Here is a 54,576-nt window from a genome sequence, read left to right as displayed (position 1 = left end):
CCGCCACAGGACTCTGACCAGCGACAACACCGGCCAAGTCAGCCAGGAGCTCTCAAGTGGCACGAGTCAGGCCTGGCGCAGCGCCGCCCGGGCGTAGTCGCAGCGCCAGCCGGTTAGTTCCACCAACTCATCCATGATCCGGCTCTTGCCCGCCCGGTCCGAGCCCCGGTACGCCAGGGCCATCTTCTTCGTCACTGCCTTGCGTTGACTCATCGTCAGCTCCATGGTCGATGGTGCTCACGCGGAGGTTCTCCCTGAGGCAACGACCCAGCACAAGCGGAGATTCATGATGAGTCAACTCGACCTCTTGCTCGTAGACCATGCATGGTCTAACCTTGCGTCATGTGGAGCGTGGACATCGAACTGATTGCGGGATGGCTCACTTCGCTGGACGAAGATTCGCGTGCGCAGGTGGTCGCCGCGATTGAGCTGCTCGAGGATCGTGGTCCTCAGCTCGGTCGGCCGATCGTCGACACGGTGTCGTCGTCAAGGCATCGCAACATGAAGGAGCTCCGGCCGGGATCGTCTGGCCGATCTGAGCTGCGCGTCATGTTCGCCTTCGACCCGGAGCGCTCGGCGATCATGTTGATCGCGGGCGACAAGGCCGGCAATTGGACACGCTGGTACAAGAAGAACATTCCGTTGGCCGACGACATTCTTGATGACCACCTGCGAAAACTAGGAGGAGAGTGAGCGATATGGCTCTATCGCTGAAGGACTTCGTCGCCGAGCATCCCGTGGACCGGGAGCGCGTTGACGCACACAAGGAGCGGATGCTCGCCGAAGTGCGTGCGTACCGGCTCCGTGAGCTGCGCGAGCAAGCTGGCCTGACACAGGCTCAGCTCGCGGAGCGCATTGGCGTAGGACAGCGCCAGGTCTCCAAGATCGAGCACGGCGACCTTGATAATGCAAAAGTCGGAACGATCCGCAGCTACCTCGAGGCGGTCGGTGGCGACCTGGCAATCGAGTACGTGCTGGGAGACCAGCGTGTCCAGGTGGCCTGACCGAAGCTGGCCCTGTCAGGGCCCTGTGGCCTCCTTCTTTCATCCCGGACAAATTGCCGCTCCTGAGAAATAGCCCCACACGTGGAGATGTCGCAGAGTTCCGGTTTAAGGTCTAGCGTTATCGACGCGAGTCGTTACAGTCTCCTGTCGTGATCAGATCGTTCGGCAGCAAGGGCACCGAGCGCATTTGGCAAGAGCAGTGAGTCAAGCGTGTTGATCGGGCAGTGCAGCTCGGGACATTGAGGACTTGAGGATCCCACTGGGCAACCGCTTGGAGCAGCTGGACTGCGACCGACGGGGCCAACACACATTCGGATTAACGACCAGTGGCGGATCTGCTTCGTGTGGACCGACGCTGGCCCGGAGAACGTGATCATTGAGGACTACCACTGAGGTGCAACATGAATAACAAGCTCTACGCGCCTATCCACCCGGGGGAGGTTCTGCTGGAGGACTTTCTCAAGGGTTCCGCTATGACTCCGGACGAGCTTGCCAATTCCATTGGTATCTCTCCGCGTTGGATTAACGAACTTGTGCAGGGCAAGCGGGCGATAACCGCAGTCACGGCGCGCATCCTGGGTCAACACTACGCAGTGGAGTCGCAGTTCTGGCTCAACCTGCAGAGTCGGTATGAGCTGGAGATCGCCGAGGACCTTGCCGCCTACGAGATGGTCGAGAACAATCTGCTCCAGTGTGACTTCTGACGACTGTGGTGGCGCCTCCTGGATGATACTGCGAGGTCCAGGACGCCGAACCTCGGAGACCTAACGGGAAGGACGCCATGACTGAGTCGCGCACTGAAATCCTCAAGAACTGGCAGCAACAGCTGGTCGCCATGGATGAAGCCGATACGGAGGCTCTGCGGGAGTGCTTCACCGATGATGCCGTTCTGATTCATATGACTGGCTATCGCCAGCCCATAGATGAGTGGTTGGAAGGCATGCGCCGCCAGGAATTTGTCTATCACCAGGTGATTGCAAAGCAGGTGGCCGTGGAAATCACTGGGGAGCATGCCGTGCTGACGGGTGACATCATCACGGGCTACCGGTCTGACGGCAGCGGGCAGGCGTGGCCCCTGCACTGTGTGCAGCAATTCGTACGCAAGGACGGGGCGTGGTTGTGTACTGAGAGTCGCGTCAGCTTGGGTTGATCGACTCGGTTGGACCCCTCACCATCGGCGCAGGAGTCACTACCGATCACCCACCCTTGACGACTGTGGTCTGCATCACTCAGCATGATGACCACTGGGGCTGCTCTTGCCACCCAAGGCATTCCTGCCCCGCGGACAGGGAGGTCCTCATGTCAACCAACCGTGCAGTCGCGTACAAGGGTCCCGGCAAGGTGGAGGTGGTTGACATTGACTACCCCACTTTTGAACTCAAGGACGGGCCCGGTGTCCACCCGGACAACGTGGGGCGGCCCCTGCCGCACGCGGCCATCTTGAAGGTGGTGACCACCAACATCTGCGGGTCGGACCAACACATGGTCCGCGGTCGAACCACCGCACCGGAGGGGCTGGTGCTGGGGCATGAGATCACTGGCGAAGTGGTGGAGACCGGCCCCGGCGTCGAATTCATCCAAGTGGGGGACTTGTGCTCCGTCCCGTTCAACATCTCCTGCGGACGGTGTGTGAACTGCAAGAAGGGGCGCACGGAGATCTGCCTCAACGTCAACCCTGATCGCCCGGGTAGCGCCTACGGGTACGTGGACATGGGCGGCTGGGTGGGTGGCCAGGCCGAATACGTGCTGGTGCCCTACGCCGATTGGAACCTGCTGCGGTTCCCGGACAAGGACCAGGCCATGGACAAGATCATGGATCTGACCATGCTCTCGGACATCTTCCCCACCGGATACCACGGTGCTGTGACGGCTGGGGTGGGGCCCGGATCTTCGGTCTACATTGCCGGCGCCGGCCCGGTGGGTCTTGCGGCTGCAGTTGGAGCGCAGTTGCTGGGCGCCGCCGTCGTGATTGTTGCGGATCTGAATGCGGAGCGGCTCAAGGCTGCGGAAGCCTTCGGATGCGAAACCGTTGACGTTTCCGCTCAGGATCCGCGCGAGGGCATCGCGAAAATCCTGGGGGTCGAGGAAGTCGACTGTGGTGTGGACGCCGTCGGGTTCGAGGCCCGCGGACACGGCCACGATGCCAAGGAGGCCCCCGCCACGGTGCTGAATTCGCTGATGAACGTGACCAAGGCCGGAGGGTCCTTGGGTATTCCGGGCCTGTACGTCACGGGGGACCCCGGGGGAATTGACGACGCCGCCAAGGAAGGTTCGCTGTCCCTTCGCCTGGGTCTGGGGTGGGCAAAGTCGTTGTCGTTCACCACTGGTCAGTGCCCCGTGATGCGCTACCACCGTCCGCTGATGGAGGCGATCCTCCACGACAAGGTCCACATTGCCGATGCCGTCAACGCCGCGGCCATCAGCTTGGATGTTGCGCCGGAAGGGTACGCAAACTTTGACTCCGGCGTGGCCAAGAAGTTCGTGCTGGACCCACATGGCCTCACCGGCAAGGTGCAGTCCGTGAGCGCATGAGCGACGTGGATCGAGGGTGCTTTACAGACCAGTTGGGGAGACCCTGAGCAGGCTCGTCTGACCCCCTTCTGCGCCCGGAAGCAAGGGTGCCTGAGGCCCCAGCGGCTACAGTCGAGGAATGAGTGAACGTGAGTTCGACCTGATCGTTTTCGGTGTCACCGGCTTTGTGGGCAAACTGACTGCAGCCCACCTGGCCCGGCATGCACCCGCCCACCTGCGCGTCGCCATCGCGGGGCGCAGCAAGGACCGCCTGGAGGCTGTCCGAGCGGACCTGCCGCCCTCCGCGGCAACCTGGCCCACCGTCGTCGTTGATGCCGGTGACCAGGACGGCCTTCTGGTCATGGCGCGCCGCACGCGAGTGGTGATCTCCACCGTGGGGCCGTACGTCAAGTACGGGCTGCCGCTGGTGGGCGCGTGCGCTGAGACTGGAACGCACTACTGCGATTTGACCGGTGAGGTTCTGTTCGTTCGAGATGCGATTGACCGCCACCATGAGGCGGCCGTGGTCGCCGGAGCTCGCCTGGTGACCTCCTGCGGATTCGACTCCTTGCCTTCGGACCTAGGGGTGCTGGTGACAGCCGCGCGCGTGGCCGAGGACGGTGAAGGCACGCTGGGAGACACCACTTTGCACGTGCGATCCATGCGTGGGGGAGTCAGCGGCGGCACCATCGACTCCATGCGCGAGCAGATCCGGCAGATGTCCCAGGACCCGCAGATCCGAAGGATGGTGGGCGACCCCTACGCCTTGTCACCGGACAGGAAGAAAGAGCCAACCGGGTCCGCCATTCCTCAGCGTGGGCGGCCCCGGGGTCGGCTGGGCGCCCTGGTGGAACAGGTCCCGGTCCAGCGGAACGGTCGAACGGGGCGGTGGACTGCCCCGTTCGTGATGGCCAGCTACAACACAAGGGTTGTCCGACGCAGCAACGCTCTCACCGGATGGTCTTATGGCCGCAGCCTCCGCTACCAGGAATTGTTCGACACGGGTCAAGGCGTGATCGGAGCCGCTCGCGCGGCCACCACAGCCGTTGCGCTGGGAGGCTTGGCGGCTGGAATGTGGTGGAAACCCACGCGCGCCTTGATGGGCCGGGTGCTGCCCAAGCCCGGCTCCGGTCCGTCCCAAGAGAATCTGGACAATGGGCGATTCGCGCTGCAGATTGACGCAACAACGACCACCGGTGCCCGCTACCGCACTCGAGTGGCGGCCGACTACGACCCGGGTTACAACGGGACGGCGATCATGCTCGGCGAATCCGCACTGGCTCTGGCCCAGGACGAAGTGGACCTGCCGCAGCGAGCCGGGGTTCTGACGCCTGCCACAGCTCTGGGTACCAATGTGGTGGAACGGCTGCGCGGATACGGCTTCACGTTTGATGTCGAGCGCGTCAGCAACGGGGGAAGGGCGGGACTGCCGAGCCCGGAGTAACTGCGGTGCCACTCACGGACCCACGGGTGATGTGGTGCAGGCGCCATGCAGATCGACCCACCGATTCTGAGAGGTGGCCAGCCCAGTCGGGGGAGTCGAGGCCTCGGCCTTGTCTGGGTCGCCGAACGTGGCGGCGACTAGCCTGGACACGGCGCCAGAAATACGTTGCACCAGACGTAGGAAAGAGATGATCTGTGGGTACTTTGACCTATGCAACCACCGTTTCCCTGGACGGTTACGTGGCCGATCCCTCGGGAGACTTCCAGTGGAGTGCTCCCAGCGAGGCGGTGTTTGCCGCGCACCTGGAGCGAATGCGTCACGTGTCCACGGAGATTCTGGGCCGCAAGACCTACGAGCTCATGCGCTACTGGCACTCGGAGCCCTCTGACGAACAGTGGTCATCGGCCGAGCAGGAGTTCGCCAAGCTGTGGCGGAACATCAACACCTTTGCTGCCTCGTCAACCCTGACATCGGAGCAACTGGCATCCACCCATGACGCCCTTGTTCCGGCGCTCACCGTGGACCGAATCGTGGAGATTGCCAGGGAGGCGTCCGGCGTCGTCGAAATTTTCGGCCCCACCACCGCGGCACCCGCCATTCGTGCGGGCGTTGTGGAGGTTTTTGAATTCTTCATCGTGCCCAAAGTCCTGGGCGGTGGCCTACCTGCACTCCCACAGGATGCCCGCCTGGAGCTGAAATTGACGGATCACCGGATTTTCGACGACGGCACCGTGCACGTGCGTTACAGCCCAACGCATGGTGTGGTCGGCAGATAACGTTGTCCGCGCAAAGGTGCTCCGCTGTGAACGATTGGGAGATGGGCAATGAGTGAGAACATCGGTGAGCTGGTGCGGCAGCTGAACTTTGACGTGGCCATGGATTGGATCTCGTGTCCTCACACGCCTGGGGAGCGCACCAACGCCTCGCCGATTGTGTACTACCAGAATGTGCCGATCCAGGGGCGCGACGTCATTGTGGTGGATGATGCCATCGAGTCCGGTGGGACCATGAAGCGCCTGGTGGAACACCTGAAAGAGTTCGATCCAGCGTCAATCTCGGTGGCAACGTTGTTCGTCAAACCTGGGCGGGTGGAGATCCCGGTCCGTCAGTATTTTGCGCATCAGATGGACAGCGATGACATGCTGGTGGGTTTCGGTCTGCCGTGGCAGGACAAGCTGCGCAACCTGCCCTACGTGGCCCAGTTGGCACCAGGCGCCTGACTGGCGCGGGGGGCGTCAGCGATCACGCCCCGATGCCGGAGCTGGGGACCTGACCACCCGCACAGTGGGCGGAAGCGGGCCAGCGTGACCGCATCACACCCGGACACCGTCCAGGAACAGCGCCAAATGCCGCCGGTAGGCATTTGGGTCCTCCGGGGTCGCGTCCATGATGCCCACAAGGCCCACCTGCAACAGGGCGATGTCCCGCGAAGTGCAGTCAGGGCGCAACGTGCCCTGAGCATGTGCTGACTTCACCAACTGATCAATCAGTGGGTTCACCACTGCCTTGCACTCGCGCACGGAGTCGAACACGGATCCTGCCGGGCACATGAGTGCTCGCAGGCCCCTGTTGGAGGACTGTAGGCGCATGCTCTCCTTCAAGTAATCAACCAGTGCCTCCCAGGAATCTCCGGCCTCAACACTTTTGCGAGCGCGCTCGATCTCGGCTTCCAACTGTTGGGCGAACAGTGCGGCCACCAGGTCGTCCTTGGTGGGGAAGTGGCGGTACACGGTACCCACGCCGACGCCGGCGTGCCGGGCCACGTCTTTCAGCGTCACATCGAGTCCGGCATCGCGAAACAAGTCTTCTGCCGCTGCCAGCAGGAGTGAACGATTTCGGGCGGCGTCTTTCCGGGTGGGGGTGGGCGTCGTCGTCATGATCACAGATTACCTGATGTGGACCGACCGTTCCGTTTCTGCTAGTCTCACCTGAAACGGACCAAAGGGTCCGGATCAACTTTGAAATGAGGGGCTCCCCTTGACCATCGGACTTACCGGTGCTTCCAGAAATCTTGGCCGATTGACAGTTGAAGAACTCCTGACAGGCGGGGTTTCTGCTGACCAGATCGTGGCTGTCGTGCGTGACCCCGCCAAAGTGACCGACCTTGCGGATCGTGGGGTCCAGGTCCGCCAGGCCGATTACGCAAGCCCTGCTGGTTGGCGTGAGGCCCTGGATGGTGTGGATCGCCTGCTGGTGGTCTCCGGGTCAGGGCCCGGTGCCAGCCAATCCCACAAGACAGTGATCGATGCCGCCGTAGAGGCTGGCGTGGGCCACATCTCCTACACCTCAATCCTCAATGCGGACACCACCAACAATCCGCTGGCTCCGGAGCACCACGCCACCGAACAGCTCATTCAAGCCTCGGGTATTCCGTTCGCCATCCTGCGCAATGCCTGGTACCACGAGCTGTTCACGCGCCTGATTCCCCAGCACCTGGCCACGGGGGAGATTGTTGACGCTGTTGGGGAAGCGCAGATTTCCGGTGCTGCCCGTGCTGATTTGGCTGCTGCGGCCGCCGTGGTCCTGGCGTCAGGTGGCTCGGAAAACCGCATTTATGAACTCGGCGGCACGGCGTTCACCATGAATGAGTTCGCCCGTGAACTCTCTGCGACATCCGGACAAAGCATCACTCACCGCGCGCTGAACGACGACGACTTTGCCGCCCATCTGGAAGCAACCGGAGTTGATGGCGGCATGGCTGCCTTCATAACCCAGAACGACGCCTCCTTGCGGGCCGGTGAGATGTACACGGACTCCACCGACTTGGCTGATCTGGTGGGTCGTCTCTTGCGGCCGCTGGCCGTATCCGTGCGCCAAGGATTGTGAGGCAGAGGTCAACTACCCGTAGCGGTACCGGCACGCCGCGATGAGAATGTCCTGGTCGGCCGCCTTGTACACCAGGCGGTGTTCATCGGTGATCCGCCGTGACCGGAACTCGGCAAAGTCATGCTTGAGGGCCTCTGGTTTGCCGATTCCTTCATTGCCGTTGCGCTGAATGTCCTTGATGAGCTGATTGATCCGTTTCAGGACTCTGCGGTCCTGGGCCTCCCACCACAGGTAATCGTCCCAGGCATTACGGTCCCAGATGAGAGCCATGTTCAGTCGTGGTCCACAAGGGCGTGCTCATGGCCTTGCCCGTGCTCCAGACGCTCCATGGCATCCAGAAGTCTGCGGGCATTGGCCGGGGACCGCATCAAATGCGCGGTTTCCACCAGTGAGTCGTAATCGGCCTGGGACACGATCACCACGGGTTCGTGGCCGGAGCGCGTGATGACGACGGCTTGGCGGTCTTCCGTGACCTGGTCCAAAACGCGTGCGTAATTGGCGCGCGATTCCGTGTAACTCATGGTCTTCATTGAGGCCTCCTGTACAGGAAATGGTACAGGAGGCCGTCGACGTGCTGGGGTGCATCAAGTGTGACGCCCACTCATCGGCATCGCCCAGGTCGGGTGTGGTGCAGCGCAACCGGGATGAATGCGACCTGGCACAGGGGAGTGACTCGCTCTGAGCCATTGTCAACGGCAGGTTGACTCGCCGTCGCTGGCCGATGTTTCAGTCAACGTCTCACCGTTGGAAAGCGTGACCACAATGGTGTTGAAGTTCGGGATGGTTGCACTGGGTGTGGGGCAAGAGCTCGGTGCCACCACTCCGCTGTAGGCAACGTCGAACCGACCGGATGGGCCCGTGGTGAAGTCCCGGCATCCTTGAGCGTCAGTTGTGTACGTTCCGCTGGTGTTGTTGGTCCCGGCGGTCCACGAGAAATTCAGGTCCCAGGACTGCCGGGTGACGCCGTCCGGATAAGTCTGGTTGACCAGATTGGCGGTGTTGCTGACGGTGTTCCGCCAGGCCGTGCCTGTCCCGGAGGTGTAGGGCATGGCGTCAAAGTTCTGTCTGGAGCGGCTGGAGGACGAGTTGCCCACCCAGAAGGCGCCAGGTCCAGTCGAAGTCTGACCGATTCGGTTGGCGATCCACCACCGATAGGTGACGCTGGTGACAGTGACACCTGCGGGCAGGTTGTCCACGTAGGTCTGCGCACCAACCGTCATGTTCTGCGTTGTGGATGAGGAGCCCAGCGTTCCTCAGGTGTACGTCAAGCCGCCGCTGGAGCGCAGTGTGGGAATGCATGAGGAAGCTGCATGGGCGGGTGCCGCCGCTGCCACGGCAATGGTGGGAACTGACCAGGCAAGTCCGCGGGCAACGGTTCGGCGTGACACTCCGAAAGTTTGATGAAATTCGTTAGACACGATTGCGAGAGTATCGACCGGGGTGGGCCGGATCAACTCACGGTCGTGATTGCTTTGTCAATCAATTCGCGCACCCGTTGATCGGAGATCTTGAGTCCGCGCATGGCCACCACGAATTCTTCCGCGGCATGAGTTGCTGCCTTGTCAGCGGATTCCTCCGTGCCGGTCACGAATGACCCGTTGCGTCCCCTGGTTTCGATGACCGCTGCAGCCTCGAGCTCCTTGTAAGCCCGTGCCACGGTGTTGGGTGCCACGCCAAGATCCTGGGCAAGACCCCTGACGGGCGGAAGGTGATGACCTGCAGCCAGTTCGCCGGTCACTCTACCGGAGATGATCTGCTGCTTGATCTGATCGAATGGCGGGACAGGTGATGATTCATCAATGCTGAACATGACTCTCATTTTCTCCAGTGTTGACCATTGAGCATTCATTATGGGTCTCGGACGCTTGGTTTCAGCCTCATGAAGTGAGGGTCACTGGCTGGACACCGTCAACGCGTGCTGTATTGCTTCCCCGCCGCGGTTGTGGGCGCCTTCCTGCTGATTCAGTTCCAGTCCATGCAGGACCCCGTAGGTGAACGTTGGTTCTCCGGCGCAATCAGCGGCAGTGCGCAACTCGTGGAGGCGTTCGCGCGTCACCACGGAATCCTGTGCCGTTCCCAGGGCCTCAGTGACCTGTTCCCATGCCTGGGCAGCGTCCTTGTAGGACGGATCGAACTCCGCCACCGCCTCAAAGGCGTAGCGCGCGGCTTTGGCTTTCTTGCGGGCCTCATGGGCCAACTCGGTGTGTTCCTTCCCGGAGGCCGCCTGGGCTGCTTCCCACCGTCGTGCAGCCCTCTGCGTGGCCTCGGTCAGCAAGGGGTTCAGAACCTCCGTCATTGAATGGTGGGTCTGTGACCGCAGCGGTGAAGTCTGGGTCAGATTCTCCAGGGCTTTCGTCAGATCTCGATACCGGGCCGTGCCCATGACCTGCACCAGTTCGGCGTGGGTCAGGGCGTGGCGCGCGTCCAATTCTGCAGAGAGTCGCGCGCCCACCGGGCCCACGACGGCGTCTGGCGGCAATGCGCTCAAGGCTTCTGTCAGCCGCTGCTTGAGCACCTCGGCGTCACGTGGTCCACCGAGCATCTCCGCGTACCACTTCAGCTCGGCTCGCAGCGGTTCGGTGGATTCGGCATGGAAGAGTGGGCGGAAAGTACGCAGCGTGCTGCGCAGGCGGCGGGTGGCCACGCGGGTTTTGTGCACGGCATCAGGGGCATTGTCCTTGACGGCGTTCTCCCGTGACCTGATGGCCTCAACTTGGGCACCCAGGTATTGGCGGACGACGTCGTAGGCCGTCGCGTGAGTTGCGGTCACTGTGTTCCTCCCGGTGGCTGCCTACCGTCATTGAACTCCCGTTCCACCCGCCCCAGCGGGGTATTAGTCAGGGAATCCGGTACCACCATCTTCCCAGGGTCGACTCGGCAAGAAGGAGCTGTGACGGTCAAGTTGCAGGCGATGCGTCCCCGGAAGCCACGAAGGAGGTGTGCAAACACACCTTGCTGAGGAATTGATTCGATTCGTGAAATGTGTCTGACTGTTCCATGACTTTGATTGCAAATGAATGGACCTGCTCGTGGAAGCGCTGAATCGCAGAACCGTCCTCAACGGTGCCGTCTGGGCCGTGCCCATCATTGCCGTGGCCACCGCAGCAGCGGCCTACGCCGCTTCTCAAGTCATGGACCTGGCTCTGTGGCAGACCCTCACCACCACCTCGGGGCTGCAGCAGGCAGCGATGTGTTCCGTTTGGGGTGGGTGGGTACGGAAGCTCGCCCCACCTCCGGTCTGGTGATCACCTTGCGCGCATACGAGGTCTACAAGGCGTTGTCCGCAGTGAGTGTTGGACCAACCCTGCAGGTCAATGACCCCTTGTTGACGCTGGGCGGGCCCGTTCGCTCCACAGTCACTGCTTATCGGGGCGGGGTTGCCCAGACCGGCACTCGCGTCATGCAGGCGTGGACACAAACCATCACCCTTCCTGCGGGTTTCACGTCCCCGGGTTCTGCGGATTTCCAGACCAACTGGCCGGATCGCGGCGGCGTGAGAGGGTCCTGGCAGTACACCTTGGAAATTGCCCAGCGCACACCTTCTTCAGCGGGCGAAACTGAGGACGACAACCCGCATAACGCCCTCCTGATGGCTAATCGACCGTCGACCTGGGGTCGGACGGAGCCGTTGGTCAACCGGTGGACGCTGTGGGACAACAGCGACTTGGACAACAACGTGGTGCACCGTCAGTACGGTTCTCTCCCCGCTTTGCACTACCCCAGCAGCTACCGACCCAACACCCAGGCACCATCCCTGGGGTGATGGAGCACCGTTGGATAGGGTGAAGGCATGAAGCTGACACCTGAGCTAGAGACCCAGTTCAACGATCAGATCACCATGGAGTTCGAGGCCTCCTTGGTGTACCGCCAGTTGGCCGTTGAGGCTGACGTGCAGGACCTTGTGGGCATGGCGGCGTGGCTGCGCCATCAGGCGGATGAGGAAATCGTGCACGCCAACAAGTTCATTGATCACGTCACGGACCGTGATGGCCACCCCCACATCGGTGCCATTGCTGCCCCGGAGGTTCCGGAATCTCCCACGGCGGTGCAGATCTTCCAGGCAGCCCTCTCTCATGAACAAAAGGTCTCCGAGTCCATTCGCAACCTGTACCGGGCTTGCGAGTCGGCCGGTGACCTGGATGCCCGTCCGCTGCTCAACTGGTTCCTGGATGAACAGATCGAGGAAGAGGCCACGGTCAGTGAGATCGTCGGTCGACTGGGGCGTGTTGGCGACGACGGTGCCGGCCTGTTGCGTCTTGACGACGAACTCGGCGCGCGCCCGGTTGAAACCACGGAGAACGACGCCTGAGTCACTTCCCCCTCCATTCAAGGGCCGGTGCACCGTGAGGTGCACCGGCCCTTGGTCTGACTTGGGAAGGGTTGCGAAACTTCAGGCGGAGACCTCCACCACCTCCTGCGGGGTGCTGGTGTAGAAGCCCAGGAGCTGGCAGTTCACGTCACTCAGGGCGGATTGAGCCGTGGAGTGCCACGCGTCCACCACGGTTTCTGGCAGCGGGTGGGGTGAGGACAGTGCCAGCAGAACGTTGGGTGCCGGTTGAGGGAACTGCGCAGCCACCTGGGCCAGCGAGGTCATGATCTCCTCCCGCTCGCCGGCACTGCAGGTCCAGTGCAGGTGCGGAACTTTGATGGGGGAGGGGTAGCCAATGCCGTCGGCATTGCACATCTCCACCAGCAGGCAGTTCTGGTGACGATCGGCGATGGTCAGAACCAGATCGACGACGTCGGCCGCCAGGCCAGGTGTGTCCAGCGGAAGCAAGGTCCAGTTTTCAGGGAGGTCGTTGAAGCTCATGTCTCCATGCTGCGTCCCACGGTGCAACCACGGCATCAGTCTTGTGGCACCTGTGGATAACTGTCTGAGCGGGAGGTCCACGTGGCGCATCGCGGCGCGCTCACCGGTCAGCTGGCGTCGGGGTGGCGTTCAGCGGGCCTCCCGGAAATCCTCAATTTTCGTGATGCGTCAACATTTCAAGGTGTTTTCCCAGGAATCAGCGCCTGCTGGCCGGTGAACGCCCGACGATCCGCGCCATGGTGGGCAACGGGGCCTCAAAGTCTGCGTTCAGATAACGTTCAGATAACGAAAAAATCACGGTTTGGTAACGCAGCGGCGCTGATCTGGGTTGATTCAGGGCTTCGAGCATCCGTACGTTCTTCCGCGTCTTGGCAACGTGCCGAGTCTGGGCACTGCCGGTGTCCACCGTGAATCGCGAAGGAACTCGCCATGAAGAAGACCCTGGTAACCACTGCAGCCGTCCTGGCACTGGCTGGCGCAGCTGCTGCCCCTGCCTCCGCCGCCGACTGCTTCGGCTCCGAAGGCCACGCTCCTTCCTCGAGCTTCTCCTCCTCCCTTCAGCAGGACAGCGGCTCTGCCCAGACCTCCGTTGGGGAACAGGCTTCCAACGGCGCGCAGACTCCCACTGATGCCCAGGCTCCCTCTGGCGCTGACGCGTCCACCGTCACCACGCAGTCCACTGCGACCGAGGGTGGAGATGCGGCGTCGTCGTCGTTCTCTGACCAGGTGGCGCAGGAGATGCTGGGCATGCTCAACCAGGCCCGTGCGGAAGCGGGTCTGTCTCCGCTGAGCAGCAACGCCGACCTGACGGGGATTGCCAGCGGGTGGTCACAGCAGATGGCGGCCAACAACGCAGCAAGCCACAGCCCCACGTTCATTGATCAGACGTTGGCCACCGGCTCCACCAACATGGCGGAGAACGTTTCCTATGACGTCACCTCCGGCAAGTCCGTCCAGGAGACTGCCCAGTACTTCTACAACTTCTGGATGAACAGCCCCGGTCACCACGCCAACATCATGAACCCGGAGCTCAACTCCATTGGCTTCAGCCTGGCTGAATCGAGCAACGGATACGTCTACGCCACCCAGAACTTCGGGACCTACTGAAGGACCTACTGAAGCCGGGGGACAGTAGCTCACCAGGCAGGGGCACGACGTCGACGGCGTCGTGCCCCTGCCTGTTCCTCCCCGCGGTTCCGGCGCCATAGGGTGGGTGAACACATGCCACACACTCACACCCAACCCGCACCGGGACAGTCGCGCCCCTTTCACTTCCAGACTCGCTGGCAGCTGCCGGCATCAGCCGCCCGCGTCTGGGAGGTCCTGGCTGACGTGGGTGCATGGCCGCAATGGTGGCCCGGGGTCACGAATGTGACGGTGCTGGACTCAGGCAATGTGCCGCATGGTGCAGGCACCAGGGCTCAGGTTCAGGTGGTCAGCCCCGTGGGTTATCGCTTGAGGTTCACCATCCACATCTGCGACGTCGAGCATCCCTGAATGGCACACATTGACGTCACGGGGGACCTGCAAGGACACGGTCTGTGGCGGGTGATTTACGGTGATGAGTCCACCACCCACACGGTGGTGGAACTGACGTGGTGTGTTGTCACGGCACGGAAAGCGGTCAGAGCGCTACGCCCGGTGGCAGGGGTTGCCCATGCACACGTGATGTCCGGGGGCCAACGGGGCCTGATAACAAGACTCGCAGAACAGGGGCAGCTGTGACCCAGCCTTTGGTGGATCAGCGCGGATTGCCGCGATTGTCACTCCCGGCAGCGCGCAGAATCGCCCTGGCGGCTCAAGGGTTTCTGGATCCACAACCCGCACCGGGGTCGGTGACTGCCCGCCATCTCAACCGGGTCATGGACCGGGTCAAAGTGGTGCAGATCGACTCCGTCAACGTGCTCTCCCGTAGCCACTACCTGCCGTTCTACTCCCGGCTGGGTCCGTATGACACCGAGCGCTTGGATCGCATGCGGGACCGTTCGCCGCGGAGCCTGGTGGAGTACTGGGCGCATGAAGCCAGCTTGATCAAAGCTGAGACCTGGCCGCTGTTGACCTTCCGCATGGACCGCGCCAAGGACCAGGCCTGGGGCAGCATGCGCCGAATCCACCAGGACCAGCCGGAACTGGTGCAGGCCGTCCTGGAGGAAACACGATTGCGGGGTCCCATCACGGCCAAGGAGCTGGATGCAGCCATGGCAGTGGACCTCCCATCGGCCCGGGAGCACTGGGGGTGGAACTGGGGAGCAGTCAAAACCGCACTGGAATACCTGTTCTGGGCCGGGGAAATCACCAGTGCAGGGCGGACGGCACAGTTTGAGCGTCGTTACGTGGTTGCACGTCAGATCCTGCCCACGGGCCAAGGCCTGGGCAGCCAGGAAGCTCATTACCAGTTGATGAAAGCCTCGGTCCGGGCCCACGGCATTGGCAGCGCGGCCTGTTTCCGGGACTACTTCCGGCTGGGCGCAGCAGAATCCGCTGTGGCCTTGGGACAGTTGGTGGCTGACGGTGAAGTGGAGCCCGTGGAAGTCGATGGCTGGAAGGGCCCCCTCTACCTGGACGCCACGGCACGCCGCCCCCGCAAAGCACATGTGGAAGCGCTGCTGAGCCCCTTTGATTCCTTGATCTGGCAGCGAGAGCGGACTCAGGCCCTGTTCGGCATGCGCTACCGGTTGGAGATCTACACGCCCGCTCACAAGCGTGTGCACGGGTACTACGTGTTGCCCTTCCTCTACGGGGACCGTTTGGTGGCCCGGGTGGATCTCAAAGCGGATCGCCAGGCCAAGATTCTGTTGCTTCAGCGCTGCACCTGGGAACCAGATGCCCCACGGGCTGCGGCCGAATCCTTGGAAAGTCACTTGCGGCGCATGGCCGCTTGGTTGGGTTTGGACACGGTTCACCATCAGTTGCCATGAAGGTGTGGGTCCAGTTGGTTACTCGGCGTTATTTTGGTGTTTGGACCCGCCGTGTGGGCCCCATCACGCGCCCTAGTTGATGACGCTGCTCAGGAGATTGGTGTGCCCCCACAAACCATGATCCCGCAGGCGGAGTTCTTTGCCCGCCTGGACAGTGCACTCGATCGCGCCCTGGACCACCCGGACTCGGCAACATCGCCACAGCGCGCATCAGATGCACCCGTGGCTGTGGTGGACCTGGATGCCTTGGACTCCAATGCGGATGACCTGGTACGCCGCGCAGGGTCCGTGCCCATCCGCGTGGCCAGCAAATCGGTACGCTGCACCGCAATTCTGCGCCGGGTCCTGCAACGCCCCGGCTTCCACGGCATCCTGGCCTACTCCCTGGCCGAGGCCATTCACTTGGTACGCACCGGGGTGAGCGACGACGTCGTGGTGGCCTACCCGACGGCCCAGCGCACCGCGCTGAAGGAACTGGCCGCAGACCCTGATCTGGCCCATGCCATCACACTCATGGTGGACCACCCGGATCAGCTGGCGTGGCCCAACAGCCACACGCCGGGGGCGCAGTACCACCATTCGCCTGTGCCTGGACATGGACTGTTCCCTACGCGTGGGTCCTGCTCATCTGGGCGCCCGGCGCTCGCCGTTGCGGACACCGGGGCATGCCCGCTGCGCCGTCGAACACATTGCCCAGCTGAGCACCCAGGGACCTCCCTTTCGGCTGGTGGGGGTGATGGGCTACGAAGTCCAGATCGCAGGCATGACCGACTCCTCCCCGGCCGTCCGCCTGATGAAAAAAGTCTCGGCGCGGGAGGTCGCCAGGCGCCGGGCCGCCGTGGTGGCAGACGTCCGCGGGTACGCCGATTTCCAGCGCCGCGCAGTGACGCCCGCGTGGTGGAACAGGCCATGGACCAGCTGGAACGTGGTGGGCGGGTGTCCTTCGGTGCCACGCGCCACCGGCAATTCTTCACGCTGATTCTGCTGGTGATGGTCGCGGTACTTTTTGGAGCACTTGTGGTGGCCGTTGTGATCGGTTCCGGCGGATTCCAAACCGCCACCCGGGAACCCGCCCTGTGGCTGGCACTGGTCATTGCGACCGCTTCCTGTATGGCCTGCGAACCTGCGGTGCTCAAGACGCGGACCAGACACCGCTTGGTGATCACCCAGGGTGGTTTTTTCCAGGAAACACGTACCTCCGCCGGCAGGAGAACCATGCCCATGGTGCGGTGGATGGACGTCAATGAAATCTGGATTCGGTGGATCGGGGTTTTCAGGCCGTCGGCATCAACGATGCTGGCCTGCTACACCTTGACCCCGGAGGCCGAGCTGACGTCACGGCGCAGGTTCGGTGAACGTATGGAGGCCATGCGCAGGACGGATTCCGCCTCAGGAGATGAGGTCCATGCCCTGCCCATCAGCTGTGGCGCCCGTCAGATCGACGTGGTGGAGGTCATGCGGCGGGCACACGTGATCTACGGTCCGTCGGCCTGGCAAGACCCTCATCTTGTGCGACCCTGACCGGGCAAAGCCTGCCCTGGAGCGGTCAGTTGATGTGCACTACGACTGATGGACGCCCAGGATCTGGTGGATCTGATCGATGATCACCTGCGGGCCCGTGAACATCACGTGGTGCAGGGAAGCGGGTGCTTCCACATAGGTGCCGTTGGGTGCTGATGCTGCCGTTCTCTGGTGGGCTTGATTGAGCTTTTTGCGCAGCCGGCCCAGGACCGGAATCCGGGTGGTCCTGGTTCCGGAGATCACCACCACGGGGTAGTCACCCAGTTGAGGGGAACGCCCGTGGAGGAGCTGCATCTGCTGGGTGTAGGGGCGGTCCTCCAGCACCAGAGCTCGGGCCGCACGCAAGGTGAAGTCCTCGCGTGCGTGGTCTTTGGCCACGGCAGGAGGCTGATGGCGGCCCGGGGAGAGCCGGGACCCGAATGCGCGGTAGACCCCGGTGGCGGCCAAGACCGGGAGAATCCAGTGCATGAGCGTGCGCTGCCACACCGGATCGGGCCGGATGTCCGTGGCCCAGTGTTCGTCACTTTGATCCACTAGCACCAAACCCACCAGGCGGTGATCATCGCGCGCGGCCAGGGTCCTCAGGATCGGGCCGCCCCAGCTGTGCCCCACCAGTAGGTACTGGCCCGGGCCGAGGGCGGTCAGCACGTCACTGAGGTCATCTGCCAATTGGCCCAGGGTTCGTCGTCGTGAGGAATCCTGGCTGTGGCCCAAACCCGCACGGTCATACACCACGGTCCGCGCACACCCGCGGACGGCCGGGCTGACCAAGCCCCACGTGTTGCGGGAAAAACCCATCCCGGATTCAAAAACCACGGTCACGGGATTCGCGGGGCCACGGTGGGCAGACTGCGGGTCCGGTGTTCGCAGCATGTAGTGCAGCGATCGACCATCCCGCGTGGTGGCCCAATGGCTGACACCGAATGGATGCTCCGGCTGGTGGGTGTTCATGGCACCAAAACTTACTCCCGTGGGCTGTGACGGACGGCTCTACGTCCGAATCTGCAGGTCAGGCAACCCTCACCTCATTAATCTGAATCTCTTGGGGGAATGCTCCGGGGCATGCCATTTGGTTATTGATGTGTCATCAGCTGCCCTAGCATGTGCGGGATGCACATTCAGATGCCGCTTGAATCCAACGTCTTTTCCACCGTGGGAGATCTGCCCCTGCACCCGCTGGTGGTGCACTTTGCCGTGGTCCTGCTGCCGCTGGCTGCCCTGGTTCTGCTGCTGGCCGCTTTCATTCCCGCGGTACGACGTCGTTTCCTGGGTCTGGCCGTGATCGTGGCGTTTGTGGGGGTGGTGGCCACATTCGTGTCCAAGGAATCCGGTGAGGCCCTGGCCGGTGTGGTGGGGGAGCCGGAAACGCATGCGCAGTGGGCCGACTGGCTCATGGTGGTCTCGGCCATCTTCTTTGGCATGGCTGCCCTGTGGCTGTTCCTCTCCAAGCGCGCTGATGCCGGTGAACGCAATCCGCAGACCCACCGGGGGCCAGGACGAGGCGCTGCCACGGTGGTCGGGTTCATCACCGCGCTGCTGTCCGTGGCCGTGATTGTGCTCTCCGTGCTCACCGGGCATTCCGGCGCCCAGGCCGCCTGGGGCGGCACCATGGGGGCCTCAGCCACCAGCGCGACCTCCTCCCAGAACTCCGACGACGACGAAGGCGAGGAGTCCGGCCAGGAATCAGATGAGGGAGCCGAAGGTGCAGCCGCCGGAGACGCCGCATCCGCCACCTCCACCACGGCATCAGGTGAGACCTACTCCCTGGCCACGGTCCAGGAGCACTCCACCGAGTCAGACTGCTGGGCTGCGGTGGACAACAACGTTTATGACCTGACCGACTGGGTGGCTCAACACCCCGGTGGCCAGCGGGCCATCACCCAGCTGTGCGGTACGGATGCCACTGATGCGTTTGCCGGCCAGCACGGCAACAACGACGAAGCCAAGGCTGCTCTTTCCGAGCACCAGATCGGCACCTTGCAGAACTGAGTTGATCACCAGCCCATTGTGTCTGCCCTGTGCGCAGGGCAGGACTGTGCCAGCCCTGAGCTCGGGCAGGACTCACGGCGATTCCTGAATCCTGACGGTTTTGGCCGCGCTCAGAGCACCAAATCGATCAGGGGTGGCCGTCAGCACGATCACCTGGGCGGATGAGCCCACGGTTTCAAGTGCTCCAGCCAAACTGATCAGACGGCGGGGGTCGGTGTGCCCCAGCGTGTCATCCAACACCACGGGTACGCCGTCCTCTGGGTCCACCAGGGATGCGATGGCCAGCCGAACCAAGACCTCCAACTGCTCCTGGGCGCCCGTTGACAACGCGTCCACTTCCAGCCAGGTGCCGTGGAGATGGCGGCGGGTGACTGTCAGGTCATCGGAGAGCTCCACCTGAAAGGTGGAGCCGAACACTCTCTGGCCCAGCAACTCGAGTTGCCGGCGAAACGGTGCGTTGTATCGCCGGTGTGCCTCGGCCTGGTGACGTTCCAGGGTGTCCGCCAGGAGCTTGGCCGCTGCGGCGCGGCGCAAGTGAGTGGTCAGTTCCTCGGCACTGGTCAGGACCCGGGTCCGGGTGGAGTCGTACTCACGTTGAACGGCGTCACGATTGAGACCCTCCAACGTTCCTTCGGCTCGGGACTGCTGAGCGCGGGCCTCATCCAGGCGTTTCTGGGCGTTGTCCACCCGGGTCCGACTGCCGCGCGCCAACTGGAGCACGTTGTCGGCATCGCTGGAGGTCCAGGCAGCGTTCAGACGCTCAAGGTTGGCGGTGGCCTCAGTCAGATGCTGGTCAGCTTCCGATCGTGCCTGCACCAGATCGTCATCCGAAATCATGGAGCGTGCTTCCGAAAGGCGATCAAGAGCCGAGGTGTGAACTTGTTCAGAGTTGGCCAGCTCCGTGCGCACCTGCGTCAACGCCAGCTGATCCTTGTGCTCCTGGGCCTCTGACTGCTGCAACGCCTGTTCACACCGTGCGGTGGCATCCTGGGCTGATTCCAGTTGCGCGCTCGCGGCTTCCACCGCCGCGCGCAGCTGATCAGCAGTGGGCCGGTGTTCAGACTCCGCTGCAGCACCGGCGGCGCTGCTGGCCGATACACCTGTGGCACCGGCGGCCTCCAGCGCCGCGGCCAAGGCGCTGGTCTCCTCCCTGACCGCGTGCTCGGTGCGTCCACGCAGAATCAAGGCCTTGCGTTCGTCCAAGGACTCACGGTGTGTTGCGTGCTGTTGTGCCAGCCGCAGGGCTTCCCGCGCGTGTTGGACAGAGTCCACGTCCGTGGTGGCCAGCAAGGAATCGAGGGTGTCCTGCGCTGTACGAACCTTGGCCTGGCGCTGCTGGAGCCCGTCCTCCGGTTCCACCACGATCCGCAGTTGGTGGGCGAGCTCAAGGGTCACTGGTTCCGTGACAGGCTGCTGCCGTGATTGGTCTGGATCCAGTGCAGTGGTTGTACCGTCCCACTCCACCTGCACGCCCGGCGCCAGGGCACTGACGGTCAGTTGCGCGGAGCCGGCATCCAGTTGGGACTGCGCGAGTTCCACGGCACGCTGGGCGGTCTCCAAGGATTCGACCTGTTCAGCAGTGATGGCCGTGACCTGTTGGGTAGCCAGCGCTGCACCCTCCGACTGAAGTTCATCCAGTTGCGCCACAACTGCTGTGAGGTCGGCCAAACGTGACATGTCTGCGGCGCGGCGTTCTGCAGCCTGTGCGTCCCGGTCAGTGGTCCGCGCGAGCCGTAGTTCACCACGGGCCTGCGTCAAGGCGGAACGTGCATGGTGGGCTGCATCTTGACTGGCCTGGGTTGTCAACTGCCGTTGGGCCACTGATGCCTCCAGCTGGTCGCGCTGGAGTTGGCTGGCCTGCACCTCTTGGACCAAGCGTGTGCGTTTTTGGTGATCCTGGGCGGCGCCCTGGGCATGAGATGTGGCGTGCTGGTGTGCCTGTTGTGCTTGCTGCCGTTCTGCCTGCAACGTGTGCACCGCTGTTGCTGTCGCTTCAGCGTCCGCCAAATCTTGGCGGGCTCGGGCCAAGGTGTCCCGTGCGGTGGTGGCCTCTGCGACGGCACGGTCATAAGAATCCACGGCACGCGCAATGGTGTCCAAGGCCGCTTGCGCAGACTGATGACCGATCAGGGCGTCCTGGTGGTCACGGCGCAAGGCGGTGGTTTCCGTCTTTTCCTTGCCGGTGTCGGTGAAGTACTTGGAGCGTTCCAGCCGGGCGGCTTCCAGTACGGTCAGCGCTGCAGAATCATCATCCACCGCAGTTCCCCCGGCCTCCAATGCCCGGCGTAACCCAGCGGAAGCCTTGAAGTCCTGGGAATGCTGCCCCGTCTGCAGAAGCCGCAGGGCACGCCAGAGGGCGGGGTCGCTGCGATTCATCAGCTCCGTGACGGCGTCGTGAGCCTCACGCCCAGTGAGGCTGTGGCCTGAGCGGGGACCCGCCAGGAACTGCAGTTCGGCTCCGGCCTCCTTCCACCACCTTTTGCGGTAGAGCAGGCGCTGGCCGTCCAGGGTCAGCTCTGCCTCCACGGACACACCCACGTCACGCCCTTCCGGGCGGGCAGCACGCGTGGCCTTGGTCTTGGCGGTGTGCCTCTCCTCCAGAAGCAGATCCAGAGCTTGGATCACGGAGGACTTTCCGGATTCGTTCTGGCCCTCAAGGACAGTCACTCCCTGGGAGGGAAACTCAATCTCCTGCTGAGTCACACCCTTGAAGTTGATCACCTGGATGCGGTGCAGTTTCACGATTTCACCCCTCCGGCGAATCTGATCAACAACCGCAACGCGTCCTGGGCGCTCTGGTGCCCTTCAGGTGGAGTGGGCTCCGGCGGCAGATCATCCTCAGCTGGAACCTCATCCGCCCACAGGTCGGGGTCTGAGTCACGGGTTGTGTTGGTGTGGGCCTCGTGCCCAGACACCTCTGCACGGGTTTTCAGTTCTTCCAACGCGGCCTGGATGTAACCACCCCACTGGATCTGCGCGAGTTCGTCGTCGTCAGGGACCACCGCAAGGTGTGTGTGGCGGAGCCACGGCTGGAGGGAGGCGAACAGGGGAGTGCGGTCATCCAAGAGTTGGTCCAACCGAGCGTGTTCGGAGACGGTCAGGGAACCCGTGAACGCGGTGCGCACAATGGTGTTCTCCTTGGGGTCCATGGCATCCAGGTCACGGGCCAGGGAATCCAAGTCTTGGACGCCGTTGAGTTCACGGCGCACCACCACGTGCTGCCACTGACCCACCTCATGTGCTGTGACGGACGGTGTGGTACCCGGGTCCAGATCCACTTCCAGCACCTGGCCGCGGCCGGTCTCCCGGAAACTGGTGGATTCGTGGGTACCCGAGTACTGGATGGCGCCGGGGGAGTCCTGCGGCCACCGGATGTGGCGGTCGCCCAGAGCCACGTAGTGGATGGTGCCATCCGCAAGGGCGGCATCCAGGGGCTGACGCCGGATGCGAACGGGGGACGTTTTGTCCGGCTCAAGTTCCTCCAACATGCCGTGGCCCACCACGATCCGTACGGTGTCATGTGGCCTCAGCCCGTCCAGACAACCGGCAACCGGGTCCGCGTCCGGGCGCTTGGAGTGCCACGGGGCTGCCACCAGTTCCACCCCGTCAGACACGGGCCAGATGCCGGTTCGGTCCAGTACGGTCACGTTGGTGGGCAACCGGTCAGCCACGGCGGGCGAGCTCCAGAGCGATCCCGTGCCCAGAGGGTCATGGTTGCCGGGCAGGAGATACACCGGAATGTCCTGGGATCCCATGGCCTCCAGAGCGCGTCCAATGTCCTGCCGCCCCAGGTTGGGATGCTCAAAAACATCCCCAGCCACCACCACGAACGCGCACTCACGGCGGCGAGCCAGCTCCAAGATGCTGCGAACAGTGCGGATACGGTCCCCTGTGAACCGGGCCTGTGCATCTGCGTCCAGGTAGTGGCGGGTCATGCCCAGCTGCCAGTCACTGGTGTGAATGAAGCGGACCACGGTTACCTCCTGATCAATGCACCCGACCCTGAGCCGTGCCGGTGCTCTTGAGCCTATGCGGCGGCTCGGACAACACAAGCACGGCACCGTTGGCGAGCATCTGGCGCGTTCCTTGCGCTGTCAGAGACTGATGTCAGACTGGTGAATCAGAGCCGTGACGTCCAACAAGGAGGGACATCGTGAAGATTGCATTGGTCCTTGGGTCCGGGGGAGCGCGCGGTTACGCCCACATGGGCGTGATTGATGAACTCACGGCCCGAGGCCATGAGATCGTTTCCATTTCTGGCTGCTCCATGGGTGCGCTGGTGGGTGGCATGTACGCCGCCGGTGCCTTGGAGGAGTTCCGAGAATTCGTCAGGCCCCTGAAGCGCAGTGAGGTCTTCCGGTACGCAGACCTTTCCGTCAGCGGGCCCGGTTTGTTCAAGTCGGACCGGCTCATGGACAGACTGCATGAGCTGATCGGTGATGTCCGGATCGAGGACCTCCCCATTCCCTACACCGCGGTGGCAACGGATCTGACCAATCGCCGGGAAGTCTGGTTCCATGACGGTCCTCTTCTGACAGCCATCAGAGCCTCAATCGCCATCCCCACTGCCATCACTCCTGTGGTTTACCGCGGCCGGTTGCTGGCAGACGGCGGGATCCTGAACCCCTTGCCCGTGGACGCCTCCTCCCATTTCATCTCGGAAGCCACCGTGGCGGTGTCCTTGTTCGGCCGCAACCGTCCGGGGCTTGGGCAACAGAGCATGGACACCGGCCTGCACACAGAACAGGGCCCCACCAGCCAGGATCGCCGCGAGCAGACGGAGGGCCATCCTCAAGCCACCACCTCGCAGGAGGCGACTGCCGTGGGGGACGTGGCCAGAACTGCAGCCGTCAACGTGGCCAGTGCCGGGGTGGCGGCGGCGGAAGCTGCGACTTCCCTGACCGAGACTGCCGAAACAGCGGACACCCAAACCCAGACAGAGCCATCGGGCACGGACGGTGGCCCTGAGCAGGACGTTCTCACGCTGCCAGGGGGAACTCCGCTGTCGTCGTACACCGGGGGCTCCATGTCCGCCGGGCTTGCCGCGCGGTGGCGTGAGCGGGTGGCACAGCCGTGGAAGGAGTCCTCGGCACTGTGGCGAACCCGCAAACACGACGACGACTCCACGTCCCGCGAAACCCGCCGTCCTGGCTCGTGGGGTGCGGCCAAGCCGGTGCCGGAGTGGTCCAGTGCCTTTGAAGCGCTGCCCAAGGACCTCTCCACGGTGGACATGATGGTGTCCGCCTTGGAGGTCATGCAGACAGCCATCGAGTTGCCTCGATTGGCTGTGCAGCCGCCGGACGTCCTGGTCTCTGTTCCCTCGGATGTATGCGCCACGTTTGATTTCGACCGGGCTGATGAGGTCACTGCGGTGGGTCGACGATTGGCCGTGGATGCTTTCGACCGCGCTGGATTGTGATCCCCGGGAATGTAATCTGATCATGAAGCACACTGTTGTTCGGTTGTATCCAGCCAGGCCACACCACACGCTTGCTGAGATCGGATTGAGCACCTGAACCACCCGACGCACCGTCAACGGAGGCCGTGATGTCCCAGATCCCTTCCCCCAACAGCCCGGATGCCACTCCGTGGCAGGACCCGGCGGCTCAGCAGCCCGTGGGCCAGGACCAAGGTCAGCCGCAGCACCAAGGTCAGCCGCAGTACCAAGGCCGGGCGCAGAGCCAGGGCCAGTTCCAGAACCAAGGTCAGCAGCACGCTGCGCCGCAGCAGGGACAACCCGTGCAGCAGCAGCCCGCGCAGCAAGCTCCGGCGCAACCGGCACCCGCCGAGCCTCAGCAGCCGGCGCGTCGTGATGCAGAACCGGCTCAGCGGGCCCCCCGCGAGAATCGGGGCCATCGTGAGGCTCAGCCGGATCTGGACCCCAAGCTGGATGGGCGTGCCCAGGGTGGTGCCACCGGTGCCACCTGGGTGGCGCTGATCATCGGTCTGATCATCCTGATCCTTCTGCTGGTGTTTGTCCTGCAGAACATGAACGACGTCCTGATTGCCTACATGGCCTGGGAGTTCACGCTGCCCCTGGGCGTTGCCATGTTGTTGGCGGCCATTGCCGGTGCGCTGATCATGGCCATGGTGGGTTCCATTCGCTTGATCGTGGTGTCCCGCCGTTTGCACAAGCTGGAGAAGGAACGCGAATCCATCAAGCGCACCCTGCGCTGATGCTTCACCACACGCCGTCTGCTCCCAAGACCGGGCAACGTTACGGGCAATGTTCGGGGGAGCGCTGAGCACCTGGTGAGTACCGTGGTGGCAGTCATCAACCCCGCCCGGCGTCATGCCGTGGAGATCCAAAATGTTCTCCACAGCGTGTGCGCCCGGGCGGGGTTTTCCGTGGTGGACGTTGTGCACACCACCGTCCAGGAGCCGGGTTTCTCCCAAGCCAGGTGGGCCGTGGAGCAGGGTGCGGATCGTGTGGTGGTGGCCGGTGGCGACGGCACAGTGCGCCAAGTGGCGGGTGGCGTGGCCAAAACGTCCACCGGCCTGGTCATCATGCCCACAGGCACCGCCAACCTGTTTGCCATGAACGTAGGGCTGAAAAGTCGTCGACCTGGGGACCTGGCAGCCCTGGAACGTGACCTGGAAGCGGGACTGCGCGCACCCTTGCGTGCGCACGACGTCGGTCGGGTGCGCTTCCACCCGGCAACCTCCACCGAGTCCGGACCGTCCGGTGATCTCCCCGCGGGCGGGGAATTCCGTGAGCAGGTGTTCCTGGCCGCCGCTGGTCTGGGCATGGATGCCGTGGTGGTGGCGGCCACGTCCGAGTCCACCAAACAACGGTGGGGATGGTTGGCCTACCTGCGCAACGGAGCTGACCTGTTGAATGCGCCGAGGCAAAACTTCCGGGTTGCCGTGGACGGTGATGCGGCACAATCCCTGGCCGCATGGTCCCTGCTGTGGGGAAACACCGCCCGCATTCCCGCGGGCATCACGGTGTTCCCCGGTGCGGATCCGCACAATGGAACCCTTGAAATGTTGCGCACCGAACCACGGAACTCGCGGGACTGGGTGGACCTGGCCGTCCACGGTCTGCGCCGTCGTCCCCGCTCAGCCCGCGCACTGACCTACCGCACCGTGCACCGGGTGCAGGTGAAGACCCACACCCCCGCAGCATTGCAACTTGACGGTGATTCCCTGGGTGCAACTCGGGCGCTGGAGGTCTGGGTGGATCCCGGAAGCCTGTACGTGGCGGCAGCGCAGCCACCCCGGCCCAGACCGAGCCCGGGACCCAGACCGAACCCCACGCCGTGAAAACCGACAAGTCCACGCGCTAGTCTGCGGGGAGAAACCGGGCCGGTCCCGGAACATCCACTGTCAGGAGTACGCGTGAGCGCCAGCATGACCCCCACTTTGATGTTCGCCAACCAGCAGCACGGGCAGGCTGAAGCTGCCCTGGACCTGTGGATCCGGGCCTTCCCCAACTCGGCTCTGGGGTGGATCAACCGTTGGGAGGAAGGCGCCGGCCAGGAAACACCCGGCACGGTCATGCAGGCGGAAGCCGTGATTGCCGGTGTCCCCGTGCGAGTGATGGACAGCGCCTTCCCACACGAGTTCGGTTTCAGCCCCGCACACTCCTACACCGTCGAATGCGACTCGGCTGAGGAAGTGGACCACGCATGGACCGTGCTGGCCGAGGGTGGCCAGGTCCTCATGGAACTCGGCGAATACCCGTTCAGTGAGCGCTTTGGCTGGTGCGCGGACCGGTTCGGCGTCAACTGGCAGATCTCAGTGCGGATGAACCTGGAGCGTGACACCGTGGAAGCCGCCGCAGATCCCGCCTGAGACCCTCAAGGCGCACCACAACGACGACGCCCCGCTCAGATGGAAAGAATCCATCCGACCGGGGCGTCGTCGTTGAATCAACGTGACCTGATCTGGAGCGGGTCTCAGCCCTTCATGCCGTCGATCACGGAGTTGAAGGTGGCCGAGGGCCGCATGACGGCAAAGGCCTTCTGGTCAACCGGCTGGTAGTAACCGCCGATCTCCGCCGGGGTGCCCTGAACAGCCAGCAGTTCATCGGCGATGACCTGTTCGTTCTCTTTCAGGGATGCTGCCACGTCCTTGAACGCGGCAGCCAGTTCGGCGTCGTCGGTCTGGCTGGCCAACTCCTGGGCCCAGTACAGGGCCAGGTAGAAGTGCGAACCGCGGTTGTCGATCTCCCCGGCCTTGCGGGACGGGGATTTGTTCTCGTCCAGGAAGCGGCCGGTGGCAGCATCCAAGGCATCGGCCAGGACCTGTGCCCGGGGGTTGTCGTACCGGGAAGCCAGGTGCTCGAAGGAAGCAGCCAGGGCCAGGAACTCACCCAGGGAGTCCCAGCGCAGGTGGTTCTCCTCCACCAGCTGCTGGACGTGCTTGGGAGCGGAACCGCCCGCACCGGTCTCGAACAGGCCACCGCCGTTCATCAGGGGCACGATCGAGAGCATCTTGGCGGAGGTGCCCAGTTCCAGGATGGGGAACAGGTCCGTCAGGTAGTCACGCAGCACGTTTCCGGTCACGGAGATGGTGTCCTCGCCACGGCGGATGCGCTCCACGGAGAGCTTGGTGGCTTCCACGGGGGAGAGGATGCGGATGTCCAGACCGTCCGTGTCCTCGTCCGCCAAGTAGGTGTTGACCTTCTCGATCAGGTTGCGGTCGTGAGCGCGGGACTCGTCCAGCCAGAACACGGCCGGCATGCCGGACTCGCGGGAGCGGCGCACAGCCAGCTGGACCCAGTCCTTGATGGGGGCGTCCTTGGTCTGGCAGGTCCGCCAGATGTCCCCGGCCTCCACGTTGTGGGAGAGCAGAACCTCGTCAGCGCTGTTGACCACCTCAACCACGCCGTTTGCGGGGATTTCAAAGGTTTTGTCGTGGGAGCCGTACTCCTCGGCCTTCTGGGCCATGAGCCCCACGTTGGGCACGGTGCCCATGGTGGTGGGGTCGTAGGCACCATTGGCGCGGCAGTCCTCGATCACGGCCTGGTAGACACCGGCATAGGAGGAGTCCGGCAGCACGGCCAGGGTGTCTTCCTCGGTGTCGTCCTTGGACCACATGTGACCGGAGGTACGGATCATGGACGGCATGGAGGCGTCCACAATCACGTCAGAGGGCACGTGAAGGTTGGTGATGCCCTTGTGGGAGTTCACGTAGGCCAGGGCGGGGCCTTCTGCCAGGCCCTTTTCAATCCCGGCGCGCACGGCAGCGGCGTCGTCGTCGTTCAGGGCGTCCAGGCCGGAGAGAATCGCACCCAAGCCGTCGTTGGGGGACAGGCCTGCGGCGGCCAGCTGCACACCGTACTGATCAAAGACCTCCGGGAAGAATGCCTTGACCACGTGGCCGAAGATGATGGGGTCGGAGACCTTCATCATGGTGGCCTTCAGGTGCACGGAGAACAGCACACCTTCCTCCTTGGCGCGAGCCACCTGCTCGGCCAGGAAGGCATCCAGGGCACGCGCGGACATGAAGGTGGCATCCACCACCTCACCGGCCAGGACGGGAATGGATTCCTTGAGCACTGTGGTCTGCCCGCCCTCTTCACGCAGGCGGATCTGCAGGGTGTCATCGGCGGGGATGACCACGGAGGACTCGTTGGCGCGGAAATCGTCCACGCCCATGGTGGCCACGTTGGTCTTGGACTCCGAGCTCCACGCACCCATGCGGTGCGGGTTCTTCCGCGCGTAGTTCTTCACGGCCTTGGGGGCGCGGCGGTCCGAGTTGCCTTCACGCAGGACCGGGTTGACGGCCGAACCCTTGACCTTGTCGTAGCGGGCGCGGACATCGCGCTCCTCATCCGACTGGGGGTCCTCCGGGTAGTCCGGGAGGTCGTAGCCCTGGGACTGCAGTTCCTTCACGGCAGCCTTCAGCTGCGGAACGGAGGCGGAGATGTTGGGCAGCTTGACGATGTTGGCTTCGGGAGTCTTGGCCAGCTCACCCAGTTCGGACAGGGCATCTGCAATGCGCTGCTCCTCGGAAAGGCGCTCCGGGAACTGGGCGATGATGCGACCAGCCAGCGAAATGTCCCGGGTCTCCACCTCGACGCCGGCAGCGGTGGCAAAGGCCTCCACGATCGGCTTGAACGAGTAGGTGGCCATCAACGGGGCTTCGTCAGTCTTGGTCCAGATGATCTTGGGCATTGAGTCGATACTCCCTCGTGTGCGACGTCATGCGTCCTGCGCCGATGCGTTGACACACCGGTGACGTTCAGGATGCGATCCGGGTCAAACTTACCCGATCTGGCCGTGACCGGCGCCTCAGATGGCACCGTGTGACCCGTTGTCCCCGGTCTACGTGGGGCTGCCACCACCCCTTCATCCAGGGTGATGGTGCACAGTGGGTGGCATACCCAATCCACCGGGAGTCGTTGTTCGACTCCCGGTGACCCGAATTCTTGAGGAGGCCCGCGTGATCTGGCGATGGTTGGTCAATGCCTTGGCAGTTGCCGCTGCCACGTTCTTGGTGCCCGGCATCTACATCACGGACAGCAGCGTTGGTGCCCAGGTGCTGGCGATTGTTGCCGTAGCAGCCGTGCTGGGTGCACTGAACGCAGTGGTCAAACCCCTTCTGACCGTGCTCACGGGTTGCCTGGTGGTGCTCACGTTCGGCCTGTTCCTGATTGTGATCAACGCGATCATGCTGCTGGCGGCATCGGGAATCATGAGCTGGTTCGGCGGTGCCTGGCATGTGGATGGTTTCTGGCCGGCTGCGGTACTGGGGTCCCTGGTGATTTCACTGGTCAGCTTGGTTCTGGGGATCTTCGATCCCGACCGACGACGCCCCGCTGCCTCCGGGACAGTTGAGCGCTACCGCTGAGATTCAGTGCGCTGGACGACGACGGCGCCCGGCCACTCGTCGTCGTCCAACGGCCAATCTGCTCGCTGCACGAGTTGAGTGGGCAGAATCCTGGCCCATCAGCGCTGATGGGCCAGTATTCTGTCCACTCAACATGAGGATTGAGCCCGCTGACCACTGGCGCGGAACCGAGGCCACAACGTCAGCTCAACAGCACCAGGCTGAGAGCCATCACGGCCATGCCGCCCACCACACCGTAGATGGACAGGTGGTGGCCGCCGTATTTCTCCGCGGTGGGCAGCAACTTGTCCAGGGAAATGAACACCATGATCCCGGCCACCGCAGCAAATATCAGACCGAACAGCGTGCCAGTCAGCAAGGGTGCCAAGAGGGCGAATCCCAGGAGCGCGCCCACAGGTTCAGCCACCCCGGAGGCAAAGGCCAGGCCCAGGGCTTTGCCGCGTGAGCCCGTGGCTTGATACACGGGCACGGCCACCGCAATGCCCTCGGGAATGTTGTGCAAGGCAATGGCCACTGCAATGGGGATGGCCAGTGAGGGATCTGCCAGGGCGGTCATGAACGTGGCAAAACCCTCGGGGAAGTTGTGGATCGCTATGGCCAGGGCCATCAACAGACCCATGCGCAACAGCGCTCGCTCAGCAGGTGTGGTGGTGCTGCTGGAGCCTGACGGGCAACGCCGTGTGCCAGAGGCGGAAGCGGCGGAGGTGCCCTGTGTCAGGTGATGGTCTGGGGTGTGGATGTCTGCGGCGTCGTAGGTGAATTCGTGTGGATTGGCCGGGGCCGGAACCAAACGATCAATCACGGCGATCACTGCAATGCCGGCAAAGAACCCGCCCACCATGCCCCAGGCGCCCGAACGATCTCCCAGGTCAGCGGCCAGGAACTCCTGAGCCTTGGGCAGGATCTCCACAAAGGAGACGTAGAGCATGACGCCGGCGGAGAAGCCCAGGCTCACAGCCAGGAACTTGGCGTTGGAGCGGTCGGCGATCAGCGCTATCAGCCCGCCCACACCCGTGGCCAGGCCGGCCAGCAGTGTCAGCGTGAAAGCCACGGACACGCTGCCGGTGAATTCGGTGATCAGTGCCCCATCCAACACTCCGTCCACAACCGGGTGATGCTGGGTTACAGGTAGCGGGCCGGGTCGAAGGAGTCCAGGTCGATGATCCGCAGACGGGGCAGCGGGGCGTTGAACGCCTCAAAATCATCTTCCAGGTCGACGATCTGCAGACCGTCTTCCTCCAGATCATGAAGACCCGCTGACAGCAGTTCGCGGAAGCACAGCACGGAGACCTTGCGGTCATCAGCCAGCAGTGCGCGCAGCTGGTCCACAAAATCGATGTCATGGGTGGCCAACACGACGTCGCCAAAGCCTTGGTCCAGGATCGCGTCCAAGGTGCGCTGGATGCCCACATCCACCACCTTCACGCGCGCAGGCCCGGAGAGCGGCACCACTTGGTAGTCGAAACCGCGCAGTGCGGCCACAAAGCTGAAGGGCAGGTGGCCGTTGGAGCCGTTGAGGAAGAACAGTCCCTTGGTGCGCTGATCCCACAGGCGCCGGGCACCGTGCATGACCCGTTCCCACCGGGGGCGTTCCTCCGGGCGGGGCTTGCGTTCCAGCAGGGACATTCCCAGGGTGGCGTCAATGTTCTCGCCGTCCACCACCAGGTATGTCACCCGTTCGCCGGTGCCCGCGGGGGACACGGCGGAGTCATCGGCGGACGGTGCGGTGGAGGAGGTCGGGGCCCCGTAGCTTGCGGGGGAGAATCCCTGATCGTGCTCGTTCATGTCCCGAAGCCTACGGGAGCGCACAAGGTGGTGCCGCGTCCCACGGTGTGGAGCCTGCGTGAATCGGGGTGTGGACCAGTGATTTGCCTGGGCAGGGTGGGGCCCACAGGTTGGGCGGACTCATTAGAAAAGCGTATAAAACGGACCGGGAATTTGGGTGTTTGACATCACAGTGGGCGGCTACCCTGGGAGCATGAGCCAGCACAGCAACGCCCGCCTCCAGTCAGACCTCTCCCGCCTTGAGCGGGAGATTGAGCAGTACCTCTCCACCGTGGAGTCCTTTCACGACGACGAATTCACTGAGCCGTCCTTGTGCGGGGGTTGGAGCCGAGCTGACGTGGTGGCCCATGTGGCCGTGGTCAGTCGCCGTCTGGTGCGTTTGATCGACTGGGCGCAGACCGGCACCGAGCAGGCTCCGTATGACTCCCAGGAGGAACGCTCTGCACTGATCGCAGAAACTGCCGGGTTGCCTGCAGCGCAGCTCAAGGTGGAAGCCCGCGCCGCCATCCGCCACTTCCTGGACAATGCCCAGCGACTCACCGGAACCCTGGCCGTAGACCAGCTGGCCCTTGGCCCCAAGACTTTTGCGCCCCATCAGCTGCCTGGGGTCATGGTTGCGGAGATCATCCTGCATCACGCTGATCTGGACACCCAGTGGGAAATCGAGGAGGCAGACCCTGACTCGGTGCTGGATGCGCTGGAGGCGGCCGTGCGCACCATGCAGGTCAAGGACGCCCCGGGCATGACCATCGTGACGGATGAGCGTGACGAATGGGTGATCGGTGACGGTGCCCTGCGCGTTGAGGGTGACCGGGAAGGCATCCTGCCGTGGCTGGCCCGCGGGGATGCGGAGAACATCTACCTCCCGGAGGGTGCGCAAGCACCGCAGCTGCCGACCTGGTGACTGGCAGGTCCTGGCAGCAGGGGAGGACTCAGATCCACCCCTGCTGCCAGGCCGTTTCTGCAGCCTCATGCCGTGTACGGGCATCCACCTTGGCCATGGCCGTGGACAGGTAATTGCGCACCGTGCCCGGTGCCAGGTGCAGCTTCTGAGCAATCTGGGCGATTTGTGCCGTTCCTCGGGATTCGCGGAGGACGTCGAGTTCCCGTTCTGTGAGGGGACAATGCTCAGCTGACAGGGCTGCCGCAGCGATTTCCGGGTCCACGTAGCGTTTGCCCGCAGCCACTTGGCGAATCACGTCCGCCAGTTCCTGGGCCGGGGTGGACTTGGGAACAAAACCGGAGACCTTGGAGGCCAGAGCCCTCCGGAGCACGCCGGGACGTGCATGGCGGGTGACGATCACTGTTTTTGTGGCCACTGTCCGCAGGATCTTCTCTGAGGCATCCAGGCCATCGGTGGGTGGCATTTCCAGATCCAACAGACACACGTCCGGTCGGTGCTCCTGTGCCAGTTCCACGGCACCCGTGGAGGTGTCTGTGTCAGCAACCACCTGGATGTCATCCTCCAGATTCAGCAAGGCCACCAGGGCTCCGCGGATCAGGTGCTCGTCGTCAGCAACAATCAGACGGATCATGAGGCGCTCGATTCTTGGCGTTGGGCGGAGTTGCTGTGCTGTTGGTGTGTCATGTCATCCGGGACCACGGCAGACACGGTGAAGGTGTTGTCCGCGTGCTCAACACTCAAGTTCCCGCCCACGGCATGCAATCGTTCGCGCAGCCCCTCCAGCCCTGTACCGGGCCCGAACGTTGGAGAGGTTTCATGACTTGGCGGTGGGGTGCCGTCGTTGGAAATGGTCAGGGTCCAGGTCCCCTGGGTCCCGCAGGCCAGCTGATAATCAGCTGTGGTGGCCCGTGCATGGCGCAGGATGTTGGTGGTGGCCTCCCGTGCCACCAGTCACAGGGTGTGGCGCACCGTGGACGACGACGGCGACCCGTCCACATGATGCGTTGACGTGATTCCAGCGCTGGTCAAGACCTCGGCAGCGTTGGCGAGTTCTTGTTCCAAGGACACCTGCCGCAAGCCCTGAACCAGGGCGCGAGTCTCCTGCAACGCCGTCTGCGCCTCACTTCGGACGTCCTGCAGCTGGGTCCGTGAGGCCTCAAGGTCGCGGTCAAGAAGCCGTTGCGCCAGTTCCGCCTTGAGGGCGATCACCTGGAGGTGATGGCCCTGGATGTCGTGAAGATCTGAAGCAAAGCGCAGACGTTCACGTGCCACAGCCAGATCTGCTTGGGTCTTGCGCGCGCTTTCCAGTTTGAGGATCACACCCCACCACCACACGGTCAGCCACACCATCAGAGGGGTCAGTGAGGTCACGAACCAGGTGGCAGTCATAACCGGCAGGACGTGGTCCAGCATGTACTGACCCGATCCGGGGTTGAGCCCGATTCCCACGCCCACGCCAACGGCGGCCCCAAACGCACCCAGCAGAATCAGAGGCCACGTGGCTTTGCGATGGGCAGCGAAGGCCCAGGTGCTGCAAGCAATGAACCAGGGAATCTGACCGGCGATCACCCAGTCCGGATCCCGCCAGCTCAACACGGAGGTCCCCACGGCGGGGATCAACAGAGCGGCCAGTTGGGACGTCGCCGTGGTTCGGGACCACAGGCCTGCCTTGAGGCTGCGGCAAAACAGGGTCAGGCCCAGGAAGGCCACGGTGTAGGTGAGTAGGAGGCCCCACAACCAGGGGCCGGGCTGATCGGTGCGCGCCACGGTGACGGTCACGGCCAGGCCGTAGAGAACCAGTGCGTAGAGCACCAGGCCACCCCAGGTGTAGAGCCAGGCTTCCCGCACGCCTACGGACGTGGCGGGGCTGACGTGTTCTGGAGTAGTCATGGCCCCAACCGTAGACCGATGACTTTTGTCACGGGTGGCGTGTGAGGATCTGCTTGCGTTCGGGTGACGTGCTGACACTGCCGGTCCCACCTGCCCCTTTGACAGCCTGGAGGCATTGCCGGGCGCGATGGTTGAGCCCCGGAGATCCCGTTGTCCCACAGCCGGTGACCTGAGACGGCTTGTTGCGTCCTGGTTGCCCGCATGCCCCAAGGAGAATTGCCGTGTACGAATCCCTGCAGAACTTCACCCAGTCCATGCCGGAGGCCCTCCAATGGGTGGCGATCATTCTGATCAGCGCCATCCCGTTCGTTGAGTCCTATCTTGGGACAGCCATCGGGGTGGTGGCGGGTCTGCCGCTGTTCGTGGCAGTCCCAGCCGCCGTGATCGGAAATTTTGTGTCCATGTTCGTCCTGGTGCAGATCGCCTACGGAGCCCGCCGCAAGATCAAAGGTGAGCAACCCCCGCTGAGCCCGCGGAAGCAGAAAATCAAAGCGATGTTTGACCGATTCGGTGTCCCGGGAGTCTCCCTGCTGGGGCAGTGGGTCCTGCCGAGTCAGATCACCTCATCCTTGATGGTGTCCTTTGGGGCTTCCAAGAACGCCGTGATCCTGTGGCAGAGCATCTCGATTCTGCTGTGGGCGCTCGGGTTCGGCGTACTGGCGCATTTGGGGGTCACCACGCTGCTGGAGGCGTGACTCACCAGGGATTTTGTTGCCTGATGTTGGCAACTAATCGCTGTGTTGCCGCAAGTCAGGGGCCGGGTTACCGGTTCGTAACAGGACGGGTGCACAATCTAGGTGGGACTTGTTGTCCCAGGCAGTTGGTTGGCTGTTAATTTTGGCTCCGTTACCAGGAAGTATGGCCTACATCACACCCAAGGCTGCTTCCGTTCTCCTCAACTTGGAGGTCACCCGAACCCTCTGCTTTCACGTCGTCGTCTGCTCGGCGGTCTTGCTCTCTCCGGCGCGGCTGCTGTGGCGCTGTCCGCCTGTGGCAACGGTGGAGGAGGTGGCGGCGGCGAAGGTGGCGCAGTCACGGCCTTCAGCGTTGAGCCGGAGAACCCCCTGATCCCCACCGCAACCTCCGAGCAGGGCGGTGGCCGTGTGGTCAGCTTGGTGTTCATGGGCCTGATTTCCTACGACGACGAATCTTCGCCGGTCAACGAGTTGGCAGAGTCCATCGAATCCGATGACAACACCACCTGGACCATCAAGATCAAGGAAGGCAAGCAGTTCACCAACGGTGAGGACATCACGGCGCAAAGCTTTGTGGATGCCTGGAACTACGGTGCTGCAGCCAAGAATGCTCACACCGGCTCCTACTTCTTTGAACCCATCAAGGGCTACGACGTCGTGTCCGCCGAAGGTTCCGAGGAAGACCAGATGGAAGGCCTGCGGGTCATTGACGACACCACCTTTGAGGTCGAGCTGGCCGAAGGCGACGTGACCTTCCCGGTGCGTTTGGGCTACGCGGCCTACGCACCGCTGCCGGCATCGGCCTTTGATGACATGGAAGCCTTTGGCGAAAACCCCGTGGGCTGGGGGCCGTTCAAGATGGATGGCGACGGTGCATGGGCCCACAACGAGGAAATTCGCCTGGTCAAGAACGAGGACTATGACGGCTCACAGCCCGCCCAGGTGGATGCCCTGACCTTCAAGCTCTACCAGTCTGCGGAGTCCGCGTATTCCGACCTGATCTCCGACAACTTGGACATTCTGGACCAGATTCCGCCGTCCAGCATGGATGTTCGAGAGGACGATCTTTCAGGCCGCACTGATCAGCAGGATTACGCAGGCAACTACTCTTTCGCCATTCCGTACTACCTGGACGGTTGGTCCGGCGAAGCAGGCAAGCTGCGCCGTCAGGCCATCTCCATGTCCATCAATCGCCAGGAACTGATCGACCAGGTCATCAAGCAGGGTGTGCCCGCCAAGGATCTGACGTCGCCTGCCGTGGAAGGTTTCCCGGGCAGCTTCAGCAATGAGGAGTACGTGCAGTTCGACCCAGAAAAGGCCAAGGAACTGTGGCAGGAAGCCGAGGACATGGAGCCTTACCCGGGTGGTCCGTTCGAGTTGGCGTACAACGCAGACGGTGGACACCAGGAATGGGTGGATGCCGTGTGCAACATGATCAAGAACACCTTGGACATCGAGGCCCAGGGCAAGTCCTACGCCACGTTCAAGGAACTTCGCACGGAGGCCAATGCGGGCGAACTGACCTCTGCCATTCGCTCAGGCTGGATGGCGGACTACCCGTCCATGTCCAACTTCTTGGGGTCCAACTTCGCCAGCAACGGATCGTCCAACGACACCCACTACGACAACGAGAAGTTTGACGCCTTGCTGGCAGAGGGCCGCGGTGCTGACGACCTGGATGCAGCCAACCAGAAGTTCATTGAGGCAGACGAGATCCTGATCGAGGAACTGCCGTCCATCCCGCTCTACTACCCGGCCCGTACCTGGGGCTGGAGCTCCAATGTGAGCGACGTGAACCTCACCTGGAACGGTGAAATCAACTACGCGCAGGTCACGCAGGCCTGACGCCCCATGATCAGGGTGGGGGCAACAGACCGTTGCTCCCACCCTGATCCCATGCATTGATCGCGGTGCTGCGGCCATCATCACCCAGCACTCGTCTTCTTCCAGGAGTTTTCACCATGTCCACCCCATCATTGGTGCCCTCGCACCCCGTTACGTCAGGGGGTGTGCTCTGACATGGCTTGGTATCTGGTCACGCGACTCCTGCAGATGATCCCTGTGTTCTTCGGGGCCATCTTCATCGTCTACTTCTTGATGTTTGCTACCTCAGGGGATCCCACTGCTGCCCTGTGTGGTGACCGTGGCTGCACCCCGGCCACCAAAGCGGCGTTGGAAGCCCAGTACAACCTGGACCAACCGTTCTTCCTCCAGTTCTTGTTGTATCTCAAGGGTGTTTTCACGCTCGATCTGGGCAACAACTTCTCAGGTCGGCCGATCCTCTCGGTGATTGCGGAGACCTTCCCCAACACGGTCAAGCTGGCGCTGATCGCCATTGTGTTCGAGGCCGTCGTGGGCGTGACACTGGGCCTGATTGCAGGCCTCAAGAAGGGCACCTGGATCGACTCCAGCTTGCTCTTCATGTCCCTCTTGCTGATCTCCGTGCCCGTGTTCGTTCTGGGTTTTGTGGCCCAGTTCGTGATCGGCATCAAGCTGGGATGGACAAGCCCCACTGTGGGTGCGGGTGCGCCGATTCAAGACCTCCTCCTACCCGGCATGGTGTTGGGCGCCATCTCTCTGGCGTACGTGGTGCGGCTGACCAGAAACTCCGTGGCAGAAACCAAAACAGCGGACCACGTGCGCACGGCCACGGCCAAAGGCTTGACCCCGGGACGGGTGCGCAACGCCCACGTCCTGCGTAATTCCATGATTCCTGTGGTCACCTACATGGGTGCTGACCTGGGTGCGTTGATGGGCGGTGCGATCCTGACGGAGAGCATTTTCAACGTCAACGGCATCGGCTATCAGCTGTACCGCTCCATCAACATGGGAGATGGCGCCATGGTGGTTTCCCTGGTCACCCTGATTGTGATCGTGTTTGTGATCGCCAACCTGCTGGTGGACCTGCTCTACGCGGTTCTGGACCCGAGGATTCGTTATGCCTGATCAGAACTCAACCCCTGACACCGCCGCTCGCGGTCCCGTGATGCAGCCCTCCGGGCGTGAAGTTCCCGTGGCAGAGCACTTTGTGGCCCCGGTCCTGGATGATGAAGGCCGTGCCGGCATTGAAACTCAGTTGGCGGACAAACCCAGCAATCTGTGGCGGGACGCCTGGTCCTCACTGCGCAGGAACCCCATTTTCATCATCTCTGCGCTGCTGATGCTTTTTGTGCTGTTCGTGGCAGCCTTCCCCACGGTGTTCACGTCAGCCTCACCAGACAGTCAGTGCACTCTCTCCAACGCGAATGGCGCCCCCACAGCCGGTCACCCGCTGGGATTCACCAACCAAGGCTGTGACATCTTGGCTCGTGTGGTCCACGGAGCATCAGCTTCCCTGCTGGTGGGTTTCGGCGCCACCTTAGGAGTGCTCTTGGTGGGAATTCTGCTCGGTGGTCTCGCCGGCTACTTCGGTGGCTGGGTGGATGCCATTGTCTCGCGGATCATGGACATCTTTTTTGCCGTCCCCTTGATCCTGGGGGCCATTGTGTTGATGGCTGTGCCCGTGATGCGGCAAAACGCAGGCATCGTCACCCTGGCCATTGTGTTGACCATCTTCGGCTGGCCCCAGATGGCACGCATCACCCGCGGTGCCGTTTTGGAGGTGCGTTCCGCTGAATTCATCACGGCCGCACGATCCTTGGGCATGGGCAAACTGAGCATTCTGTTCAAACACGTTCTGCCCAACGCTGCTGGCCCCATCATTGTGGTGGCCACCCTTTCCCTGGGCATTTTCATTGTGGTTGAGGCCAGCCTGTCTTTCCTGGGCATCGGGCTGCCGCCGTCCATCTTGTCCTGGGGGCATGACATCTCGGCCGCTCGCCCGCAGTTGCGCACCAACCCGGGTGCGTTGTTCTGGCCCTCGCTCATGCTCTCCATCACGGTGCTGAGCTTCATGATGTTGGGTGACGCCCTGCGCGATGCCCTGGACCCGAAGGGACGGACCCGATGAGCACGTCAACGGAGTCAACCAATCCGGGGGGACGTCGTCGTGCGGATCGCGCCGCGGCCCCGACGGCAACGGGATCAAGTGCCGCCGGTCCGGGAAACACCCCGCTGTTGGAACTGCGCAATGTGGGCATCACCTTCAAGACCACCACCGGTGATGTGGAGGCCGTGAAGGAAACCAACATCACCGTGATGCCGGGGGAAACCGTGGCCATTGTGGGTGAATCCGGGTCCGGCAAGTCCACCTCCGCGCTGGCCGCCATGGGGCTGCTGCCGGAGAACGGACGTATTTCCGAAGGGCAGGTGTTCTTCCACGGCGAGGACATCACGCACCCGTCCCGTAAGCGCCTGATCGCCCTGCGCGGCAGCGAGATCGGCATGGTTCCGCAGGATCCCATGTCCAACCTCAACCCCGTGTGGAAGATCGGTTTCCAGGTGCGGGAAACGCTGAAGGCCAACGGTCTGCCCCACGCGGACAAGGACGTTGTCCAGGCGCTCAAGGATGCTGGTCTCAGCGACGGCGAACGCCGTATGAACCAGTACCCCCATGAGTTCTCCGGCGGTATGCGTCAGCGTGCCTTGATCGCCATTGGCCTTGCCTGCAACCCGCGGTTGTTGATCGCTGATGAACCCACGTCCGCCCTGGACGTGACCGTGCAGAAGCAGATCCTCAACCACCTAGAGAAACTGACCAAGGAAAAGGGCACATCGGTTCTGCTGATCACCCACGACTTGGGGCTGGCCGCTGAGCGAGCAGACCGCGTGGTGGTGATGCAGAAGGGCCGAGTGGTGGAATCCGGCCCGGCCCAGGCTCTGCTGCAAAACCCCAAGCACCCCTACACGCAGCAGTTGGTGCGTGCGGTGCCGTCCCTGACCCCGGAGGACATCGGGGCCGCAGATGAAGGCGATGCAGCCCAGGAGATCGTGCAGATCAAGGAACTGGTGAAGGAGTACAAGATCCGCGGATCCTGGGGCCGTTCCACCCAGTTCCGGGCTGTGGACGAGGTTTCCTTCACCATCCGTAAGGGCCACACCACGGCAATCGTGGGGGAATCCGGTTCCGGCAAGTCCACCATCGCCAAGATGCTCCTGGGTTTGGAGGACATCACGTCCGGAACCATTCACGTAGACGGCAAGGACATCTCCACGTTCTCCAACAAGGAGTGGTTCGGTTTCCGTCGTCGTGTGCAGCCGATCTTCCAGAACCCCTACGGGTCACTGGACCCCATGCGCAGCGTATTCCGCTCCATTGAGGAGCCGCTGCGGGTCCACAAGGTTGGCGATGCCAAGTCCCGCAAGGAGAAGGTTTACGACCTGTTGGATCGTGTGGCGTTGCCGCGTCAGCTGGGGGACCGGTACCCCAATGAGCTGTCCGGCGGGCAACGTCAGCGTGTGGCCATTGCCCGCGCCCTGGCACTGGACCCGGAGATCGTGGTGTGTGACGAAGCCGTGTCAGCACTGGACGTCCTGGTCCAGGACCAGGTGCTGAAACTGCTGGGACAGTTGCAGGAGGACCTTGGACTGACCTACCTGTTCATCACGCACGACCTTGCCGTGGTGCGCGAAATCGCCCACGACGTCTGCGTGATGGAATCCGGCAAGTTGGTTGAGGTCGGGTCTGTGGAGCAGGTGTTCGAGAACCCGCGCCAGGACTACACGCGCCGCCTCCTGGATGCGATCCCAGGCAAGGACCTGCTGGAGGTCTGACCCCCGTCGAGACCGAGGATTCTGCCCGCCGAAGGCCCTGGGGCCGGGCGGAAACCTCGGTCTCGGCTGTGTTCAAAGGAGGCCGGTTTCGTGGGCCATGACCACCAGCTGCACCCGGTCCCGGGCCTGGAGCTTGGCCAGGATCCGGGACACGTGCGTTTTGACCGTGGGCTCGGAAAGCACCAGCTCCGCCATGATCTCCGCATTGGACAGCCCGCGTCCCACCAGCACAAAAACCTCCCGTTCCCGCGGGGTCAACGTCTCCAGGCGCGGATCCGGTTGTGCCTCCGGACGCGGTGGGTCAATGAATCGCTGCATCAAACGGTGCGTGGTGGACGGCGCGATCACGGCATCCCCGCGGTGACACGTGCGGATGGCGGAGAGCAGTTCCTCCGGCATGGCGTCCTTGAGCAGGAACCCGCTGGCCCCGGCACGAATCCCGTCCAGCGCGTATTCATCCAGGTCAAAGGTGGTCAGCAGCACCACGGTCACGGCCGGATCGACGGTCAGGATTTCCCGGGTGGCCTCCAACCCGTCCATGTTCGGCATGCGAATGTCCATCAGAACGACGTCGGGCCCCTCACCTGAGCGGCCCATCATGCGGACCACATCCACCGCCTGGGCGCCGTCGCCGGCTTCCCCCACCACCTTCAGGTCCTGCTGGGACCCGATCAACATGGAGAACCCACCGCGTACCAGGGGCTGGTCATCCACCAGCAGCACACGGATGGGGCAATCTGGGGTGCTCATGACCCACCTTTCTGTTGGGAGGCGGCACTCGAGCGGGTTCGCACCCACCCGCGCACCATCCACCGGTCAGGATTCTCCGGAACCGGACCCGCTTGAAGTTGACCACCGTAAACACCCAGTCGTTCTGCCAACCCGCGTAGTCCCTGCCCGGAGGACGGCAAGGGCTTGGTGGTGGTGGAATCCACCTCCGTGAGCACACCGTCATTGATCACCACAGCCTCCACCCATTCCCACCCGGTGCGGATGCGGACCATGGCGGCCGTGGCGCCGGGGGAGTGCTTGAGCGCATTGGTCAGAGCTTCCTGCACCAGGCGGTAGATGGCCAAGGAGGCACCGGGCGGAAGGGCGGCCACGGCGTCGTCGGAGCGGGGGAGAACCAACTCCACCGGCAGGCCGGCTTGACGCACCCCCGCCACCAGCTCCGGCAGGTTGCCGAACCCAGGCACCGGTGCGGTCAAGGGTCCCTCCTCCGTGCGCAAGATCCCCAGCAGGCGCCGCATTTCAGTCAAGGAATCGCGGGCGGTGACGGAGATTCGGGCCAGAGTGTCCGTGGCGGCCTGTGGATCCTGGGAGGCCGCATACCGCGCGCCATCGGCCTGGGTGATGACCACGGACAGGGAATGAGCCACGATGTCGTGCATTTCCCGGGCAATGCGGGTGCGTTCATCCTGTGCGGCCAGCCGAACCTCCTGATCCCGTTCCACCTCCAGGCGGTGTGCCCAGGCGGCCAGTGCCTCGGCGCGGTCGGAGAGTGCCTGCGCACGCTGGGCCAAGGCGACTTCCCGCTCCCATTTGACCCGCTTGAGGTCACCGAAAAGGTAGGCGGTGACAATGGTCAGCCACATCAGGGGCGTGATCAGCAGCAGGCCGGCCCACCAGTCCACACTGCCGTAACTGAAACCCTCCACGGAGAACAACGGCGAGGACCAGCGTGGACTGATGACCGTGACCACCAGGGCTGTGAACATGGCCAGGGCCAGAATCCCGAACCGTGCCCGGCCTGAGCTACGAGCCGCCACCCGGTGCACCACCATGGGCACCGCCCACAGTCCCACGGCAAACGGCCAGGTCTGCAGCACCACCGTGGCTGTCAGGGCGGCCACCGCCACCAGAACCGCAGCCAAGACCGGTTTGTGAATCCTGAGGTAGACGGGGGCGGCCAACATGGCTGCTCCCGCCGTGCCCGAGAATCCCAAACCGGACATCATCAGGACCGTGATGGCGCACAGTGCAGAGACCACCACGGCGTTGGCGACCACTGGGTGGTCCTCGATCCAACGCGCCACGGACACGTGGGGCCTGACCGCATCAGTCAATCGAGGCCAGCCCCTCCACCGGGGAGACCCGCGTGGCCCGCAGTGTGGGCAGCGCTGCTGCCAGCATGGCCGTCAACCACCCACCCACGACGACGCCCATCAAACCAACCCACGGGACCGTCAAGAGCACCGGGACGGAATCCGTGACCATGGAGCGAACCACCGCCGTGCCCAGGAGCCATCCCGCGGCAACACCGGCCAGGCAAGCGGCTGCTGCAATCAACAAGGCTTCCCGGCGAATGGTGGAGGCCAACTGCCGCCGCGAGAGACCGAGTGCTCGCAGCAGGGAGTTCTCCCGGGTACGTTCCAACACGGACAAGGACATGGTGGAGGCGATGCCCAACACGGACACCAGCACGGAAGCGCCCAGCAGACCCAACGCCACACCCAACATGATGTTCAGTATGTCCACGTAGGTGGCTTTCTCCATCGCGACCGAGCCGATCTGGTACTGATCCGAATCCGTCAGGTCTGCAATGGCTGCCACTGATGCGGAGGTGCTGCGTCCACTGATGCCCTGTTCAAGGTCAACGTGGGTTTCACCGTCCACGCGCTCCACGCCCACCACGTTGGGCTGGTTGCCGAGCATCCCCTGCGTCTGGTCATCCACACTGTGGGTAATGGTGATGTCCACCGGCGTGCGTTCATCCAGGTGTTCCAAGATGGAGCGCTGGGCCACCGCGTGTCCCGTCAGCACCGTGGTCACCAGGGTGATCCCGATCAGCAGGGCGGTGGCGGTCGTCGTCGTGCGACCCGGGTGACGGGACGCGTTGGCTGCGGCCAAGGTGGAGGCGGTCTTGCCGGGCAGCAGCTTGCCCAAACCGGAAACAACGGTGGGCATCCACAGGCGTGAGGTGAGGATCAGACCAACGCCCGTGGCGGCACCGGCAACGATCCCGGCCACGGCCTGGTCCTGGACCACGGCGGCCCAGGTCAGCGTGCCCGCGCCACCCAGCAGCAACAGGACGCCGAACACGGTGCGGAGTGCCGGCAGACGGTCACTGGTGCGTGAACCGCGCATGCCGTCCAGGGGAGAGGCCTGCATGGCGCGGCGGGCAGGGCCCAGCGAGGCCAACAGCGTCACCACAACACCCAGGGCCAATCCGGCCAGAATGTCCCGCAGGGACACTGCCACCACCACCCATTCGGGCAGGATGTGCCCCAGAGCAAAGCCGATTCCCACGGTGGCTGCGATTCCCACGGTGGAGGCGATCAAGCCAATCACCAGGGCCTCCAGGATCACGGAGCGGCGAATCTGTGGACCCGTGGCACCCAGGCATCGCAACAACGCCAACTCACGGGCACGCTGGGCGGTCAGCACACCAAATGTGGTGGTGATGACCAAGAACGCCACGATCGCGGCCAACAGGGCGAAGGCCAGCAAGAAAGCCAACATCACGTTGGACTCCCCGGAGATCTGCTCCAGGATCCGGTCGGACTGCTCCTGCGGGGTGAGGACCTCCATACTCAGGTCCTGGTTCTGCAGCGATTGGTTCAACTCCTGCCGGACGGTTTCCAGGTCAGCACCGTCTGCCAGACGAATCTGGGTTTCGGAGCCCACTCCTAGGTCGTCATAGGGCATGGGAGAGATTTCCTGGAACTGGGACGTTGTGACCCACCCGTGGACAAAGGAGCTCATCTCCGGCACATCCGCCAGGCCGGTGACAGTCAGCTGAACGGATTGGGGTGGCTGTAGCTGTCCCATGTCCGTGGGGAGATCTCCAGGTGCCATGGAACCCGCGGACTCAGGATCCACTGATGCCGTGCCGTCCCCAGGCTCAGTGGCTCCCATGCCGTCGTAGTACTCCGTGGATTGCACCGTGATGGTGTCCCCCACAGCAAGCCCAAGGGATTCAGCTCGGCTGGAGGTCAACAGCACCTGGCCGTCTTGGGTGGGGAAATCCCCCTCCGTGAGCTTCCAGGGAAAAAGCGTGGAGTCCTCCGGTGCCTCGGCCAGACTCAGACCGCCGTCCAATGATGACTGTCCCTCCACGGCCGTGTACGTGTACATCGCAGGCCAGACGCTGTCCACGCCATCCAGGTCCGCAAAGTCATGGGCTTGCTCAACGGTCAGGTAGGAGGTGGAGTCCATGACGCCCTCAGTGGTGACTTTGGGGGTCGCCACCAAATCGGCATTCTTGGTGCCTTCGGCGATGCTGCTCACCAGTGAGGCGTTCATGGTGGAGTTCAACATCATGGAGGCGGTGGCGAAGGCCGCGGAGACGGCCACACACAGGGCTATCAGTACGTAGCGGGCCCACTGCAGTTGCAGTCGGCTCAACACGATTCGGCGCATCAGAGCTCACCGCCGCGCTGACGGATCTCATCTGCCAAGGACGCAATGGAGGGCTGGGAGGCGCCCAGGCGGTTGCCGCGGCCGGGGGTACCCGGTGAGCGGACGTCGTCGTCGTGGGTGGTCACAGCAGAGGAGCCGTGAAGGCTGCCCACCCTGCCGCCTTTCACGAATTCATCAGAGACAATCCGCCCGTCCTGGACTCGGATGGTGCGGTCCGCGTAGTCCGCCACGCGGGAGTCGTGGGTCACCACCACCACGGTGTGGCCCTGGTTGTGGACCGTGTCCGCCAAAAGACCCAACACCTGCGCGGTGGTTTCGGTGTCCAGGGCGCCGGTGGGCTCATCGGCAATGATCACATCTGGATCGGTGATCAGCGCGCGGGCAATGGCCACGCGCTGCTGCTGGCCGCCGGACAACTCATCCGGACGGTGCTCCAAGCGGTCCGTGATGCCCAGCGCCTGGGCAACGGCACCCAGTCGTTGTTTGTCCAGCTTCTTGCCCGCCAGGGTCAGCGGCAGCTCGATGTTCTGCTGAGCGGTCAGCACCGGGACCAGGTTGAAGGCCTGGAACACGAACCCCACGTGTTCGCGGCGGAACTCGGTGAGTTTTTTGTCATTCATGCGGGTGATGTCCTGGCCACCCACCTGGATCACGGTTTCCGGTCGGGCGTTCGGGGAGTCCAGGCCGGCCAGACAGTGCACCAGGGTGGACTTGCCGGAACCGGAGGGACCCACCACAGCGGTGAAGGTCCCGCGCTCAATGGTCAGGGAAACGTCCCGCAGCGCTGTCACGGACAAGTCGCCGGAGCCGTAAGTGCGGGACACATGCTGGGCCACCACGGCAGCATCCATCACGCTGGGGGCTGCGGTGTTGCCCCACGGGGCATCAGGTGAGGGCGAGGAGGAGGTCTCAGGAGAGTTTGGGGCGGGGTGTTGGTGCGACATACTCCAAGCTTGCTCTCACCGGGGCTTGAGATCATCCGACGACAGGCCCATGTATGCATGTCCCGCAGTCATCCCCGGGTATGACGCTCACACCAGGGTCATGATCCCCTTGACCACGGCGGCCACACCACCGGCCCCGGCAATGATCAGAGCCAGGGTGCGCGCCCTCAACGGGGGCACCTTGGTCTCCAAAGCGGTGCCGATCCCCACCCCGGCCAACACCAGAGCGACGACGACCGGCAGCACCCACCACGGCGGCAGGTCAACGACTCCGGCGCCCATCACGGACTTGGTGATCACCGAGAACAAACCCATGAACATGAAGATCGGCTGCAACGTCGCGCCGAAGGCCCTCTGGTCCCACCGTGTCAGGCGGGCTGCAATCACCATGGCCGGTGCCGCCACACCTGCTGCGGTGTTGAGCACCCCACCCACCAGGCCGGCCAGCGGCAGCGTGGTGCGGTCTGCTGCACGGGGAAGTCGTGGGGTGCTGACCGTCAGGATCAAGGCCAACAGCACCAGGGAACCGATGATGATCTGCAACCAGGCGGCGGGGATCATCAACACCAGCAGCGCCCCCACCACGGCTCCGGGCAGGGCCGTGGCAATGATGACCGCTGCCTTGCGCCACTGAATCCTGTTGCGCACGGAGAGCATGATGGTGAACCCGGAGACCGTCGTCGTCGCATTGGTCATGAGCACCCCGGCAACGGGCCCCAAGATCAGGGAAAGCACGGGGGTGACCACCAGACCCACACCGGTTCCGGAGAGGCGCTGCAACGTGGAGCCGATCAGAATCGCGCCGGCCGCAAGGACAGCGGCGGTCAGGGAGAGATCGGAGAGCATGGGAACCTCGGTGTGCACAACACGGTGGGTGAGATGGAGCCGACCCCACCGTACTCCGTCTCACATTCCTGATGATCCGGCCTGAAATCACGGTCTGCGGGGTAGACTTCCGCAGGCTGCCCAGCCGCAGCCCCACCTGATTTTTGATCTCGTATCACTTGATCTCGCAGAGAGAGACCCCTTAAGCGTATGAGCACTGTCCAGCGAACCGACCTCCGCAATGTGGCAATCGTGGCCCACGTGGACCACGGCAAGACCACCATTGTGGATGCCATGCTTCAGCAGACCCACGCCTTTGCCGCTCACGGTGAAGTGGAAGAACGCGTGATGGACTCCGGTGACCTGGAGAAGGAAAAGGGCATCACCATCCTGGCCAAGAACACCACCGTGTTCTACGACGGCCCCTCCGCCAAGGGGGAGAAGATCACCATCAACGTGATCGACACCCCGGGTCACGCCGACTTCGGTGGCGAGGTGGAGCGCGGTCTGTCCATGGTGGACGGTGTGGTGCTGCTGGTCGACGCCTCTGAGGGTCCGCTGCCCCAGACCCGCTTCGTGCTGCGCAAGGCCCTGGAAGCCAAGCTGCCCGTGATTCTGGTGGTCAACAAGATCGACCGTCCGGATGCCCGTTCCGAGGAGGTCGTGGGCGAGTCCATGGACCTGTTGTTGGGCCTGGCCTCGGACATTGCCGAGGACTACCCGGAGATGGACCTGGACGCCGTGCTGGACGTCCCCGTGGTCTACGCCTCCGGCAAGGCCGGCCGGGCCTCCGTGGAGAACCCGGGGGATGGCAACCTGCCGGAGAACGAGGACCTTGAGCCCCTGTTCAAGACCATCATCGATCACATCCCCGCCCCGTCCTACGACGACGAAGGCGTGCTCCAGGCGCATGTGACCAACCTGGACGCCTCCCCGTTCCTGGGCCGTCTGGCGCTGCTGCGTATCTTCAACGGCACCCTGAAGAAGGGCCAGACCGTGGCCTGGGCCCGCTCCAACGGCGAGCTGAAGAACGTACGCATCTCCGAGCTGCTGGCCACCAAGGGCCTGGAGCGCGAACCCGCTGAATCCGCCGGCCCCGGTGAAATCGTGGCTGTTGCAGGCATCGAAAACATCACCATCGGTGAGACCCTGACCGACCCGGAGAACCCGGCCCCGCTGCCGCTGATCCACGTGGATGATCCCGCGATCTCCATGACCATCGGCATCAACACCTCCCCGCTGGCCGGCCGCGTCAAGGGCGCCAAGGTCACGGCCCGTCAGGTCAAGGACCGCCTGGACAAGGAACTGATCGGCAACGTGTCCCTGCGCGTGCTGCCCACTCAGCGTCCGGACGCCTGGGAGGTCCAGGGCCGTGGCGAGTTGGCCCTGGCCATCCTGGTGGAGCAGATGCGCCGCGAAGGCTTTGAGATCACCGCCGGCAAGCCGCAGGTTGTGACCAAGGAGGTCGACGGCAAGGTCCATGAGCCCATGGAGCACATGACCATTGACACCCCGGAGGAGTTCCTGGGCGCCATCACACAGCTCATGGCTGCTCGCAAGGGCCGCATGGAAGGCATGACCAACCACGGCACCGGCTGGGTGCGCATGGAGTTCAAGGTTCCCTCCCGCGGTCTGATCGGTTTCCGTACCCGGTTCCTGACCGAAACCCGCGGTGCCGGCATCGCCTCCTCCTACTCAGACGGCTACGAGCCCTGGGCCGGGGAGATCGAGTACCGCACCAACGGTTCCCTGGTGGCAGACCGTGCCGGTGTGGCCACCCCGTTCGCCATGATCAACCTGCAGGAACGCGGCACCATCTTTGTGAAGCCCACGCAGGAGGTTTACGAAGGCATGATCGTGGGTGAGAACGCGCGTGCCGATGACATGGACGTGAACATCACCAAGGAGAAGAAGCTCACCAACATGCGCTCCTCCACCGCGGACAACTTTGAAAACCTCACCCCGCCCAAGATCCTCACCTTGGAGGAGTCCTTGGAGTTCGCCCGTGAGGACGAATGCGTGGAGGTCACCCCGGAGGCCATCCGCATCCGCAAGGTGATCCTGGACGTCAATGAGCGTGTGCGTGCTGCTCGTCAGCGGGCACGTGCCTGAGCCTGACCGCACGACTGACGCAACGCCGTCGTACCCCCAACAGGGTGCGGCGGTGTTGCCGCATGCGCTGACCTCCGTTCTGCCGGCCGGTGTCTCCCCGGTGGGGGCGCGGGTGCTTTATGTTCACGCCCACCCGGACGACGAAACCGTGGTCACCGGGGCCTCCATGGCTCACCTGGCGCGCGCCGGGGCTGAGGTCACGCTGCTGACCATGACCCGTGGCGAGCGCGGAGAGGTCATTCCCGCGGACCTGCGTCACCTGGAGGTGGGGCAGCCCGGGTGCACCGATGACGGCACCGCCCTGGGCGACTACCGCGTGGGCGAGTTGCACGCGGCGTGTGCGGCTCTGGGCGTGCGCTCGCAGATGTTTGCTGGGCAGAATCCGGCTGTTGATCCTTCCGTGGGGCTGTCCCACGGGCGGGATCGGTATCTGGATTCCGGGATGGCCTGGGGTGCGGATGGGCGAGCCACCGCTGCCGCTGACGTCTCGCCGGCAGCCTTGACCGCCGCTCCCGTGGAGGAGGTGTCAGCCCACATTGCCGCGGCCATCCGCACCGTGCGCCCCCTGGCCGTGATCTCCTACGACGACGACGGCGGCTACGGCCACCCTGACCACATCCGCACCGCGCAGGCCACGATGCGGGCCGTGGAGCTGGCATCCAGCGCCGGATCCCAAGGTGGCGGGTGGAATGTGCCGATGGTGTGGGCAATCGAGGGGGAGTTCGTTGCCTCTGATGCACGACCGCAGGCCGTGGTTCGAGCTGATCCGGCGGATCTGGGCGCCAAGCGTGCCGCGTTGGAGGCCCATGCCACCCAGGTGACCCTGCCCTCTGATCCCACTGAGCTGAGTTTTGCGTTCTCCAACGGGGTGGTGCAGAAGATCAGTGGAGTGGAGACCTTCCGCATGGTGGGTGGAACGGAGCTGTCGGCGGTCACCGAATATTGGTCTGGTGCTGGTGCTGGTGTGGCGGACGCCGGTGTTGCCGGAGTTGCTGGTGCGGGTTCAACGGCTGCTGATGATCCTCATGCTTCCCGGCAGGGCCGCGATCCTTTGGAGCAGGCCTCCATCCCGGTGACCCTCACCGTGGCGGGTGTGTGCGGGTTGTTGGCCGGAATCCTGGGAACAGGTGTCCACGGGAACATCCTGCGCCTGGGCGGTCTGGCCTTGCCGTGGGGAGTGTTGTTGGCCTTGGCTCTGGTGGTCAGTGTGTCCGTGTGGACCGGCGCCACCACCAGGCGGATCTGGGCTGCTGCCGTCCCAGGCGTGGTGGCTTACGCGGTGGCTTTTGCCTTGGCGTTCCTGCGCCCGGATTCCCCGCTGATCGTGCTGGGTTTCGATTCGGCCATCGGTCGGGTGGGCCTGGCCTGGTTCGGTGGCATTCTGCTGGCCACCCTGTTCTCGGTGGTGGTCGTGGGCCGCTGGTGGCGCAAGCGCCGTCGGACCGTAGCCGCCTGACCCCACCCCACATTCACACCACCCCGCCCTTCCCTCCCCACCCCACCCTTCCCACCCCGCCCCGCCGAGTAGGCCTTTTGATCGCCCCTGACCCACTCAGGGGCGATCAAAAGGCCTATTCGTGTGTGGAAGGCGAACTCGGACCGCATGGTTTCCAGGACCCACCGGTTCACGACCACCATGCTCACTGGGTTCTGTGTCTTGAGGAGGTCGCCGGTCCAGTGCGTCTCGAACAGTGAGTTGCTCCGGTGGTGCTGGTCGAGCGTCGAGTTGTGCCGCCCATCAGCGCTGACGGGCGGCACAACTCACTGCTCGGCGGTTCAGGGCGTCAGATGAGCGGCAGAACTGACTGCTCGGCCCAGCCTCCATGCCGAGTTGGCTGTTTGATCGCCCCTGACCCAGTCAGCATCGATCAAACGGCCTACTCGGCGGGTGAAGGGGAAGGTGGGAGGGTGCCGGCGCTCAGCGGATCATCGGCTCGCTCGCGGTCAGGCTTGCGGGGCGCGCCTGGGCGGCGGGGGAGGAACGGCCTTGGCCAGGCGGACGGCCTCCCAGGGGATCTCCACCCGGCCCCGGCGGGTCTCCAGGATCAGAACGCCCGCCGCGGCATCGGAACCTTCAGCGGCATCGGCGCCACCGGTGGCATCCACGCCCTTCCCCTCCGGAAGAGCGCTGTTCTGCGCCGGACGGGATCCATCTTGACCGGGGTCATGGTAGGCGTCGTCGTCGGGGAGGAGGCTCGAAGACGGGCCCGGACCCACGACGGTGCCGATGGAATCGGTGTATCGCTTACCGGAGGCATCCCCGGCCGGTAGGGCCCATCGCACGGTCACCCGTGTTCCGGGCGAAAGCGAGCGGAGCAGTTCCACGGGGGACTGGGAGGAAGTCACCAGCCCACCGTAGCGTGCAGTGTTGCGCTCATGACGCCCGAACTTGGGCGCGGGCGGTGACGCCTTAGGATGGATGCCAACCCGATTGTGAGAAAGGACCACTGAGTTCCATGACCTACGTGATCGCCCAGCCTTGTGTTGACGTCAAGGACAAGGCTTGTGTGGAAGAGTGCCCCGTCGACTGCATTTACGAGGGTGAGCGCTCCCTCTACATCCACCCTGACGAGTGCGTGGACTGCGGTGCGTGCGAGCCCGTGTGCCCGGTGGAGGCCATTTACTACGAGGACGACACCCCGGACGAGTGGGCCGAGTACTACAAGTACAACGTCGAGTTCTTTGATGACCTGGGTTCCCCCGGTGGTGCCGCCAAGCTCGGCAACACCGGCAAGGACCACCCGGGTATTGCTGCCCTGCCCCCGCAGAACCAGGATTGATTGGTGACGGATTCGGCGCGCGGCTTCGGCTTGTCCCTGCCCGAGTACCCGTGGGAGGCCATGGCGCCTTACCGGGCCGCGGCTCAGCAGCACCCGGACGGTGTGGTGGATCTGTCCATCGGCACCCCGGTGGATCCCACGCCCCTGGTGGTTCAGGATGCCCTGGCCGCGGCAGCGGACGCCCCCGGTTACCCCACCACCCACGGGACCCGCGCGCTGCGGGAGTCCATTGCCGCCTGGTTTGGACGACGCCGCGGCGTGCCCGGGCTGGACCCTGAGCAGATCATGCCCACGGTGGGTTCCAAGGAGCTGGTGGCCTGGCTGCCGCTGCTGTTGGGGCTGCGGGCCGGGGATGTGGTGGTGCGCCCCACGGTGGCTTACCCCACCTACGACATCGGCGCCCAGATCGCCGGTGCCGAGCACGTTGCCGCCGATGACCTGGATGAGCTCGACGAAGACGTTCGCGCCCGAGTCCGCCTTGTGTGGGTCAACTCTCCAGGCAACCCGACCGGGATCGTGCGCTGCCCCGAATCGCTGAAGAAGCTGGTGGACCAGGCTCGTGCCATCGGTGCGGTGGTGGCCTCTGACGAGTGCTATGCGGAACTGGGCTGGGGTGACTGGGACGTGGCGCACGGTGGTTCAGCGGTGCCGTCGGTCCTGGATCCAGCTGTCAGCGGGGGAGATCTCTCCTTGTTGTTGAGCGCTTACTCCCTGTCCAAGCAGTCCAACCTGGCAGGCTACCGGGCAGCTTTCCTGGCGGGGGATCCCGCGTTGATGAAAGACCTGGTCAACTCACGCAAGCACGCCGGGATGATTGTGCCCGCCCCGGTCCAGGCTGCCATGAAGGCTGCCTTGGACGATGACGCCCACGTGGCCGCTCAGAAAGCCCTCTACCGGGCACGCCGGGAACAGCTGTTGCCTGCCTTGGAGTCCTTTGGTCTGACGGTGGAGCACTCGGAGGCAGGTTTGTACCTGTGGAGCCGCCCCCACAACGACGCAGACACCTGGAGCACGGTGGGGCGTTTTGCGGACCTGGGCATTGTGGTGGGCCCTGGCGTGTTCTACGGAGAGGCCGGTGCCGGCTACGTCCGGGTGTCCCTGACCGGCAGTGATGAACGGATCAGTGCCGCGGTGACCAGGCTCAGCGGAGTCTGAGACCAGGGGGCGTGTGCGCTTAGCACGTCACGCGCAACGCTGAAAATTGGCCTGTTCAACCATCATGCGAGTAAGTTGGACCACAGCGATTTCTGTGTCTTGAGACACGCGCGGGGTGGATACACCGTTGTACCTGCCACCGCTCGCATCCTCAGCGCCCAGCCCCACAGAGCGGGTGAGCTGAGACCTACGGAAGGCCTTGAGGGGCCAACGATCACGGAATACCACCGCGGAGGACATCCATGAGCGAGTCTGCTACCGACGCCAAGAACGTCCAGCTCAACTACGAGAACGGCACATTGGATCTGCCGGTTCTGGAAGCCGCCGAAGGCAACAACGGCTACGGCGTCAGCGCCTTGCTCAAGGAAACCGGCAACGTGGTCTACGACCCCGGCTTTGTGAACACCGCCAACGCTCGTTCAGCCATCACTTACATTGACGGCGCCAACGGGATCCTGCGCTACCGCGGTTACCCCATTGAGCAGTTGGCGGAGAAGTCCAACTTTGTTGAGGTTGCCTACCTGCTGATCTACGGCGAGCTGCCCACCCCGGAGCAGTACCAGGACTTTGAGCACCGCATCACCACGCACACCATGGTGCATGAGGACCTGAAGATGTTCTTCAACGGGTTCCCGCGCTCTGCCCACCCCATGCCGGTGCTCTCCTCCGCGGTCTCTGCTCTGTCCACGTTCTACGCGGACTCCTTGGATCCTCACGATCCCGAGCAGATCGAGATCTCCACGATCCGTCTGCTGGCCAAGGTCCCCACCCTGGCTGCCTACGCCTACAAGAAATCCGTGGGTGAGCCCATGCTCTACCCGCACAATGACCTCAACTACGCGCAGAACTTCCTGCGCATGTGCTTTGGCGTGCCGGCCGCCAATTATGAGGTGGACCCGGACATGGCCAAGGCCTTGGACGTTCTGCTGATGCTGCACGCTGATCACGAGCAGAACTGCTCCACCTCCACGGTGCGGCTGGTGGGCTCCTCCGAGGCCAACATTTTCGCCTCCGTCTCCGCCGGCGTGAACGCTCTCTACGGTCCGCTGCACGGTGGCGCCAACGAGGCCGTTCTGAAGATGTTGGGCCAGATCCAGAACGAGGGCATGGACCCGGACACGTTTATGGAGAAGGTCAAGAACAAGGAAGACGGCGTGAAGCTCATGGGCTTTGGCCACCGCGTCTACAAGAGCTACGACCCCCGCGCTCAGATCATCAAGGGTTACGCCCACGACATCCTGGAGAAGCTGGGCGGCAACAACGAGATGCTGGACATCGCCATGAAGCTGGAAGAAAAGGCTCTGGCGGATGACTACTTTGTGGAGCGCAAGCTCTACCCCAACGTGGACTTCTACACGGGTCTGATTTACAAGGCCATGGGCTTCCCGGAGCGCATGTTCACCGTGTTGTTTGCCATCGGCCGCCTGCCGGGCTGGATTGCCCAGTGGCGGGAGATGATCGAAGACCCGGAGACCAAGATCGGCCGTCCGCGTCAGCTTTACGTGGGTGAGGGCGAGCGGGACTACCCGCAGCGCTGATTTCCTTCGATTCCTGACGACGACGCCGGGGGGGACTTTCCTACGGGAGGGGGCCCCCGCCGCGGCGCGGGCCCAGTGGGGGCCCCGGGGGTGTGGGCGGGCCCCCGCCTC

Annotated in this window: 57 protein-coding genes; 34 read left to right on the top strand and 23 right to left on the bottom strand. The window is 63.6% G+C overall.

Features of this window, described 5'->3' with window-relative positions; all coding sequences use genetic code 11:
- Positions 1-66 precede the first annotated feature (66 nt).
- Positions 67-213, bottom strand: coding sequence for a hypothetical protein (locus GTW58_RS04940; RefSeq protein ID WP_189587254.1), 147 nt, complete (start codon positions 211-213; stop codon positions 67-69).
- A gap of 129 nt (positions 214-342) precedes the next feature.
- Between GTW58_RS04940 and GTW58_RS04935 the strand changes: the two genes are divergently transcribed.
- The 8 genes from GTW58_RS04935 (at position 343) to GTW58_RS04895 (ending at position 6,179) form a co-directional block, all read left to right on the top strand.
- Positions 343-693: a type II toxin-antitoxin system RelE/ParE family toxin gene (locus GTW58_RS04935; RefSeq protein ID WP_119933330.1), complete on the top strand. Its 351-nt coding sequence runs from the start codon at positions 343-345 to the stop codon at positions 691-693.
- 5 nt (positions 694-698) lie between these two features.
- Positions 699-1,004 carry a helix-turn-helix domain-containing protein gene (locus GTW58_RS04930; RefSeq protein WP_119933338.1) on the top strand — a complete coding sequence of 102 codons (306 nt, stop codon included), beginning with the start codon at positions 699-701 and terminating at the stop codon, positions 1,002-1,004.
- Between the two features lie 401 nt (positions 1,005-1,405).
- Positions 1,406-1,708 (top strand): HigA family addiction module antitoxin, encoded by a 303-nt coding sequence (locus GTW58_RS04920; protein ID WP_119933329.1) that lies wholly within the window; start codon positions 1,406-1,408, stop codon positions 1,706-1,708.
- A 77-nt stretch (positions 1,709-1,785) separates the two neighbouring features.
- A complete protein-coding gene (locus GTW58_RS04915) occupies positions 1,786-2,154 on the top strand; it encodes a nuclear transport factor 2 family protein (RefSeq protein ID WP_119933328.1) in 369 nt (122 codons plus the stop codon).
- Between the two features lie 149 nt (positions 2,155-2,303).
- A complete protein-coding gene (gene fdhA / locus GTW58_RS04910; protein ID WP_119933327.1) occupies positions 2,304-3,536 on the top strand; it encodes a formaldehyde dehydrogenase, glutathione-independent in 1,233 nt (410 codons plus the stop codon).
- Positions 3,537-3,654: 118 nt separating this feature from the next.
- Positions 3,655-4,959, top strand: a complete 1,305-nt coding sequence (locus GTW58_RS04905; protein WP_119933326.1) for a saccharopine dehydrogenase family protein — start codon at positions 3,655-3,657, stop codon at positions 4,957-4,959.
- Positions 4,960-5,153: 194 nt separating this feature from the next.
- Positions 5,154-5,735, top strand: coding sequence for a dihydrofolate reductase family protein (locus GTW58_RS04900; RefSeq protein WP_119933325.1), 582 nt, complete (start codon positions 5,154-5,156; stop codon positions 5,733-5,735).
- A gap of 48 nt (positions 5,736-5,783) precedes the next feature.
- Complete coding sequence (locus tag GTW58_RS04895; RefSeq protein ID WP_119933324.1) at positions 5,784-6,179, top strand: phosphoribosyltransferase; 396 nt, start codon at positions 5,784-5,786, stop codon at positions 6,177-6,179.
- A gap of 93 nt (positions 6,180-6,272) precedes the next feature.
- Here GTW58_RS04895 and GTW58_RS04890 read toward each other — a convergent pair whose 3' ends face one another.
- The gene (locus tag GTW58_RS04890; protein WP_157980523.1) at positions 6,273-6,836 is read right to left on the bottom strand and encodes a TetR/AcrR family transcriptional regulator; all 564 of its coding nucleotides are present in this window, start codon (positions 6,834-6,836) and stop codon (positions 6,273-6,275) included.
- A 100-nt stretch (positions 6,837-6,936) separates the two neighbouring features.
- On the opposite strand from GTW58_RS04890, the gene GTW58_RS04885 reads away from it, so the two are divergent.
- Positions 6,937-7,785: an NAD(P)H-binding protein gene (locus GTW58_RS04885; protein ID WP_119933322.1), complete on the top strand. Its 849-nt coding sequence runs from the start codon at positions 6,937-6,939 to the stop codon at positions 7,783-7,785.
- Positions 7,786-7,797: 12 nt separating this feature from the next.
- Here the strand turns inward: GTW58_RS04885 and GTW58_RS04880 are convergent, their stop codons facing one another.
- From GTW58_RS04880 to GTW58_RS04855, 5 genes are all read right to left on the bottom strand, one after another.
- Positions 7,798-8,055, bottom strand: coding sequence for a Txe/YoeB family addiction module toxin (locus GTW58_RS04880; RefSeq protein WP_047691919.1), 258 nt, complete (start codon positions 8,053-8,055; stop codon positions 7,798-7,800).
- A gap of 2 nt (positions 8,056-8,057) precedes the next feature.
- Entirely contained in the window at positions 8,058-8,315 is a 258-nt protein-coding gene (locus tag GTW58_RS04875) for a type II toxin-antitoxin system Phd/YefM family antitoxin (protein WP_047691920.1), read from the bottom strand.
- 159 nt (positions 8,316-8,474) lie between these two features.
- A complete protein-coding gene (locus GTW58_RS04870; protein WP_119933321.1) occupies positions 8,475-9,005 on the bottom strand; it encodes a hypothetical protein in 531 nt (176 codons plus the stop codon).
- Between the two features lie 230 nt (positions 9,006-9,235).
- Complete coding sequence (locus tag GTW58_RS04860) at positions 9,236-9,595, bottom strand: GntR family transcriptional regulator (protein WP_119933319.1); 360 nt, start codon at positions 9,593-9,595, stop codon at positions 9,236-9,238.
- 81 nt (positions 9,596-9,676) lie between these two features.
- Positions 9,677-10,555 carry a CHAD domain-containing protein gene (locus GTW58_RS04855; RefSeq protein WP_119933318.1) on the bottom strand — a complete coding sequence of 293 codons (879 nt, stop codon included), beginning with the start codon at positions 10,553-10,555 and terminating at the stop codon, positions 9,677-9,679.
- Between the two features lie 259 nt (positions 10,556-10,814).
- On the opposite strand from GTW58_RS04855, the gene GTW58_RS04850 reads away from it, so the two are divergent.
- From GTW58_RS04850 to GTW58_RS04840, 3 genes are read left to right on the top strand one after another with little or no spacing between them, the layout of a single operon-like run.
- On the top strand, positions 10,815-11,030 hold the full coding sequence (locus tag GTW58_RS04850) for a hypothetical protein (RefSeq protein WP_168023460.1): 216 nt from the start codon (positions 10,815-10,817) through the stop codon (positions 11,028-11,030).
- Complete coding sequence (locus GTW58_RS04845) at positions 10,994-11,548, top strand: hypothetical protein (RefSeq protein ID WP_119933316.1); 555 nt, start codon at positions 10,994-10,996, stop codon at positions 11,546-11,548. The genes GTW58_RS04850 and GTW58_RS04845 overlap by 37 nt, the downstream gene beginning before the upstream one ends.
- A 27-nt stretch (positions 11,549-11,575) precedes the next feature.
- Positions 11,576-12,094 (top strand): ferritin, encoded by a 519-nt coding sequence (locus tag GTW58_RS04840; protein ID WP_119933315.1) that lies wholly within the window; start codon positions 11,576-11,578, stop codon positions 12,092-12,094.
- An 81-nt stretch (positions 12,095-12,175) separates the two neighbouring features.
- On the opposite strand, the gene GTW58_RS04835 is transcribed toward GTW58_RS04840, so the two are convergent.
- Positions 12,176-12,595 carry a hypothetical protein gene (locus tag GTW58_RS04835; protein WP_119933314.1) on the bottom strand — a complete coding sequence of 140 codons (420 nt, stop codon included), beginning with the start codon at positions 12,593-12,595 and terminating at the stop codon, positions 12,176-12,178.
- Between the two features lie 429 nt (positions 12,596-13,024).
- On the opposite strand from GTW58_RS04835, the gene GTW58_RS04830 reads away from it, so the two are divergent.
- The 5 genes from GTW58_RS04830 to GTW58_RS14285 all read left to right on the top strand — a co-directional run bounded on the left by GTW58_RS04830 (position 13,025) and on the right by GTW58_RS14285 (position 17,034).
- Positions 13,025-13,702, top strand: coding sequence for a CAP domain-containing protein (locus GTW58_RS04830; protein ID WP_119933313.1), 678 nt, complete (start codon positions 13,025-13,027; stop codon positions 13,700-13,702).
- A 114-nt stretch (positions 13,703-13,816) separates the two neighbouring features.
- On the top strand, positions 13,817-14,092 hold the full coding sequence (locus GTW58_RS15085; protein WP_119933312.1) for an SRPBCC family protein: 276 nt from the start codon (positions 13,817-13,819) through the stop codon (positions 14,090-14,092).
- Positions 14,093-14,320, top strand: coding sequence for an SRPBCC family protein (locus tag GTW58_RS04820; protein ID WP_119933311.1), 228 nt, complete (start codon positions 14,093-14,095; stop codon positions 14,318-14,320).
- Positions 14,317-15,513, top strand: coding sequence for a winged helix-turn-helix domain-containing protein (locus GTW58_RS04815; protein WP_232818084.1), 1,197 nt, complete (start codon positions 14,317-14,319; stop codon positions 15,511-15,513). Before GTW58_RS04820 ends, GTW58_RS04815 begins: the two co-directional genes overlap by 4 nt.
- Before the next feature lie 102 nt (positions 15,514-15,615).
- Positions 15,616-17,034 carry a type III PLP-dependent enzyme domain-containing protein gene (locus GTW58_RS14285; protein WP_198673441.1) on the top strand — a complete coding sequence of 473 codons (1,419 nt, stop codon included), beginning with the start codon at positions 15,616-15,618 and terminating at the stop codon, positions 17,032-17,034.
- Between the two features lie 39 nt (positions 17,035-17,073).
- Here GTW58_RS14285 and GTW58_RS04800 read toward each other — a convergent pair whose 3' ends face one another.
- A complete protein-coding gene (locus GTW58_RS04800; RefSeq protein WP_198673440.1) occupies positions 17,074-17,985 on the bottom strand; it encodes an alpha/beta fold hydrolase in 912 nt (303 codons plus the stop codon).
- A gap of 171 nt (positions 17,986-18,156) precedes the next feature.
- Between GTW58_RS04800 and GTW58_RS14280 the strand changes: the two genes are divergently transcribed.
- Complete coding sequence (locus GTW58_RS14280) at positions 18,157-19,023, top strand: cytochrome b5 domain-containing protein (RefSeq protein WP_157980521.1); 867 nt, start codon at positions 18,157-18,159, stop codon at positions 19,021-19,023.
- A gap of 72 nt (positions 19,024-19,095) precedes the next feature.
- Here the strand turns inward: GTW58_RS14280 and GTW58_RS04790 are convergent, their stop codons facing one another.
- Both GTW58_RS04790 and GTW58_RS04785 read right to left on the bottom strand, forming a co-directional pair.
- On the bottom strand, positions 19,096-21,765 hold the full coding sequence (locus GTW58_RS04790; RefSeq protein WP_157980520.1) for an ATP-binding protein: 2,670 nt from the start codon (positions 21,763-21,765) through the stop codon (positions 19,096-19,098).
- Positions 21,762-22,997 carry a metallophosphoesterase family protein gene (locus GTW58_RS04785; protein ID WP_232818083.1) on the bottom strand — a complete coding sequence of 412 codons (1,236 nt, stop codon included), beginning with the start codon at positions 22,995-22,997 and terminating at the stop codon, positions 21,762-21,764. The genes GTW58_RS04790 and GTW58_RS04785 overlap by 4 nt, the downstream gene beginning before the upstream one ends.
- Positions 22,998-23,176: 179 nt before the next feature.
- Here GTW58_RS04785 and GTW58_RS04780 point away from each other — a divergent pair, with 179 nt between their 5' ends.
- The 4 genes from GTW58_RS04780 (at position 23,177) to GTW58_RS04765 (ending at position 26,820) form a co-directional block, all read left to right on the top strand.
- On the top strand, positions 23,177-24,442 hold the full coding sequence (locus GTW58_RS04780) for a patatin-like phospholipase family protein (protein ID WP_119933307.1): 1,266 nt from the start codon (positions 23,177-23,179) through the stop codon (positions 24,440-24,442).
- 128 nt (positions 24,443-24,570) lie between these two features.
- Positions 24,571-25,200: a LapA family protein gene (locus tag GTW58_RS04775; protein WP_119933306.1), complete on the top strand. Its 630-nt coding sequence runs from the start codon at positions 24,571-24,573 to the stop codon at positions 25,198-25,200.
- 75 nt (positions 25,201-25,275) lie between these two features.
- Positions 25,276-26,289: a diacylglycerol/lipid kinase family protein gene (locus GTW58_RS04770; RefSeq protein WP_157980519.1), complete on the top strand. Its 1,014-nt coding sequence runs from the start codon at positions 25,276-25,278 to the stop codon at positions 26,287-26,289.
- Positions 26,290-26,364: 75 nt separating this feature from the next.
- A complete protein-coding gene (locus tag GTW58_RS04765; protein WP_198673439.1) occupies positions 26,365-26,820 on the top strand; it encodes a VOC family protein in 456 nt (151 codons plus the stop codon).
- A 104-nt stretch (positions 26,821-26,924) separates the two neighbouring features.
- On the opposite strand, the gene GTW58_RS04760 is transcribed toward GTW58_RS04765, so the two are convergent.
- Positions 26,925-29,147, bottom strand: coding sequence for an NADP-dependent isocitrate dehydrogenase (locus GTW58_RS04760; protein ID WP_119933304.1), 2,223 nt, complete (start codon positions 29,145-29,147; stop codon positions 26,925-26,927).
- Positions 29,148-29,415: 268 nt separating this feature from the next.
- Between GTW58_RS04760 and GTW58_RS04755 the strand changes: the two genes are divergently transcribed.
- On the top strand, positions 29,416-29,823 hold the full coding sequence (locus GTW58_RS04755; protein ID WP_119933303.1) for a phage holin family protein: 408 nt from the start codon (positions 29,416-29,418) through the stop codon (positions 29,821-29,823).
- A gap of 181 nt (positions 29,824-30,004) precedes the next feature.
- On the opposite strand, the gene zupT is transcribed toward GTW58_RS04755, so the two are convergent.
- A complete protein-coding gene (zupT, locus tag GTW58_RS04750) occupies positions 30,005-30,928 on the bottom strand; it encodes a zinc transporter ZupT (protein WP_119933302.1) in 924 nt (307 codons plus the stop codon).
- A gap of 17 nt (positions 30,929-30,945) precedes the next feature.
- The gene (locus tag GTW58_RS04745) at positions 30,946-31,608 is read right to left on the bottom strand and encodes a PIN domain-containing protein (RefSeq protein WP_232818082.1); all 663 of its coding nucleotides are present in this window, start codon (positions 31,606-31,608) and stop codon (positions 30,946-30,948) included.
- 193 nt (positions 31,609-31,801) lie between these two features.
- Here GTW58_RS04745 and GTW58_RS04740 point away from each other — a divergent pair, with 193 nt between their 5' ends.
- The gene (locus tag GTW58_RS04740; RefSeq protein ID WP_119933333.1) at positions 31,802-32,512 is read left to right on the top strand and encodes a maleylpyruvate isomerase family mycothiol-dependent enzyme; all 711 of its coding nucleotides are present in this window, start codon (positions 31,802-31,804) and stop codon (positions 32,510-32,512) included.
- Between the two features lie 28 nt (positions 32,513-32,540).
- On the opposite strand, the gene GTW58_RS04735 is transcribed toward GTW58_RS04740, so the two are convergent.
- From GTW58_RS04735 to GTW58_RS04725, 3 genes are read right to left on the bottom strand one after another with little or no spacing between them, the layout of a single operon-like run.
- Complete coding sequence (locus GTW58_RS04735) at positions 32,541-33,143, bottom strand: response regulator transcription factor (protein WP_119933301.1); 603 nt, start codon at positions 33,141-33,143, stop codon at positions 32,541-32,543.
- Entirely contained in the window at positions 33,140-33,460 is a 321-nt protein-coding gene (locus tag GTW58_RS04730) for a sensor histidine kinase (RefSeq protein WP_119933300.1), read from the bottom strand. The genes GTW58_RS04735 and GTW58_RS04730 overlap by 4 nt, the downstream gene beginning before the upstream one ends.
- Positions 33,461-33,463: 3 nt before the next feature.
- On the bottom strand, positions 33,464-34,402 hold the full coding sequence (locus GTW58_RS04725) for a sensor histidine kinase (protein WP_119933299.1): 939 nt from the start codon (positions 34,400-34,402) through the stop codon (positions 33,464-33,466).
- Positions 34,403-34,623: 221 nt separating this feature from the next.
- Between GTW58_RS04725 and GTW58_RS04720 the strand changes: the two genes are divergently transcribed.
- From GTW58_RS04720 to GTW58_RS04700, 5 genes are all read left to right on the top strand, one after another.
- Positions 34,624-35,097, top strand: coding sequence for a hypothetical protein (locus GTW58_RS04720; protein ID WP_119933298.1), 474 nt, complete (start codon positions 34,624-34,626; stop codon positions 35,095-35,097).
- Between the two features lie 279 nt (positions 35,098-35,376).
- Complete coding sequence (locus tag GTW58_RS04715; protein WP_232818081.1) at positions 35,377-36,942, top strand: peptide ABC transporter substrate-binding protein; 1,566 nt, start codon at positions 35,377-35,379, stop codon at positions 36,940-36,942.
- 174 nt (positions 36,943-37,116) lie between these two features.
- The gene (locus GTW58_RS04710; protein WP_119933297.1) at positions 37,117-38,043 is read left to right on the top strand and encodes an ABC transporter permease; all 927 of its coding nucleotides are present in this window, start codon (positions 37,117-37,119) and stop codon (positions 38,041-38,043) included.
- Positions 38,036-39,046: an ABC transporter permease gene (locus GTW58_RS04705; RefSeq protein ID WP_081993511.1), complete on the top strand. Its 1,011-nt coding sequence runs from the start codon at positions 38,036-38,038 to the stop codon at positions 39,044-39,046. Before GTW58_RS04710 ends, GTW58_RS04705 begins: the two co-directional genes overlap by 8 nt.
- Positions 39,043-40,749 carry a dipeptide ABC transporter ATP-binding protein gene (locus tag GTW58_RS04700; RefSeq protein ID WP_119933296.1) on the top strand — a complete coding sequence of 569 codons (1,707 nt, stop codon included), beginning with the start codon at positions 39,043-39,045 and terminating at the stop codon, positions 40,747-40,749. Before GTW58_RS04705 ends, GTW58_RS04700 begins: the two co-directional genes overlap by 4 nt.
- Before the next feature lie 72 nt (positions 40,750-40,821).
- Here the strand turns inward: GTW58_RS04700 and GTW58_RS04695 are convergent, their stop codons facing one another.
- The 5 genes from GTW58_RS04695 to GTW58_RS04675 form a co-directional block, all read right to left on the bottom strand.
- On the bottom strand, positions 40,822-41,499 hold the full coding sequence (locus GTW58_RS04695; RefSeq protein WP_119933295.1) for a response regulator: 678 nt from the start codon (positions 41,497-41,499) through the stop codon (positions 40,822-40,824).
- Positions 41,496-42,785: a sensor histidine kinase gene (locus tag GTW58_RS14530; RefSeq protein ID WP_425338827.1), complete on the bottom strand. Its 1,290-nt coding sequence runs from the start codon at positions 42,783-42,785 to the stop codon at positions 41,496-41,498. The genes GTW58_RS04695 and GTW58_RS14530 overlap by 4 nt, the downstream gene beginning before the upstream one ends.
- A 22-nt stretch (positions 42,786-42,807) precedes the next feature.
- The gene (locus GTW58_RS04685) at positions 42,808-45,111 is read right to left on the bottom strand and encodes an FtsX-like permease family protein (RefSeq protein ID WP_119933294.1); all 2,304 of its coding nucleotides are present in this window, start codon (positions 45,109-45,111) and stop codon (positions 42,808-42,810) included.
- Positions 45,111-46,055, bottom strand: a complete 945-nt coding sequence (locus tag GTW58_RS04680) for an ABC transporter ATP-binding protein (RefSeq protein WP_232818080.1) — start codon at positions 46,053-46,055, stop codon at positions 45,111-45,113. The genes GTW58_RS04685 and GTW58_RS04680 overlap by 1 nt, the downstream gene beginning before the upstream one ends.
- Positions 46,056-46,142: 87 nt before the next feature.
- Positions 46,143-46,919, bottom strand: a complete 777-nt coding sequence (locus GTW58_RS04675; RefSeq protein ID WP_342453293.1) for a TSUP family transporter — start codon at positions 46,917-46,919, stop codon at positions 46,143-46,145.
- Positions 46,920-47,090: 171 nt separating this feature from the next.
- Here GTW58_RS04675 and typA point away from each other — a divergent pair, with 171 nt between their 5' ends.
- Together typA and GTW58_RS04665 are read left to right on the top strand one after the other, a co-directional pair.
- Positions 47,091-48,992 carry a translational GTPase TypA gene (gene typA / locus GTW58_RS04670; protein WP_047688207.1) on the top strand — a complete coding sequence of 634 codons (1,902 nt, stop codon included), beginning with the start codon at positions 47,091-47,093 and terminating at the stop codon, positions 48,990-48,992.
- Positions 48,964-50,448, top strand: coding sequence for a PIG-L family deacetylase (locus GTW58_RS04665; RefSeq protein ID WP_232818079.1), 1,485 nt, complete (start codon positions 48,964-48,966; stop codon positions 50,446-50,448). The genes typA and GTW58_RS04665 overlap by 29 nt, the downstream gene beginning before the upstream one ends.
- 488 nt (positions 50,449-50,936) lie before the next feature.
- On the opposite strand, the gene GTW58_RS04660 is transcribed toward GTW58_RS04665, so the two are convergent.
- Positions 50,937-51,338: a hypothetical protein gene (locus GTW58_RS04660; RefSeq protein ID WP_047691947.1), complete on the bottom strand. Its 402-nt coding sequence runs from the start codon at positions 51,336-51,338 to the stop codon at positions 50,937-50,939.
- A 110-nt stretch (positions 51,339-51,448) separates the two neighbouring features.
- Between GTW58_RS04660 and fdxA the strand changes: the two genes are divergently transcribed.
- From fdxA to GTW58_RS04645, 3 genes are all read left to right on the top strand, one after another.
- Entirely contained in the window at positions 51,449-51,772 is a 324-nt protein-coding gene (gene fdxA / locus GTW58_RS04655; protein ID WP_047691948.1) for a ferredoxin, read from the top strand.
- A 3-nt stretch (positions 51,773-51,775) separates the two neighbouring features.
- Complete coding sequence (gene dapC, locus GTW58_RS04650; RefSeq protein WP_119933219.1) at positions 51,776-52,927, top strand: succinyldiaminopimelate transaminase; 1,152 nt, start codon at positions 51,776-51,778, stop codon at positions 52,925-52,927.
- Positions 52,928-53,169: 242 nt separating this feature from the next.
- Positions 53,170-54,465, top strand: a complete 1,296-nt coding sequence (locus GTW58_RS04645) for a citrate synthase (protein ID WP_119933195.1) — start codon at positions 53,170-53,172, stop codon at positions 54,463-54,465.
- Positions 54,466-54,576 lie beyond the last annotated feature (111 nt).

Source organism: Kocuria subflava (genome assembly GCF_012163155.1).
In the GTDB taxonomy this organism is placed as follows: Bacteria; Actinomycetota; Actinomycetes; order Actinomycetales; family Micrococcaceae; genus Kocuria; species Kocuria subflava.
The sequence above is the reverse complement of the archived record's forward strand: the minus strand, read 5'-3'. Positions and strand labels throughout refer to the sequence as shown.

What these genes read in the sequence shown, in the direction of transcription:
- GTW58_RS04695 (WP_119933295.1), bottom strand. Translation starts at nt 41,499, where the DNA reads ATGAGCACCCCAGATTGCCCCATCCGTGTGCTGCTGGTGGATGACCAG.
- GTW58_RS04930 (WP_119933338.1), top strand. Translation starts at nt 699, where the DNA reads ATGGCTCTATCGCTGAAGGACTTCGTCGCCGAGCATCCCGTGGACCGG.
- GTW58_RS04875 (WP_047691920.1), bottom strand. Translation starts at nt 8,315, where the DNA reads ATGAAGACCATGAGTTACACGGAATCGCGCGCCAATTACGCACGCGTT.
- GTW58_RS04915 (WP_119933328.1), top strand. Translation starts at nt 1,786, where the DNA reads ATGACTGAGTCGCGCACTGAAATCCTCAAGAACTGGCAGCAACAGCTG.
- GTW58_RS04895 (WP_119933324.1), top strand. Translation starts at nt 5,784, where the DNA reads ATGAGTGAGAACATCGGTGAGCTGGTGCGGCAGCTGAACTTTGACGTG.
- GTW58_RS04645 (WP_119933195.1), top strand. Translation starts at nt 53,170, where the DNA reads ATGAGCGAGTCTGCTACCGACGCCAAGAACGTCCAGCTCAACTACGAG.
- GTW58_RS15085 (WP_119933312.1), top strand. Translation starts at nt 13,817, where the DNA reads ATGCCACACACTCACACCCAACCCGCACCGGGACAGTCGCGCCCCTTT.
- GTW58_RS04935 (WP_119933330.1), top strand. Translation starts at nt 343, where the DNA reads ATGTGGAGCGTGGACATCGAACTGATTGCGGGATGGCTCACTTCGCTG.
- GTW58_RS04745 (WP_232818082.1), bottom strand. Translation starts at nt 31,608, where the DNA reads ATGAACGAGCACGATCAGGGATTCTCCCCCGCAAGCTACGGGGCCCCG.
- GTW58_RS04920 (WP_119933329.1), top strand. Translation starts at nt 1,406, where the DNA reads ATGAATAACAAGCTCTACGCGCCTATCCACCCGGGGGAGGTTCTGCTG.
- fdhA (WP_119933327.1), top strand. Translation starts at nt 2,304, where the DNA reads ATGTCAACCAACCGTGCAGTCGCGTACAAGGGTCCCGGCAAGGTGGAG.
- GTW58_RS04940 (WP_189587254.1), bottom strand. Translation starts at nt 213, where the DNA reads ATGAGTCAACGCAAGGCAGTGACGAAGAAGATGGCCCTGGCGTACCGG.
- GTW58_RS04710 (WP_119933297.1), top strand. Translation starts at nt 37,117, where the DNA reads ATGGCTTGGTATCTGGTCACGCGACTCCTGCAGATGATCCCTGTGTTC.
- GTW58_RS04680 (WP_232818080.1), bottom strand. Translation starts at nt 46,055, where the DNA reads ATGTCGCACCAACACCCCGCCCCAAACTCTCCTGAGACCTCCTCCTCG.
- GTW58_RS04830 (WP_119933313.1), top strand. Translation starts at nt 13,025, where the DNA reads ATGAAGAAGACCCTGGTAACCACTGCAGCCGTCCTGGCACTGGCTGGC.
- GTW58_RS04880 (WP_047691919.1), bottom strand. Translation starts at nt 8,055, where the DNA reads ATGGCTCTCATCTGGGACCGTAATGCCTGGGACGATTACCTGTGGTGG.
- fdxA (WP_047691948.1), top strand. Translation starts at nt 51,449, where the DNA reads ATGACCTACGTGATCGCCCAGCCTTGTGTTGACGTCAAGGACAAGGCT.
- GTW58_RS04705 (WP_081993511.1), top strand. Translation starts at nt 38,036, where the DNA reads ATGCCTGATCAGAACTCAACCCCTGACACCGCCGCTCGCGGTCCCGTG.
- GTW58_RS04735 (WP_119933301.1), bottom strand. Translation starts at nt 33,143, where the DNA reads ATGATCCGTCTGATTGTTGCTGACGACGAGCACCTGATCCGCGGAGCC.
- GTW58_RS04860 (WP_119933319.1), bottom strand. Translation starts at nt 9,595, where the DNA reads ATGTTCAGCATTGATGAATCATCACCTGTCCCGCCATTCGATCAGATC.
- GTW58_RS04800 (WP_198673440.1), bottom strand. Translation starts at nt 17,985, where the DNA reads ATGAACACCCACCAGCCGGAGCATCCATTCGGTGTCAGCCATTGGGCC.
- typA (WP_047688207.1), top strand. Translation starts at nt 47,091, where the DNA reads ATGAGCACTGTCCAGCGAACCGACCTCCGCAATGTGGCAATCGTGGCC.
- GTW58_RS14280 (WP_157980521.1), top strand. Translation starts at nt 18,157, where the DNA reads ATGCCGCTTGAATCCAACGTCTTTTCCACCGTGGGAGATCTGCCCCTG.
- GTW58_RS04740 (WP_119933333.1), top strand. Translation starts at nt 31,802, where the DNA reads ATGAGCCAGCACAGCAACGCCCGCCTCCAGTCAGACCTCTCCCGCCTT.
- GTW58_RS04870 (WP_119933321.1), bottom strand. Translation starts at nt 9,005, where the DNA reads ATGACGGTTGGTGCGCAGACCTACGTGGACAACCTGCCCGCAGGTGTC.
- GTW58_RS04700 (WP_119933296.1), top strand. Translation starts at nt 39,043, where the DNA reads ATGAGCACGTCAACGGAGTCAACCAATCCGGGGGGACGTCGTCGTGCG.
- GTW58_RS04835 (WP_119933314.1), bottom strand. Translation starts at nt 12,595, where the DNA reads ATGAGCTTCAACGACCTCCCTGAAAACTGGACCTTGCTTCCGCTGGAC.
- GTW58_RS04890 (WP_157980523.1), bottom strand. Translation starts at nt 6,836, where the DNA reads ATGACGACGACGCCCACCCCCACCCGGAAAGACGCCGCCCGAAATCGT.
- GTW58_RS04820 (WP_119933311.1), top strand. Translation starts at nt 14,093, where the DNA reads ATGGCACACATTGACGTCACGGGGGACCTGCAAGGACACGGTCTGTGG.
- GTW58_RS04685 (WP_119933294.1), bottom strand. Translation starts at nt 45,111, where the DNA reads ATGCGCCGAATCGTGTTGAGCCGACTGCAACTGCAGTGGGCCCGCTAC.
- GTW58_RS04905 (WP_119933326.1), top strand. Translation starts at nt 3,655, where the DNA reads ATGAGTGAACGTGAGTTCGACCTGATCGTTTTCGGTGTCACCGGCTTT.
- GTW58_RS04775 (WP_119933306.1), top strand. Translation starts at nt 24,571, where the DNA reads ATGTCCCAGATCCCTTCCCCCAACAGCCCGGATGCCACTCCGTGGCAG.
- GTW58_RS04725 (WP_119933299.1), bottom strand. Translation starts at nt 34,402, where the DNA reads ATGACTACTCCAGAACACGTCAGCCCCGCCACGTCCGTAGGCGTGCGG.
- GTW58_RS04760 (WP_119933304.1), bottom strand. Translation starts at nt 29,147, where the DNA reads ATGCCCAAGATCATCTGGACCAAGACTGACGAAGCCCCGTTGATGGCC.
- GTW58_RS04840 (WP_119933315.1), top strand. Translation starts at nt 11,576, where the DNA reads ATGAAGCTGACACCTGAGCTAGAGACCCAGTTCAACGATCAGATCACC.